This window comes from Escherichia sp. XD33, from assembly GCF_019375075.1.
Taxonomy (GTDB): Bacteria; Pseudomonadota; Gammaproteobacteria; order Enterobacterales; family Enterobacteriaceae; genus Enterobacter; species Enterobacter flexneri_A.
Genome location: NZ_JAENDM010000018.1, coordinates 1 through 57,671 on the forward strand (window position 1 = coordinate 1; position 57,671 = coordinate 57,671).

The 57,671-nt window shown below is 52.7% G+C and carries 52 protein-coding genes and 1 pseudogene (1 of these 53 running past the window's edge); 39 read left to right on the top strand and 14 right to left on the bottom strand.

The features are described 5' to 3' along the window. Window positions 1-167: IS1 family transposase (locus tag K0778_RS12445; RefSeq protein ID WP_047664789.1), on the bottom strand; the 167-nt coding region annotated here is incomplete at its 3' end. A gap of 601 nt (window positions 168-768) precedes the next feature. On the opposite strand from K0778_RS12445, the gene dcuB reads away from it, so the two are divergent. From dcuB to K0778_RS12460, 3 genes are all read left to right on the top strand, one after another. Then, a complete protein-coding gene (gene dcuB / locus K0778_RS12450; RefSeq protein ID WP_000899522.1) occupies window positions 769-2,109 on the top strand; it encodes an anaerobic C4-dicarboxylate transporter DcuB in 1,341 nt (446 codons plus the stop codon). 77 nt (window positions 2,110-2,186) lie between these two features. Beyond that, window positions 2,187-3,833, top strand: a complete 1,647-nt coding sequence (fumB, locus tag K0778_RS12455) for a class I fumarate hydratase (protein WP_000066707.1) — start codon at window positions 2,187-2,189, stop codon at window positions 3,831-3,833. 122 nt (window positions 3,834-3,955) lie between these two features. Beyond that, a complete protein-coding gene (locus tag K0778_RS12460; RefSeq protein WP_000198773.1) occupies window positions 3,956-4,585 on the top strand; it encodes a DUF2238 domain-containing protein in 630 nt (209 codons plus the stop codon). 138 nt (window positions 4,586-4,723) lie between these two features. Here K0778_RS12460 and melB read toward each other — a convergent pair whose 3' ends face one another. Both melB and melA read right to left on the bottom strand, forming a co-directional pair. Then, window positions 4,724-6,145, bottom strand: coding sequence for a melibiose:sodium transporter MelB (gene melB, locus K0778_RS12465; RefSeq protein WP_000028114.1), 1,422 nt, complete (start codon window positions 6,143-6,145; stop codon window positions 4,724-4,726). Window positions 6,146-6,247: 102 nt separating this feature from the next. After that, window positions 6,248-7,603, bottom strand: coding sequence for an alpha-galactosidase (gene melA, locus K0778_RS12470; RefSeq protein WP_000986601.1), 1,356 nt, complete (start codon window positions 7,601-7,603; stop codon window positions 6,248-6,250). A 282-nt stretch (window positions 7,604-7,885) separates the two neighbouring features. Here melA and melR point away from each other — a divergent pair, with 282 nt between their 5' ends. From melR to pmrB, 7 genes are all read left to right on the top strand, one after another. Further along, window positions 7,886-8,794 (top strand): transcriptional regulator MelR, encoded by a 909-nt coding sequence (melR, locus tag K0778_RS12475; RefSeq protein WP_001090758.1) that lies wholly within the window; start codon window positions 7,886-7,888, stop codon window positions 8,792-8,794. A 198-nt stretch (window positions 8,795-8,992) separates the two neighbouring features. Further along, window positions 8,993-11,260 (top strand): arginine decarboxylase, encoded by a 2,268-nt coding sequence (gene adiA / locus K0778_RS12480; protein WP_001381593.1) that lies wholly within the window; start codon window positions 8,993-8,995, stop codon window positions 11,258-11,260. Between the two features lie 324 nt (window positions 11,261-11,584). Next, window positions 11,585-12,346, top strand: a complete 762-nt coding sequence (gene adiY / locus K0778_RS12485) for a DNA-binding transcriptional activator AdiY (RefSeq protein ID WP_001217060.1) — start codon at window positions 11,585-11,587, stop codon at window positions 12,344-12,346. Window positions 12,347-12,482: 136 nt separating this feature from the next. Continuing rightward, entirely contained in the window at window positions 12,483-13,820 is a 1,338-nt protein-coding gene (gene adiC, locus K0778_RS12490) for an arginine/agmatine antiporter (protein WP_000093154.1), read from the top strand. A 103-nt stretch (window positions 13,821-13,923) separates the two neighbouring features. Next, window positions 13,924-15,567, top strand: coding sequence for a phosphoethanolamine transferase EptA (gene eptA / locus K0778_RS12495; RefSeq protein WP_000919792.1), 1,644 nt, complete (start codon window positions 13,924-13,926; stop codon window positions 15,565-15,567). After that, window positions 15,564-16,232, top strand: a complete 669-nt coding sequence (basR, locus tag K0778_RS12500) for a two-component system response regulator BasR (protein ID WP_000697915.1) — start codon at window positions 15,564-15,566, stop codon at window positions 16,230-16,232. The genes eptA and basR overlap by 4 nt, the downstream gene beginning before the upstream one ends. Then, window positions 16,233-17,333, top strand: coding sequence for a two-component system sensor histidine kinase PmrB (gene pmrB / locus K0778_RS12505; RefSeq protein WP_001051092.1), 1,101 nt, complete (start codon window positions 16,233-16,235; stop codon window positions 17,331-17,333). Here the strand turns inward: pmrB and pmrR are convergent. The 4 genes from pmrR to crfC form a co-directional block, all read right to left on the bottom strand. Continuing rightward, window positions 17,309-17,398 carry an LpxT activity modulator PmrR gene (pmrR, locus tag K0778_RS12510; RefSeq protein ID WP_000797657.1) on the bottom strand — a complete coding sequence of 30 codons (90 nt, stop codon included), beginning with the start codon at window positions 17,396-17,398 and terminating at the stop codon, window positions 17,309-17,311. The two genes, pmrB and pmrR, sit on opposite strands and share 25 nt — an antisense overlap. 111 nt (window positions 17,399-17,509) lie before the next feature. Beyond that, on the bottom strand, window positions 17,510-19,012 hold the full coding sequence (gene proP, locus K0778_RS12515) for a glycine betaine/L-proline transporter ProP (RefSeq protein WP_001298520.1): 1,503 nt from the start codon (window positions 19,010-19,012) through the stop codon (window positions 17,510-17,512). 263 nt (window positions 19,013-19,275) lie between these two features. Beyond that, a complete protein-coding gene (locus K0778_RS12520; protein WP_063084648.1) occupies window positions 19,276-20,154 on the bottom strand; it encodes a YjcZ-like family protein in 879 nt (292 codons plus the stop codon). Beyond that, window positions 20,091-22,379, bottom strand: a complete 2,289-nt coding sequence (gene crfC / locus K0778_RS12525) for a clamp-binding protein CrfC (protein WP_072651192.1) — start codon at window positions 22,377-22,379, stop codon at window positions 20,091-20,093. The genes K0778_RS12520 and crfC overlap by 64 nt, the downstream gene beginning before the upstream one ends. A gap of 400 nt (window positions 22,380-22,779) precedes the next feature. On the opposite strand from crfC, the gene K0778_RS12530 reads away from it, so the two are divergent. Beyond that, a complete protein-coding gene (locus K0778_RS12530) occupies window positions 22,780-23,115 on the top strand; it encodes a zinc ribbon domain-containing protein YjdM (protein WP_001300891.1) in 336 nt (111 codons plus the stop codon). A 200-nt stretch (window positions 23,116-23,315) separates the two neighbouring features. On the opposite strand, the pseudogene K0778_RS28590 reads toward K0778_RS12530, so the two are convergent. Beyond that, window positions 23,316-23,624: pseudogene (locus K0778_RS28590) on the bottom strand (hypothetical protein); the annotation flags it as partial. A gap of 148 nt (window positions 23,625-23,772) precedes the next feature. On the opposite strand from K0778_RS28590, the gene yjdN reads away from it, so the two are divergent. The 15 genes from yjdN (at window position 23,773) to phnP (ending at window position 35,162) form a co-directional block, all read left to right on the top strand. Next, on the top strand, window positions 23,773-24,216 hold the full coding sequence (gene yjdN / locus K0778_RS12535) for a VOC family metalloprotein YjdN (protein WP_001131339.1): 444 nt from the start codon (window positions 23,773-23,775) through the stop codon (window positions 24,214-24,216). A gap of 132 nt (window positions 24,217-24,348) precedes the next feature. Then, a complete protein-coding gene (gene phnC, locus K0778_RS12540; protein WP_001193408.1) occupies window positions 24,349-25,137 on the top strand; it encodes a phosphonate ABC transporter ATP-binding protein in 789 nt (262 codons plus the stop codon). 24 nt (window positions 25,138-25,161) lie between these two features. After that, window positions 25,162-26,178, top strand: coding sequence for a phosphonate ABC transporter substrate-binding protein (phnD, locus tag K0778_RS12545; protein WP_094163075.1), 1,017 nt, complete (start codon window positions 25,162-25,164; stop codon window positions 26,176-26,178). Between the two features lie 105 nt (window positions 26,179-26,283). Then, window positions 26,284-27,063, top strand: a complete 780-nt coding sequence (gene phnE, locus K0778_RS12550) for a phosphonate ABC transporter, permease protein PhnE (protein WP_001193500.1) — start codon at window positions 26,284-26,286, stop codon at window positions 27,061-27,063. A 20-nt stretch (window positions 27,064-27,083) separates the two neighbouring features. After that, on the top strand, window positions 27,084-27,809 hold the full coding sequence (gene phnF / locus K0778_RS12555) for a phosphonate metabolism transcriptional regulator PhnF (protein WP_001619061.1): 726 nt from the start codon (window positions 27,084-27,086) through the stop codon (window positions 27,807-27,809). After that, on the top strand, window positions 27,810-28,262 hold the full coding sequence (phnG, locus tag K0778_RS12560) for a phosphonate C-P lyase system protein PhnG (RefSeq protein ID WP_000542785.1): 453 nt from the start codon (window positions 27,810-27,812) through the stop codon (window positions 28,260-28,262). Beyond that, complete coding sequence (gene phnH / locus K0778_RS12565) at window positions 28,259-28,843, top strand: phosphonate C-P lyase system protein PhnH (protein WP_001619060.1); 585 nt, start codon at window positions 28,259-28,261, stop codon at window positions 28,841-28,843. The genes phnG and phnH overlap by 4 nt, the downstream gene beginning before the upstream one ends. Continuing rightward, a complete protein-coding gene (gene phnI / locus K0778_RS12570; protein ID WP_001300601.1) occupies window positions 28,843-29,907 on the top strand; it encodes an alpha-D-ribose 1-methylphosphonate 5-triphosphate synthase subunit PhnI in 1,065 nt (354 codons plus the stop codon). Before phnH ends, phnI begins: the two co-directional genes overlap by 1 nt. Next, entirely contained in the window at window positions 29,900-30,745 is an 846-nt protein-coding gene (gene phnJ, locus K0778_RS12575) for an alpha-D-ribose 1-methylphosphonate 5-phosphate C-P-lyase PhnJ (protein ID WP_000002303.1), read from the top strand. Before phnI ends, phnJ begins: the two co-directional genes overlap by 8 nt. After that, window positions 30,742-31,500, top strand: coding sequence for a phosphonate C-P lyase system protein PhnK (gene phnK / locus K0778_RS12580; RefSeq protein WP_001075514.1), 759 nt, complete (start codon window positions 30,742-30,744; stop codon window positions 31,498-31,500). Before phnJ ends, phnK begins: the two co-directional genes overlap by 4 nt. Window positions 31,501-31,610: 110 nt before the next feature. Beyond that, complete coding sequence (phnL, locus tag K0778_RS12585) at window positions 31,611-32,291, top strand: phosphonate C-P lyase system protein PhnL (RefSeq protein WP_063084649.1); 681 nt, start codon at window positions 31,611-31,613, stop codon at window positions 32,289-32,291. Continuing rightward, the gene (gene phnM / locus K0778_RS12590; RefSeq protein ID WP_001619059.1) at window positions 32,288-33,424 is read left to right on the top strand and encodes an alpha-D-ribose 1-methylphosphonate 5-triphosphate diphosphatase; all 1,137 of its coding nucleotides are present in this window, start codon (window positions 32,288-32,290) and stop codon (window positions 33,422-33,424) included. Before phnL ends, phnM begins: the two co-directional genes overlap by 4 nt. Continuing rightward, window positions 33,424-33,981 carry a ribose 1,5-bisphosphokinase gene (phnN, locus tag K0778_RS12595; RefSeq protein ID WP_001619058.1) on the top strand — a complete coding sequence of 186 codons (558 nt, stop codon included), beginning with the start codon at window positions 33,424-33,426 and terminating at the stop codon, window positions 33,979-33,981. Before phnM ends, phnN begins: the two co-directional genes overlap by 1 nt. Further along, complete coding sequence (gene phnO / locus K0778_RS12600; RefSeq protein ID WP_001110490.1) at window positions 33,968-34,402, top strand: aminoalkylphosphonate N-acetyltransferase; 435 nt, start codon at window positions 33,968-33,970, stop codon at window positions 34,400-34,402. The genes phnN and phnO overlap by 14 nt, the downstream gene beginning before the upstream one ends. Window position 34,403: 1 nt before the next feature. Beyond that, complete coding sequence (gene phnP / locus K0778_RS12605) at window positions 34,404-35,162, top strand: phosphonate metabolism protein PhnP (protein WP_001619056.1); 759 nt, start codon at window positions 34,404-34,406, stop codon at window positions 35,160-35,162. Between the two features lie 42 nt (window positions 35,163-35,204). On the opposite strand, the gene yjdP is transcribed toward phnP, so the two are convergent. Beyond that, window positions 35,205-35,534 (bottom strand): DDRRRQL repeat protein YjdP, encoded by a 330-nt coding sequence (gene yjdP / locus K0778_RS12610; protein WP_000819746.1) that lies wholly within the window; start codon window positions 35,532-35,534, stop codon window positions 35,205-35,207. A gap of 68 nt (window positions 35,535-35,602) precedes the next feature. After that, window positions 35,603-36,052 carry a bifunctional allose-6-phosphate isomerase/ribose-5-phosphate isomerase RpiB gene (gene rpiB / locus K0778_RS12615; RefSeq protein ID WP_000716794.1) on the bottom strand — a complete coding sequence of 150 codons (450 nt, stop codon included), beginning with the start codon at window positions 36,050-36,052 and terminating at the stop codon, window positions 35,603-35,605. 358 nt (window positions 36,053-36,410) lie between these two features. On the opposite strand from rpiB, the gene alsR reads away from it, so the two are divergent. The 13 genes from alsR (at window position 36,411) to yjcO (ending at window position 52,965) form a co-directional block, all read left to right on the top strand. Next, window positions 36,411-37,301 carry a D-allose utilization transcriptional regulator AlsR gene (gene alsR / locus K0778_RS12620; RefSeq protein WP_000083214.1) on the top strand — a complete coding sequence of 297 codons (891 nt, stop codon included), beginning with the start codon at window positions 36,411-36,413 and terminating at the stop codon, window positions 37,299-37,301. A 58-nt stretch (window positions 37,302-37,359) separates the two neighbouring features. After that, on the top strand, window positions 37,360-38,295 hold the full coding sequence (gene alsB, locus K0778_RS12625) for a D-allose transporter substrate-binding protein (protein WP_001046187.1): 936 nt from the start codon (window positions 37,360-37,362) through the stop codon (window positions 38,293-38,295). A gap of 126 nt (window positions 38,296-38,421) precedes the next feature. Further along, entirely contained in the window at window positions 38,422-39,954 is a 1,533-nt protein-coding gene (gene alsA / locus K0778_RS12630; RefSeq protein WP_000235257.1) for a D-allose ABC transporter ATP-binding protein AlsA, read from the top strand. Continuing rightward, the gene (alsC, locus tag K0778_RS12635) at window positions 39,933-40,913 is read left to right on the top strand and encodes a D-allose ABC transporter permease (RefSeq protein WP_000507106.1); all 981 of its coding nucleotides are present in this window, start codon (window positions 39,933-39,935) and stop codon (window positions 40,911-40,913) included. Before alsA ends, alsC begins: the two co-directional genes overlap by 22 nt. A 10-nt stretch (window positions 40,914-40,923) precedes the next feature. Continuing rightward, window positions 40,924-41,619: a D-allulose-6-phosphate 3-epimerase gene (gene alsE, locus K0778_RS12640; protein ID WP_001311314.1), complete on the top strand. Its 696-nt coding sequence runs from the start codon at window positions 40,924-40,926 to the stop codon at window positions 41,617-41,619. Further along, the gene (gene alsK / locus K0778_RS12645) at window positions 41,603-42,532 is read left to right on the top strand and encodes an allose kinase (protein WP_001171687.1); all 930 of its coding nucleotides are present in this window, start codon (window positions 41,603-41,605) and stop codon (window positions 42,530-42,532) included. Before alsE ends, alsK begins: the two co-directional genes overlap by 17 nt. A 271-nt stretch (window positions 42,533-42,803) precedes the next feature. Next, window positions 42,804-44,789: an alkyl sulfatase YjcS gene (gene yjcS, locus K0778_RS12650; RefSeq protein ID WP_001066021.1), complete on the top strand. Its 1,986-nt coding sequence runs from the start codon at window positions 42,804-42,806 to the stop codon at window positions 44,787-44,789. Between the two features lie 208 nt (window positions 44,790-44,997). After that, a complete protein-coding gene (locus tag K0778_RS12655) occupies window positions 44,998-45,273 on the top strand; it encodes a YtcA family lipoprotein (RefSeq protein WP_001295389.1) in 276 nt (91 codons plus the stop codon). Between the two features lie 18 nt (window positions 45,274-45,291). Next, complete coding sequence (mdtN, locus tag K0778_RS12660) at window positions 45,292-46,323, top strand: multidrug efflux transporter periplasmic adaptor subunit MdtN (RefSeq protein WP_000446378.1); 1,032 nt, start codon at window positions 45,292-45,294, stop codon at window positions 46,321-46,323. Then, the gene (gene mdtO / locus K0778_RS12665; protein ID WP_001275207.1) at window positions 46,323-48,374 is read left to right on the top strand and encodes a multidrug efflux transporter permease subunit MdtO; all 2,052 of its coding nucleotides are present in this window, start codon (window positions 46,323-46,325) and stop codon (window positions 48,372-48,374) included. The genes mdtN and mdtO overlap by 1 nt, the downstream gene beginning before the upstream one ends. After that, window positions 48,371-49,837, top strand: a complete 1,467-nt coding sequence (mdtP, locus tag K0778_RS12670; protein ID WP_063084650.1) for a multidrug efflux transporter outer membrane subunit MdtP — start codon at window positions 48,371-48,373, stop codon at window positions 49,835-49,837. The genes mdtO and mdtP overlap by 4 nt, the downstream gene beginning before the upstream one ends. Before the next feature lie 197 nt (window positions 49,838-50,034). Then, window positions 50,035-52,182: a formate dehydrogenase subunit alpha gene (fdhF, locus tag K0778_RS12675; RefSeq protein ID WP_077625433.1), complete on the top strand. Its 2,148-nt coding sequence runs from the start codon at window positions 50,035-50,037 to the stop codon at window positions 52,180-52,182. Between the two features lie 93 nt (window positions 52,183-52,275). Further along, entirely contained in the window at window positions 52,276-52,965 is a 690-nt protein-coding gene (gene yjcO / locus K0778_RS12680; RefSeq protein ID WP_000719886.1) for a Sel1 family TPR-like repeat protein YjcO, read from the top strand. A gap of 529 nt (window positions 52,966-53,494) precedes the next feature. Here the strand turns inward: yjcO and gltP are convergent. From gltP to K0778_RS12700, 4 genes are all read right to left on the bottom strand, one after another. Beyond that, window positions 53,495-54,808 carry a glutamate/aspartate:proton symporter GltP gene (gltP, locus tag K0778_RS12685; RefSeq protein WP_000835799.1) on the bottom strand — a complete coding sequence of 438 codons (1,314 nt, stop codon included), beginning with the start codon at window positions 54,806-54,808 and terminating at the stop codon, window positions 53,495-53,497. A gap of 341 nt (window positions 54,809-55,149) precedes the next feature. After that, on the bottom strand, window positions 55,150-55,746 hold the full coding sequence (nrfG, locus tag K0778_RS12690) for a heme lyase NrfEFG subunit NrfG (RefSeq protein WP_000812892.1): 597 nt from the start codon (window positions 55,744-55,746) through the stop codon (window positions 55,150-55,152). Further along, window positions 55,743-56,126 carry a heme lyase NrfEFG subunit NrfF gene (gene nrfF, locus K0778_RS12695; protein WP_000033487.1) on the bottom strand — a complete coding sequence of 128 codons (384 nt, stop codon included), beginning with the start codon at window positions 56,124-56,126 and terminating at the stop codon, window positions 55,743-55,745. Before nrfF ends, nrfG begins: the two co-directional genes overlap by 4 nt. Next, window positions 56,119-57,671 carry the 3' portion of a heme lyase CcmF/NrfE family subunit gene (locus tag K0778_RS12700; protein WP_071586153.1) on the bottom strand. 166 nt of this gene lie beyond the right edge of the window, so the window shows 1,553 of its 1,719 coding nt (coding positions 167-1,719); its start codon lies off the right edge, out of view; its stop codon occupies window positions 56,119-56,121. The genes nrfF and K0778_RS12700 overlap by 8 nt, the downstream gene beginning before the upstream one ends.

Here is a 57,671-nt window from a genome sequence, read left to right on the forward strand (position 1 = left end):
ATTTTCTGGTGCGTACCGGGCTGAGAGGCGGTGTAAGTGAACTGTAGTTGCCATGTTTTACGGCAATGAGAGCAGAGATAGCGCTGATGTCCGGCAGTGCTTTTGCCGTTACGCACCACGCCTTCAGTAGCGGAGCAGGAAGGACATCTGATGGAAATGGAAGCCACGCAAGCACCTTAAAATCACCATCATACACTAAATCAGTAAGTTGGCAGCATTACCATAATTATTACCGTAATGCAAAATACCCCTGGCACAAGTTACATCCTTCATCAGTAAAACTTGTGCCAGATCAAATATAATTATCCCTCCATCATCGCTAAAAATTAATATCTCTTCAGGTGAACGGTGTTTTTAATTTCAAAACGCTAACAAAAGTTAATTAACTATTATGTCACCCGCATTATGTGTATTTTTACCCACAAATGGGTAGATCAGATTAATCTATAAACCTAATGACATCTGCCCTGAGAACAAAAAATAGACCGATAAATATCAATAAGATAACAGCAAACAAAACATTAACATCTGCGCAGTACAAACTATAAACCCATCGCCAGAGAGTCTTTCTCTCTGAAAAAGCCGCTTATCACAGTGCATAAATTTGCCGCTGCTTTAATCAGCCAATATTCACTGTGAGGTATTTGCTAAAGCCGGTAACGACCAAACGGATATTTAGTCAGGCTCTGAAAACAGTTCATACAAAACAGAACGTGACTGTGATCTATTCAGCAAAAATTTAAATAGGATTATCGCGAGGGTTCACACATGTTATTTACTATCCAACTTATCATAATACTGATATGTCTGTTTTATGGTGCCAGAAAGGGTGGTATCGCGCTGGGTTTATTAGGCGGTATCGGTCTGGTCATTCTGGTCTTCGTCTTCCACCTTCAGCCAGGTAAACCACCAGTTGATGTCATGCTGGTTATCATTGCGGTGGTGGCGGCATCGGCGACCTTGCAAGCTTCGGGCGGTCTTGATGTCATGCTGCAAATTGCCGAGAAGCTGCTGCGCCGCAACCCGAAATATGTCTCAATTGTCGCGCCGTTTGTGACCTGTACACTGACCATTCTTTGCGGTACGGGTCATGTGGTTTACACCATTCTGCCGATCATCTACGACGTCGCCATTAAGAACAACATCCGTCCGGAACGTCCGATGGCGGCAAGTTCTATCGGTGCACAGATGGGGATTATCGCCAGTCCGGTGTCGGTTGCGGTCGTGTCTCTGGTTGCGATGCTGGGTAATGTCACCTTTGATGGTCGCCATCTTGAGTTCCTCGATCTGCTGGCAATCACCATTCCATCGACGTTAATCGGTATCCTGGCGATCGGTATCTTCAGCTGGTTCCGCGGTAAAGATCTGGATAAAGACGAAGAGTTCCAGAAATTCATCTCCGTACCGGAAAACCGTGAGTATGTTTACGGTGATACCGCGACGCTGCTGGATAAAAAACTGCCGAAAAGCAACTGGCTGGCAATGTGGATTTTCCTCGGGGCAATCGCTGTAGTCGCCCTTCTTGGTGCTGATTCGGACCTGCGTCCATCCTTCGGCGGCAAACCGCTGTCGATGGTACTGGTTATTCAGATGTTTATGCTGCTGACCGGGGCGCTGATTATTATCCTGACCAAAACCAATCCCGCGTCTATCTCAAAAAACGAAGTCTTCCGTTCCGGTATGATCGCCATCGTGGCGGTGTACGGTATCGCATGGATGGCAGAAACCATGTTCGGTGCGCATATGTCTGAAATTCAGGGCGTACTGGGTGAAATGGTGAAAGAGTATCCGTGGGCCTATGCCATTGTTCTGCTGCTGGTTTCCAAGTTTGTAAACTCTCAGGCTGCGGCGCTGGCGGCGATTGTTCCGGTCGCGCTGGCGATCGGCGTTGATCCGGCATACATCGTGGCTTCAGCACCGGCTTGCTACGGTTATTACATCCTGCCGACTTATCCGAGCGATCTGGCAGCGATTCAGTTTGACCGTTCCGGCACCACCCACATCGGTCGCTTCGTCATCAACCACAGCTTTATTCTGCCGGGGTTGATTGGTGTGAGCGTATCGTGCGTCTTCGGCTGGATCTTCGCCGCGATGTACGGGTTCTTATAAATGCACTTTGCGTGCCGCCCGTGACTACGCGGCACGCCATTTTCGAATAACAAATACAGAGTTACAGGCTGGAAGCTATGTCAAACAAACCCTTTATCTACCAGGCACCTTTCCCGATGGGGAAAGACAATACCGAATACTATCTACTCACTTCCGATTACGTTAGCGTTGCCGACTTCGACGGCGAAACCATCCTGAAAGTGGAACCAGAAGCCCTGACCCTGCTGGCGCAGCAAGCCTTTCACGACGCTTCTTTTATGCTCCGCCCGGCACACCAGAAACAGGTTGCGGCTATTCTTCACGATCCAGAAGCCAGCGAAAACGACAAGTACGTGGCGCTGCAATTCTTAAGAAACTCCGAAATCGCCGCCAAAGGCGTGCTGCCGACCTGCCAGGATACCGGCACCGCGATCATCGTCGGTAAAAAAGGCCAGCGCGTGTGGACCGGCGGCGGTGATGAAGAAACGCTGTCGAAAGGCGTCTATAACACCTATATCGAAGATAACCTGCGCTATTCACAGAATGCGGCGCTGGACATGTACAAAGAGGTCAACACCGGCACTAACCTGCCTGCGCAAATCGACCTGTACGCGGTAGATGGCGATGAGTACAAATTCCTTTGCGTTGCGAAAGGCGGCGGCTCTGCCAACAAAACGTATCTCTACCAGGAAACCAAAGCCCTGCTGACTCCCGGCAAACTGAAAAACTTCCTCGTCGAGAAAATGCGTACCCTCGGTACTGCAGCCTGCCCGCCGTACCATATCGCGTTTGTGATTGGCGGTACGTCTGCGGAAACCAACCTGAAAACCGTCAAGTTAGCAAGCGCTCACTATTACGATGAACTGCCGACGGAAGGGAACGAACATGGTCAGGCGTTCCGCGATGTCCAGCTGGAACAGGAACTGCTGGAAGAGGCCCAGAAACTCGGTCTTGGCGCGCAGTTTGGCGGTAAATACTTCGCGCACGACATTCGCGTTATCCGTCTGCCACGTCACGGCGCATCCTGCCCGGTCGGCATGGGCGTCTCCTGCTCCGCTGACCGTAACATTAAAGCGAAAATCAACCGCGAAGGTATCTGGATCGAAAAACTGGAACACAACCCAGGCCAGTACATTCCACAAGAACTGCGCCAGGCCGGTGAAGGCGAAGCGGTGAAAGTTGACCTTAACCGCCCGATGAAAGAGATCCTCGCCCAGCTTTCGCAATACCCGGTATCCACTCGTTTGTCGCTCACCGGCACCATTATCGTGGGCCGAGATATTGCACACGCCAAGCTGAAAGAGCTGATTGACGCCGGTAAAGAACTTCCGCAGTACATCAAAGATCACCCGATCTACTACGCGGGTCCGGCGAAAACCCCTGCCGGTTATCCATCAGGTTCACTTGGCCCAACCACCGCAGGCCGTATGGACTCCTACGTGGATCTGCTGCAATCCCACGGCGGCAGCATGATCATGCTGGCGAAAGGTAACCGCAGTCAGCAGGTTACCGACGCGTGTCATAAACACGGCGGCTTCTACCTCGGTAGCATCGGCGGTCCGGCGGCGGTACTGGCGCAGCAGAGCATCAAGCATCTGGAGTGCGTCGCTTATCCGGAGCTGGGTATGGAAGCTATCTGGAAAATCGAAGTAGAAGATTTCCCGGCGTTTATCCTGGTCGATGACAAAGGTAACGACTTCTTCCAGCAAATCGTCAACAAACAGTGCGCGAACTGCACTAAGTAACCTCTTCGGCCCAGCGCCTGGCAGCATGCTGCCAGGTGATCCCCCTGGGCCACCTCTTTTGCGATTGTAATTTCACGCTTGCTGGTGAATAGTCAGTATTTTCCCTGATTTGCGAACTCACCATGACCCGCACACTCAAGCCGTTAATTCTTAACACCAGCGCACTGACGCTAACGTTAATCCTGATTTATACCGGCATTTCGGCCCATGACAAACTCACCTGGCTGATGGAAGTGACACCGGTGATTATTGTCGTGCAGCTACTGCTTGCCACCGCCAGACGTTATCCGTTAACGCCGCTGCTCTATACGCTCATTTTCCTTCACGCCATCATCCTGATGGTCGGCGGACAATACACCTACGCGAAAGTCCCCGTTGGTTTTGAGGTGCAGGAATGGCTGGGGTTGAGTCGTAATCCGTATGACAAGCTGGGGCACTTTTTCCAGGGGCTGGTGCCTGCACTGGTGGCACGAGAAATTCTCGTTCGCGGGATGTACGTGCGCGGACGTAAAATGGTGGCGTTCCTGGTCTGCTGCGTGGCGCTGGCGATAAGCGCGATGTATGAATTAATCGAGTGGTGGGCAGCGCTGGCAATGGGTCAGGGAGCGGATGATTTTCTCGGCACCCAGGGCGACCAGTGGGACACGCAATCCGATATGTTCTGCGCGCTGCTTGGCGCATTAACGACGGTGATATTCCTCGCTCGCTTTCATTGCCGCCAGCTACGGCGCTTTGGCTTGATAACCGGATAACAACTTGCGCTTTGTTGATGCCGGATGCGGCGTGAATTCCTTATCCGGTCTACAAAATTTGCAAATCCAAAGCATTACATTAAGACGTGGCCTGATAAACATATCGCATCAGGCCATTTTCGTTAGCTATTGTCCACGTCAGGCTTTCACATCACTCACTGCACCGACCGGAATATCAGCATGAACAGGCTCGGGCGGTACTTTGCGATATTTATCCAGCAGATGGATCTGGATCCTGCGCAGCGTGTCACCATTGAGGCGATAGAAACGGAAGTAGAGAATCAGCGTTACCATGAAAAACAGAGTTGGTAGAGCAATCATAATAAACTGCATACCTAATAGGGCTTGCGTAGACTGTTCAACATTCGGTACATAGCCAATCATCCCTAACACAACCGCAATGAAAAAAGCCGCAAAGGCTGAACCGCCCTTCACCACCATAGTCTGCACGGAGTAAGCGATACTTTCACAGCGTACGTGCAGTTTATATTCACCGTAATCAACGGTATCTGCCACCATGATGACCTGTAATACCCAGAAAAGCGCCGTTCCCACATTCAGCAAAATACCCGCAATCACAATGAGGACGACGTTGTGATAGCTCATTAATGCCATTAACAGGAGAACACCACAGCTTAACACCGGAAGAATAGATGCTCCGGCCCATAAAATGCGTCGGGATAATGATTTAACTAAGCGTGGGAAGAATACTAACGTCACCAGGTTAGCAGCTCCCGCATACGACAGATAATAGGGGAACAAATCCGCATCACCGATAACATATGAGAAATAATAGATAGCAAAGCCGGTAATAATGTTGCTGGCTACATTATAAGCAAGAGCCATACCCAAGAGGCATGAAAGCTGATCGTTTTTATAAATTAGCGCAACGATGGCTTTAAGTGTCAGATGGCTTCCTTCAGCAGACGGTTGATTGTCTGACGAAAAGACTTCATGCACATTGCGCAGAGTGATGATGGTTGAAACAATAAAAAAGGCGATCAGTACCAGAGTGAACATCTGAAAGCCAAATCCCCGATCGCCACCGCCGACATAATTAACAAATGGTAGCGTCACACCTGCCGTAACAAAGCCTGCCAGACTGGCAAAAAAACGCGGATAAGGAACCAGTTGTTCGCGCTCACGTTTATCGAGCGTGATGGTTGGAACCAGCGACCAGAAGGGAATATCCATAATGGTGTAAGTCATGCCCCAGAGGATGTAGGTCACGCAAACAAAGACAATCTGAGTAGTACCTTCAAACAGATGCGCACTAAAGAGGAGAAATAAGATTACAGAGTTTGCCAACGTACCGATCAGGATCCAGGGTTTGAACTTACCCCATCGCGATCGCGTAGCATTTACAATCCATCCCATAATCGGATCGTTAATAGCATCCCAGATCCTCGCCACCAGAAACAAAGTACCGACCAAACCCACAGACAGCCCGACGACATCGGTGTAGTAATACATGAGGTACATATACACAATGCCGATCGCAAAATCCTTCCCGAACGCTCCAAATCCATAACTGAGTTTTGTAGTCATTGAAATGCTCATAGGGTATCGGGTCGCTGTTACCAACGCCCGCCTTCTGTTATTGGTATCGTCAGAGGTGTGCGCCGGAATAAATCCCCCGGCGCAGTAGCGTTTAGTCGCGTTTTAACGGTGCAACCAGCCTGGCAGCCAGTCGCCGTGGGCGGCAATCAGGTCGTCAACAAGAGCATATATTTCGTCAATGCCCAGCACGGCGGCAGTATGCGGGTCCATCATCGCGGCGTGGTAAACACGGTCGCGATTTTCCGTAAGAATAGCTTCGGTCAGCAGCGTCTGTACGTTGATGTTGGTTTGCATCAGGGCGGCCAGATGCGAAGGTAGCGTACCGACTTTGGTCGGCTGAATGCCATTAGCATCAACCAGACAGGCTACTTCCACGCAACATCCTTGTGGCAGGTTATCAATCAAACCATCGTTACGGACGTTGCCGTAAATCACACTCGGCTCGCCAGTCCAGATAGCGTTCATGATTGTGCTGGCATATTCCCGTGACGGTTTAATATCAATCCGGGAGGCTTTTTTATACTCCTCCAGCTCTTTATGCCAGTTCGCCAGCTGCTCGACGCAGCGTTTCGGGTACTCATCCAGCGGTACTTTATAACGCTCAATCAAATCCTCACGACCTGGCTTAATAAACCACGGTGTGTACTCAGCAAAATGTTCTGACGATTCCGTGACGAAATAGCCCAGCTTTTTGAACATTTCGTAGCGCACAATATTCTGGCAGCGAGTATTGCCATGAATATTCGGCTTCGGTGCCTGCCCTGCTTCATAAGCCGCCAGCAGTTCCGGGTAGAGATTCACATAACTGCCGTCGGCGGTTTTGCGCTCCAGCTCCAGGTAAAACGCCATATGGTTGATACCTGCGCAACGGTAACGCAGCGTAGCTGGGTCGATATTGAGGTCACGCGCCAACTCTTCCGCCGTTCCCTGCACCGAATGGCACAGCCCGACCTGTTTGATATGCGGATAGCGGGCATACATCGCCCAGGTATTCATCGCCATTGGGTTAACATAGTTGAGCATGGTGGCATCGGGGCAGACTTCCGTCATGTCCTCGCAAATTTGCCACAGATGCGGAATGGTACGTAGCGCGCGCATAATACCGCCCGGCCCCAACGTATCGGCAATGGTTTGTTCCAGACCATGCCGCTTACAGACCTCGAAATCAGTCACCGTGCAAGGTTCATAACCGCCAATCTGAAATGCCACCACGACAAAATCGGCATCCTCTAAGGCTTCTTTCTGTTGGGTGTGGCAGGTGATTTTGCCGCTGGCCCCTGCTGAATCCATCAGCTTACGCACCACAATATGCGACTCTTCCAGGCGGGTGGGGTCAATGTCCATCAGGGCAATATGCGCCGTTTTCAGCGCCTCGCGATGGAACACATCACCAAGAATATTTTTAACGAAAATCGTCGAACCAGCGCCGATAAATGTAATTTTGGGTGCAGACATCATGCAGATCTCCTGGCTTGCTTGAATAACTTCATCATGGCAGGCGAATCTGCAGAAAACCTCCGGCTTCCAGGTTGAGCATTCCCATAAACTCAGATCCTGCGTGAAGCAGCAGTAAATCTGAGTTTATGGGAATAAATTACCTGAAAAGCAGAGTTTTCGGCCTCATGATACTCGGAGAGTCCCCTCGCCCCTCTGGGAAGAGGGTGAAAACCGTGCTCCCACTCGCAGTCATCCTCCCTCACTCCTGCCATAATTCTGATATTCTAGGAAAGAGAGCCATCCATGAATACAGATACGTTTATGTGCAGCAGCGACGAAAAACAGACCCGCAGCCCGCTGTCGCTGTATTCGGAATACCAGCGGATGGAGATTGAGTTTCGCGCACCGCATATCATGCCCACCAGCCACTGGCATGGTCAGGTCGAAGTGAATGTGCCTTTCGATGGCGATGTGGAATACCTGATCAACAATGAAAAAGTGAATATCAATCAGGGTCATATCACGCTGTTCTGGGCCTGTACACCGCACCAACTAACAGATACCGGAACCTGTCAGAGCATGGCGATTTTTAATCTGCCGATGCATCTGTTTCTCTCCTGGCCGCTGGATAAAGACCTGATTAACCACGTCACTCACGGCATGGTGATCAAATCACTGGCCACACAGCAACTTAGCCCGTTTGAAGTGCGCCGCTGGCAGCAGGAATTAAACAGTCCGAACGAGCAAATTCGCCAGCTCGCCATTGATGAAATTGGCCTGATGCTCAAGCGATTTAGCCTCTCTGGCTGGGAACCGATTCTGGTCAATAAAACCTCGCGCACACACAAAAACAGCGTCTCGCGCCATGCGCAATTTTATGTTAGCCAGATGCTGGGCTTTATTGCCGAAAACTATGATCAGGCGCTGACCATCAACGATGTGGCTGAGCACGTCAAACTTAACGCCAACTATGCAATGGGGATATTCCAGCGGGTCATGCAATTGACGATGAAACAGTACATTACCGCGATGCGCATCAACCACGTTCGCGCGTTACTGAGCGATACCGATAAAAGTATTCTCGATATTGCCCTGACGGCAGGCTTTCGTTCAAGTAGTCGTTTTTACAGCACGTTCGGCAAATATGTCGGCATGTCGCCGCAACAATACCGCAAACTTAGCCAACAGCGCCGCCAGACGTTTCCCGGCTAAAGACGATATCAGTATCAGCCAAAAAAATAGTTTAGCCGTCGATAATAAGCAGTGAAAATAATTTAAAATAATCACATAACGTATTGTTTATAAAACTAAATATTTCAAAAATGTTTGTTTTTCACGCGCTTTACAGCCCGAAAAGGCCGGAAGATACTTGCCCGCAACGAAGATTCCTTCATAACCGGGTAAGCAATGATGAAAGTATTAATTGTTGAAAGCGAGTTTCTCCATCAAGACACCTGGGTCGGTAACGCCGTTGAGCGTCTGGCAGATGCTTTAAGCCAGCAAAATGTTACCGTGATTAAATCCACCTCCTTTGATGATGGTTTTGCCATTCTCTCTTCAAACGAAGCCATTGACTGCCTGATGTTCAGCTATCAAATGGAACATCCGGACGAACATCAAAACGTCAGACAATTGATCGGTAAGCTTCATGAGCGCCAACAAAACGTGCCGGTCTTCCTGTTGGGCGATCGGGAAAAAGCCCTCGCCGCAATGGATCGCGACCTGCTGGAGCTTGTCGATGAATTCGCCTGGATTCTGGAAGATACCGCCGACTTTATCGCCGGACGCGCCGTTGCCGCGATGACCCGCTACCGCCAGCAGCTGTTGCCGCCACTGTTCAGCGCGCTGATGAAATATAGTGACATCCATGAATATTCCTGGGCAGCGCCAGGCCACCAGGGCGGCGTTGGTTTTACCAAAACACCCGCCGGACGTTTCTACCATGACTACTATGGTGAAAATCTGTTCCGCACCGACATGGGCATCGAACGAACTTCCCTCGGTTCTTTGCTTGACCATACTGGCGCATTTGGCGAAAGCGAAAAATATGCCGCACGCGTATTTGGTGCCGATCGCTCCTGGTCGGTAGTCGTCGGTACTTCCGGCTCTAACCGCACCATCATGCAGGCTTGCATGACCGATAACGATGTCGTGGTCGTTGACCGTAACTGCCATAAATCCATCGAACAAGGTTTGATGCTGACAGGCGCGAAACCGGTCTATATGGTGCCAAGCCGCAACCGCTACGGCATTATCGGGCCAATCTATCCGCAGGAAATGCAACCTGAAACCTTGCAGAAGAAAATCAGTGAAAGCCCGCTGACCAAAGACAAAGCCGGGCAAAAACCGTCTTACTGCGTGGTGACCAACTGCACCTATGACGGCGTGTGTTATAACGCTAAAGAAGCGCAGGATCTGCTGGAAAAAACCTCCGATCGTCTGCACTTTGACGAAGCCTGGTACGGCTATGCACGTTTCAACCCGATCTATGCCGATCACTATGCCATGCGCGGCGAACCTGGCGATCACAACGGTCCTACCGTTTTCGCCACCCACTCCACCCACAAACTGCTGAATGCGCTGTCACAGGCTTCTTATATTCATGTACGTGAAGGTCGTGGGGCGATTAACTTCTCCCGCTTCAACCAGGCCTACATGATGCATGCCACCACCTCCCCGCTGTATGCCATCTGCGCATCCAACGACGTGGCGGTGTCGATGATGGACGGCAACAGCGGCCTGTCACTGACACAGGAAGTGATTGACGAAGCGGTTGATTTCCGTCAGGCGATGGCGCGGCTATATAAAGAGTTCACCGCTGACGGTAGCTGGTTCTTCAAACCGTGGAACAAAGAAGTCGTCACCGACCCACAAACCGGCAAAACCTATGACTTTGCTGACGCACCAACCAAACTGCTGACCACCGTTCAGGACTGCTGGGTAATGCATCCGGGCGAAAGCTGGCACGGCTTCAAAGATATTCCGGATAACTGGAGTATGCTCGACCCGATTAAAGTCAGCATCCTTGCTCCGGGAATGGGTGAAGATGGTGAACTGGAAGAAACCGGTGTTCCGGCGGCGCTGGTCACTGCCTGGCTTGGTCGCCACGGCATTGTACCTACCCGCACCACTGACTTCCAAATTATGTTCCTGTTCTCTATGGGCGTAACCCGTGGGAAATGGGGAACTCTGGTTAACACCCTTTGCTCCTTCAAACGCCACTATGACGCCAACACACCGCTGGCGCAGGTGATGCCGGAACTTGTTGAACAATATCCTGACACTTACGCGAACATGGGGATTCACGATCTTGGTGACACCATGTTTGCCTGGCTGAAAGAAAACAACCCTGGCGCACGGTTGAACGAAGCCTATTCCGGCCTGCCGGTGGCGGAAGTCACCCCGCGTGAAGCGTACAACGCGATTGTCGACAACAATGTCGAACTGGTATCCATTGAAAATCTGCCAGGACGCATCGCGGCAAACTCAGTTATCCCGTATCCGCCAGGAATCCCGATGCTGCTGTCTGGTGAAAACTTCGGCGATAAAAACAGTCCGCAAGTAAGTTATTTACGCTCGCTGCAATCCTGGGACCACCATTTCCCTGGATTTGAACACGAAACTGAAGGGACTGAAATTATTGACGGTATTTACCACGTTATGTGCGTGAAAGCGTAACCACTATTCCGCTGAAGGCGTAATTGTTTAAATAACATTACGCCGCCTGGCCTTAGGCCTTTTGAGTATGGCAACGTTTTCATAAAAATTGCTGCAAACAAAAATGTCATACTTTTTGCGCGGCCCCACCCCGCGCTTTTTTTTGCCTGTTATTTATCCTGTAAAAAAATATGTACATGAGAAATTACTATAAAAATTTGTACTATTAGTAAAACTCGTTATTTTTATGCATGTTTATATTCATCATACAATTATATAACCATTTCCCGGTATCGCTTTGCTTTAGCGAGAACTGGTCTTTTATTCGCACTCAGGAGTACATGTATGAGGATTTGCAGCGACCAACCTTGTATTGTTTTATTGACTGAAAAAGATGTCTGGATAAGGGTGAATGGGAAAGAACCTATTAGCCTTAAAGCTAACCATATGGCGTTATTAAATTGTGAAAATAATATTATCGACGTCTCCTCTCTTAACAACACTTTGGTTGCTCATATTAGTCACGACATCATCAAAGATTACCTCCGGTTTCTGAATAAAGATCTCTCGCAAATACCAGTATGGCAACGTAGCGCTACGCCCATACTCACCCTGCCATGCCTGACGCCAGACGTCTTTCGCGTTGCCGCGCAACACAGCATGATGCCCGCAGAAACTGAGTCAGAAAAGGAACGAACACGCGCATTATTATTCACGGTGCTATCCCGTTTTCTCGACAGTAAAAAATTCGTTTCATTAATGATGTATATGTTACGTAATTGTGTAAGTGACAGCGTTTATCAAATTATTGAAAGCGATATTCACAAAGACTGGAATCTTAGTATGGTAGCCAGTTGTTTATGTCTTAGCCCAAGTCTGTTAAAGAAAAAGTTGAAAAGCGAAAACACCAGTTATAGCCAAATAATCACCACCTGCCGCATGCGTTATGCCGTAAATGAATTAATGATGGACGGTAAAAATATCTCTCAGGTATCACAGTCCTGCGGCTACAACAGTACGTCGTACTTTATTTCTGTCTTTAAAGACTTCTACGGTATGACGCCGCTGCATTATGTTAGTCAGCACAGAGAACGCACTGTCGCCTGATTTTTAACCTTAACGAAGAGCTATATTAATAACGGCATCAGCGATAACCCGGTCGATAATAATTCAACTATCGAATGCAGGCGTATGATATGACGTAATTTATTGTCACGAAGCTCGCCTTCGCAGGAGTTTAATTATGTCTTCGGATGCTGATGCTCACAAAGTGGGCTTAATCCCCGTCACCCTGATGGTGTCGGGGAATATTATGGGGTCAGGTGTTTTTCTGTTACCTGCAAACCTGGCCTCGACTGGCGGGATTGCCATTTATGGATGGTTGGTGACGATTATCGGTGCGCTGGGGCTCTCGATGGTATACGCCAAAATGTCGTTCCTCGATCCAAGTCCTGGTGGTTCTTACGCTTACGCCCGCCGCTGCTTTGGCCCGTTTCTCGGTTATCAAACCAACGTCCTCTACTGGCTGGCCTGCTGGATCGGCAATATCGCCATGGTGGTCATTGGCGTAGGATATTTAAGTTACTTCTTCCCGATTCTGAAAGATCCATTGGTATTAACCATCACCTGCGTCGTGGTGCTGTGGATCTTCGTCCTGCTGAACATTGTCGGTCCGAAAATGATCACCCGTGTGCAGGCAGTTGCCACCGTGCTGGCGCTGATCCCCATCGTCGGGATTGCCGTATTTGGCTGGTTCTGGTTCCGTGGTGAAACCTATATGGCGGCATGGAACGTCAGCGGCCTGGGCACCTTCGGTGCAATTCAAAGTACCCTTAACGTTACGCTGTGGTCGTTCATCGGTGTGGAAAGTGCCTCCGTTGCCGCAGGTGTGGTGAAAAACCCGAAACGCAATGTCCCTATCGCCACCATTGGTGGGGTATTGATTGCCGCCGTTTGCTATGTACTTTCTACCACCGCGATTATGGGGATGATCCCTAATGCCGCACTGCGCGTTTCTGCTTCGCCATTCGGTGATGCCGCACGGATGGCGTTGGGTGACACCGCCGGGGCCATTGTTTCCTTCTGCGCAGCTGCGGGTTGCTTAGGTTCACTGGGCGGCTGGACGTTGCTGGCGGGTCAAACGGCGAAAGCCGCTGCCGATGACGGACTGTTCCCACCAATTTTTGCCCGTGTAAATAAAGCGGGTACGCCAGTGGCGGGGCTGATTATCGTCGGTATTTTGATGACCATCTTCCAGCTCAGCAGCATTTCACCAAACGCGACCAAAGAGTTCGGTCTGGTTTCTTCCGTCTCGGTCATCTTTACACTGGTGCCATATCTTTACACCTGTGCGGCGTTACTGCTGCTCGGACACGGTCACTTTGGTAAAGCACGCCCGGCATATCTGGCAGTTACTACCATTGCCTTCCTCTACTGCATCTGGGCCGTGGTGGGGTCCGGAGCGAAAGAGGTTATGTGGTCATTTGTCACCCTGATGGTCATCACCGCCATGTATGCGCTGAATTACAACCGGCTACATAAAAACCCGTATCCCTTAGATGCACCAATAAGCAAAGATTAATTCCCCTTAATCCAGCAAACATAAAAGCCAACCTTAAGAACTTAAGGTTGGCTTAATTTTGCTTTGCGAGCATATGCGCACTTTGTTCGATGGAAACACCGTGATGTTGAAGCGCCTACTAAAAAGACCCTCTTTGAATTTACTCGCCTGGCTATTGTTGGCCGCTTTTTATATCTCTATCTGCCTGAATATTGCCTTTTTTAAACAGGTGTTGCAGGCGCTGCCGCTGGATTCGCTGCATAACGTACTGGTTTTCTTGTCGATGCCGGTCGTCGCTTTCAGCGTGATTAATATTGTCCTGACACTAAGCTCTTTCTTATGGCTTAATCGACCACTGGCCTGCCTGTTTATTCTGGTTGGCGCGGCTGCACAATATTTCATAATGACTTACGGCATCGTCATCGACCGCTCGATGATTGCCAATATTATTGATACCACTCCGGCAGAAAGTTATGCGCTGATGACACCGCAAATGTTATTAACGCTGGGATTCAGCGGCGTGCTTGCTGCGCTGATTGCCTGCTGGATAAAAATCAAACCTGCCACCTCGCGTCTGCGCAGTGTTCTTTTCCGTGGAGCCAATATTCTGGTTTCTGTACTACTGATTTTGCTGGTCGCCGCACTGTTTTATAAAGACTACGCCTCGTTGTTCCGCAATAACAAAGAGCTGGTGAAATCCTTAAGCCCCTCTAACAGCATTGTTGCCAGCTGGTCATGGTACTCCCATCAGCGACTGGCAAATCTGCCGCTGGTGCGAATTGGTGAAGACGCGCACCGCAACCCGTTAATGCAGAACGAAAAACGTAAAAATTTGACCATCCTGATTGTCGGCGAAACCTCGCGGGCGGAGAACTTCTCCCTCAACGGCTACCCGCGTGAAACTAACCCGCGGCTGGCGAAAGATAACGTGGTCTATTTCCCTAATACCGCATCTTGCGGCACGGCAACGGCAGTTTCAGTACCGTGCATGTTCTCGGATATGCCGCGTGAGCACTACAAAGAAGAGCTGGCACAGCACCAGGAAGGCGTGCTGGATATCATTCAGCGAGCGGGCATCAACGTGCTGTGGAATGACAACGATGGCGGCTGTAAAGGTGCCTGCGACCGCGTGCCTCACCAGAACGTCACCGCGCTGAATCTACCTGATCAGTGCATCAACGGCGAATGCTATGACGAAGTGCTGTTCCACGGGCTTGAAGAGTACATCAATAACCTGCAAGGTGATGGCGTGATTGTCTTACACACCATCGGCAGCCACGGTCCGACCTATTACAACCGCTATCCGCCTCAGTTCAGGAAATTTACCCCAACCTGCGACACCAATGAGATCCAGACCTGTACCAAAGAGCAACTGGTGAACACTTACGACAACACGCTGGTTTACGTCGACTATATTGTTGATAAAGCGATTAATCTGCTGAAAGAACATCAGGATAAATTTACCACCAGCCTGGTTTATCTTTCTGACCACGGTGAATCGTTAGGTGAAAATGGCATCTATCTGCACGGTCTGCCTTATGCCATCGCCCCGGATAGCCAAAAACAGGTGCCGATGCTGCTGTGGCTGTCGGAGGATTATCAAAAACGGTATCAGGTTGACCAGAACTGCCTGCAAAAACAGGCGCAAACGCAACACTATTCACAAGACAATTTATTCTCCACGCTATTGGGATTAACTGGCGTTGAGACGAAGTATTACCAGGCTGCGGATGATATTCTGCAAACTTGCAGGAGAGTGAGTGAATGAAAATTCTGATTGTTGAAGACGATACGCTGTTATTGCAGGGACTGATTCTGGCGGCGCAAACCGAAGGCTACGCGTGCGATGGCGTGACAACCGCGCGGATGGCGGAACAAAGCCTTGAGGCAGGTCATTACAGCCTGGTGGTACTGGATTTAGGGTTACCCGACGAAGATGGACTGCATTTTCTCGCCCGTATCCGGCAGAAAAAATATACCCTGCCGGTACTGATCCTCACCGCTCGCGATACGCTGACCGACAAAATCGCCGGGCTGGATGTCGGTGCCGACGACTATCTGGTGAAGCCTTTTGCGCTGGAAGAGTTACATGCCCGTATCCGCGCCCTGCTACGACGCCATAATAATCAGGGCGAAAGTGAGCTGATTGTTGGCAATCTGACGCTGAACATGGGTCGCCGTCAGGTATGGATGGGCGGTGAAGAGTTGATTCTGACGCCCAAAGAATATGCTCTGCTGTCACGGTTAATGCTCAAAGCAGGCAGTCCGGTGCATCGGGAAATTCTCTACAACGACATCTATAACTGGGACAATGAACCCTCGACCAACACCCTGGAAGTGCATATCCACAATCTGCGCGACAAAGTGGGCAAAGCCCGTATCCGCACCGTGCGCGGCTTTGGCTATATGCTGGTCGCGAATGAGGAAAACTAATTGAATCTGATGCATTTTCTGCGCCGACCAATATCGCTGCGCCAACGGCTGATATTGACCATCGGGGCCATTTTGTTGGTGTTTGAGCTGATCAGCGTCTTCTGGCTATGGCATGAAAGTACCGAGCAGATTCAGCTGTTTGAGCAGGCGCTACGCGACAATCGCAACAACGATCGCCACATCATGCGTGAGATCCGCGAGGCGGTCGCCAGCCTGATTGTCCCCGGCGTCTTTATGGTCAGCCTGACGCTATTTATCTGCTATCAGGCGGTACGCCGCATCACCCGCCCGCTGGCGGAGCTGCAAAAAGAGCTGGAAGCGCGCACCGCCGACAACTTAACGCCCATTGCCATTCACAGCGCCACCCTCGAAATCGAAGCGGTGGTTTCGGCGTTAAACGATCTGGTCAGTCGCCTGACCAGCACGCTGGATAACGAAAGGTTGTTTACCGCTGACGTCGCGCACGAACTGCGAACGCCACTGGCGGGGGTGCGTTTGCATCTGGAACTGCTGGCGAAAACGCATCACATTGATGTAGCACCGTTAGTGGCACGGCTTGATCAGATGATGGAGAGCGTCTCCCAGCTGCTGCAACTGGCGCGTGCCGGACAGTCATTTTCTTCCGGTAATTATCAACATGTAAAACTGCTGGAAGATGTCATTCTCCCCTCGTATGACGAACTCAGTACCATGCTCGACCAGCGACAGCAAACCCTGCTATTGCCAGAGAGCGCCGCCGACATCACCGTTCAGGGTGATGCAACCCTGCTGCGGATGTTATTGCGAAACCTGGTAGAAAACGCCCATCGTTACAGCCCGCAAGGCAGCAACATTATGATTAAGCTGCAAGAAGATGACGGAGCGGTCATGGCAGTTGAAGATGAAGGACCAGGTATTGATGAGAGTAAATGCGGGGAGTTGAGTAAAGCGTTTGTACGTATGGACAGCCGTTATGGCGGGATTGGTCTGGGGTTAAGTATTGTCAGCCGCATTACACAGTTGCATCACGGGCAGTTTTTCCTGCAAAACCGGCAAGAGACTTCCGGCACGCGGGCCTGGGTACGGCTGAAGAAAGATCAGTACGTGGCAAACCAGATATAAAGAAAGCTGCTGACCACCAGCACGCTGAACACGGTAGTTAAACTTTCATAAACACGGTTTTTCATTGCACTCTCCTCCGTTAACCTGGAGGAGAGTATGCGCGTCAGAGATTAAGTGAACCTTAAGAGTTCAATTGGCCTGATAAGACAGCGTCACATCAGGCCATCCGTTTCAGCTTATTCATCAATTCGCGGATGTTGCTGCACCAGGCGGGTACGTTTCGCCTGCAAATCGGCAATCTCGTGGTCAATATCATCGATTTTCTGCTCGATATTATCGTAATGCTCGACGAGAATTTCCTTCGCTTCCTGTATATCTGACGCCGCCGGTGTCGCACCTTTCAACGGACGATTTGCCGTCTCTTTCATGGTTACGCCGGTGATTAAACCAACCACCGCCACTACCATCAGGTAATAGGCAGGCATCATCAGATTCTGCGAGCTTTCGACCAGCCAGGCCGCCAGCGTTGGCGTCAGACCGGCAACCAGCACCGAAATATTAAATGCCGCCGCCAGCGCGCTGTAACGGATATGCGTCGGGAACATCGCTGGCAAGGTAGAAGCCATAACGCCCGTAAAGCAGTTAAGGATCACCGCCAGCATCAGTAACCCGGCAAAAATCAGGCCGATGACGTTACTGTTAATCAGAATAAACGCCGGGATCGCCAACACAAACAGGGCAACACTACCAAGTAGCACAAACGGACGACGGCCAAAACGGTCACTCAGCAAGCCCATCACCGGCTGGACAAACAGCATACCGATCATAATGGCGATAATAATCAGCACCCCGTGGTCTTCGGAGTAATGCAGGTTATGCGACAAATAACTCGGCATATAGGTCAGCAACATGTAGTAAGTCACGTTGGTGGCAATTACCAGACCAATACATGTCAACAGGCTGCGCCAGTATTTAGTGGCAATCTCTTTAAACGAGACTTTCGGGCCATCCTGCAAACCTTCACGGTCGCCCTGTTCCAGTTTATCGACATGCTGCTGGAACGCCGGAGTCTCTTCCAGCGCATGGCGCAGGTAAAGCCCGATAATCCCTAACGGCAGAGCGATAAAGAACGGAATACGCCAGCCCCAATCGAGGAAGTTCGCTTCGCCGACAATGGTCGAAATTAACACCACCACGCCCGCACCCAGCACAAACCCGGCAATAGAACCGAAGTCCAGCCAGCTGCCCATAAAGCCACGTTTACGGTCAGGGGAGTATTCCGCAACAAATATCGACGCCCCGGTATATTCACCGCCGACCGAGAAACCTTGTGCCATCTTACAGATCAACAGCAGAATCGGTGCCCAAATACCAATCGTGTCGTAGGACGGTATTAAGCCAATACAGAACGTACTGATCGACATAATCACAATAGTGATAGCGAGGATCTTCTGGCGACCATATTTATCGCCCAACATACCAAAGAAGAGTCCGCCAAGCGGTCGAATCAGAAAGGGAACGGAGAAAGTGGCAAGTGCAGCAACCATCTGCACGCTGGGGTCAGCCCCCGGGAAAAAAACTTTACCTAATGCGTAAGCAACAAAACCATAAACACCAAAATCGAACCATTCCATTGCATTACCCAGTGATGCTGCGGTAATGGCTTTACGCAGTTTACCGTCATCAATAATGGTGACATCACGAAGGGTAATCGGTTTTACTTTTTTCCTTTTCAGCATAGCTTTCCTCGCAGAGTTGGCCCATTTCCGCAAACGCCAGAAAAATCAGCGCGACGGCCGCAAAAGGGGAGCGGGAATTGCAGGATGCAATCTCTGTAACAAGCGTAGCGGGTTTGCTTACACCCTCCGGTTAAGGAATGTACAATCAAACCAGTTGACGCCTGAATTGGGCAGTTAATGACCTTTTTACCCTACCAGTGTTTAAATTTGTGATCAACTTCACACATGGATTTCGTTTAGGACTCATTGATGTAACTGATTATTTACGCCAAATTTACAGAGAAGATTTCCTCGAGCATTGCCCCCGCCAGACGCTGCGCTGAACAGAGTCGTGGCATCCCCAGCGCGACAGTTTGCCAGCGTTGGGTCACTGACCAGCAAACGGGTTGTTTATCTGCCGTGGTCCACTTTCCCAGCCAACTTAAAAAATCAGCATGCTCCCCGCCCGTCGGAACGGTCGAAGAGGCAAACCACTGATGGTAATAGTGACGCGTGGTCGGTGCCGCATTGATACTCTCTGCCAGATGTTGTGTCGCTTTCTCGAGCAAATCACCCAGCAACAACGCCACCGCTTGCGGGCTTCCCAGACGGCAGGCATCGCCAAATGCCCCCCAGCGCAACTCCTCCAGAACGATAAAACAGCGCCCAGGCAACGACCAGGCGTTATACGCCCCAGCACGCCAGCGGGTAAAAATTTGCTCGCTCTGATCACCTGCCTGCACCAGTAGGCCTCGTTGCGTTAACGCCTTTTCCTTCCAGCGACAACGGGCTGAAAACCACTCATACAAGGCGGCAATTTGCTGGGGGAGCTCCGGGAAAGCAGAGTGCTGGCGGTGATCCATTTTTTGCAGCAGCGCCAGATGCTGCGCGATCTGCGTCAGTGCCAGATGACCGGGATCCAGCATCGACGCCAGTTTTTCCACCAATGTCAGACGCAGGCTAAGCGGCGCATTTAACATGCCGCCGTTCGTCCATGTCTGAAGCTGCACACGCGAAAGAAGTTCCTGCATCAGTCGTTCACGAAACTGCTGCTGATGGGCTTGTGGAAGGCGGGCATCATCACCCTGCGCCAGATCCACTAAAAAGCGGGGATAAACCGACTCCAGCACGCGACCGGGGCCGTCAAGTAACGTCTTGGCCAATATCGTTCTGCCGTGAAAAGTGTTTGAATATCATCGCGTAACAGCTGGGCGTCGGTGTAAATCCAGCCGTGAGTCATCACAGTCTGCTGCAATTGCTGCTGCATCAGCCTGACCACCGATTCATTTTGTTGACGCAGAGCCAGACTTTCGCGTAAACGCGTCTGTAATTCCGTCAAACATGAAGCGAACTCAGCGAAAAAAGTATTCATGCCTGCCGTAACAGATTCATCGACCTGCTCTGCCAGAACTTTAGCCATTTGTTGGCAATAGAGATCGACTTCTGCGCTTAATGCTCGTTGCAACACACTGTAATCAACCGTTTCTGTCGGTGATTTCTCATTTCCCCGTCCCCAGTCGGGCTGATTCAACCAGCGCGAAAAAGTCTCACGCACAACGCCTAAACGCGTGCTCTGCTCGTCCGTTGCTTCCTGGCGCGAAATGACTTCACTGAACAGCTGGCGAGTGTTGAAGTGGGGAACTACGCCGTGAAAAACAGGAAAATGAAACCCAGGACGAAACCCTGACTCGCTCAATTCCATTTTGACTTGTTGCTCAATGGGGCGAATAACATCGGTTAACACCCGGCAAAGGGTGGATTCAAGCTCGGCAAAACGCAGCGTAAAGTCGCGACTGATGGTGTTCTGCGCCGTCTGTAACAGTGTCTCACAGCGGGTACGAATCTCGCTTAACGGCTCCGAATCATCCTGAAACAAGGCGGCTAACTGCACCTTCAGCGCATCTTGCTGTTGACGCAGAAAGTGGTTGGCGGAGGTCAGGGCCAGCTCGATTTCATGTTTAATCTCGCCGCTCACCTGCGCCTGATTGAGTTGCAATAGCTGCAAACTTTCTTCGATCTGGTGGATATTTTGCCGCAATTGTTCACAAGCGACGTTTAACCCGTGCGCACGAAAATCCAGGTATTCCCGCGCCTGCTGCGCGTAATTCAACAGTTTATGCGCGGCAGATCGCAGAGCATACAACGAGGCGTTAGCGTAAGCGGCATGAAGCAACGCCTGAATTGGCTGGGCGAACAGCGAATCTTCCCACAACTGATCGGCAGCATGACGAATATGTTCGAGGTCCGCCAGATCGGCATGACGCCAGCGCCTGCCAAGCGCGGCATGGGCAAAATCTTCCACCCAGCGTTGTTGCTCTGGCGGTGGTAACTTACCGTTGTTGGCTAACTCATAGCGCGCCCGATTCGCCAGGTAGCCCCACATCGACGACACCGGAAATATCTGCTGTGGCGTAATACAGCCTTTCATCAGCGTCCCGGAAATCAGTGCCCGCACCTGGTCGGCGTCGTCACTGTTACGATCCTGTTGATCGAACTTATTGACCAGCACGTACAGCGGCACCGATTGCCCCACCGCCAAAATCGCCTCACGGACCTCTTCATCGGAGATCGATTTCAGTTGCGTATAATCCAGCACCGCCAGTACCGCCGAGGCGCGTGCCAGCTGCTGGTTAAGCATTTTTTGCAGATGCGGTTGCCCGGCTTCATTTGGCCCGGGGGTATCCAGTAACGTCAACTGACCGGGATAACTCTCCAGCCCCGCTAGATGGACAAACTCCACTTCAATCACGGGAATATGCTCAATGGCGGCGTAAGCAGAAAAAGGAAAATCGACGTCCAGCGCCTTCGCCAGTCGCACTAAATCATTCAAACTTTTCAGACAATGAAAAATAGGCTGGGCACCCAGATAATATTTTTCGAAAGCGACGCCATTTTCGATCCGCTGCATAAGCGCACGCATATCTTTATCTATTTCCAGCACATCGGTCAGATGCTTAATATCGCAATCACGCAGGCGCTGTTGTAATTGTTGAATTAAACAATCGATTGGCGCGACATGTGAAAAATGCAGTACCGGTTCCTTTTGCCCGGGCGTATGGCGAATAAGCGTCGGCAGCGCAGTCATTGGGCGATTACGATTAGGCAGAACCTCCGTACCAACAATGGCATTAATGGTGGTTGATTTCCCTGCTTTCATGGTACCGACAATTGCAAGCACCATTTCCAGTCGGGAAATTTTACGCAACTCATTATTCAGCATCGCGTGACGTTCGGCGATATTAGGCTGACTCCAGGGTAAAGCCAGTTGTGGCGCGTCGTCTCCGGGTACAGAGAGAGGCATTTTTTCCAGTAACTGCAACTGTTGGCGAGAAAGCTGTAACAGGCGTTCAGCCTCCTGACTTAACTCATACAGGGTCTGTGTGTACATAGAAAATTCTTCCTTAAAGCAAATTTTGTTATTTTATTTAGCCAGATTGTTTTTGAGTTCTGTTTTCGGCTTTTATAATTACTGCAAGAAATAATTTTATATTTAGCGTGTTGTTTTTTATCAGAATAAATAACGTCTTCTGATACGTTTAAAACGTCAGAAAGATAAAAATATCATGTGAATTAAAAAAAGAACAAGTAGAGCATTAACATTATCTTAAATAATAAATAGAGGCAAAAAGATTATTTTCTTTTTGCGTTTCCTTTCAAATGAAAACGATCGTCGTCTAAAATCAGCAGTACCCCCGACAAACTCAGGGATTTTGTGTATAATTGCGGCCTTTTTCGGCAATCTGCCGTTTTTTGGCGCTTTTGCCCTGCTGACTTTTGAGGAAATCCACATGTCATTACCACACTGCCCAAAATGCAACTCCGAATACACCTACGAAGATAACGGCATGTACATCTGCCCGGAATGTGCCTACGAATGGAACGACGCAGAACCTGCACAGGAAAGCGACGAGCTGATCGTTAAAGATGCTAACGGCAATCTGCTGGCTGACGGCGACAGCGTTACCATCATTAAAGATCTGAAGGTGAAAGGTAGCTCTTCGATGCTGAAAATTGGCACCAAAGTGAAAAACATCCGCCTGGTTGAAGGCGACCATAACATCGATTGCAAAATCGACGGTTTTGGTCCGATGAAACTGAAATCTGAGTTTGTGAAAAAGAACTGATTGTATTGTGATCGGTAAGCCGGATAAGGCGCTCGCGCCGCATCCGGCAACGGTGCCAGATGCCTGATGCGACGCTTGCGCGTCTTATCAGGCCTACAAATTCCCGCACCCTCCGTAGGCCGGATAAGGCGTTTACGCCGCATCCGGCAACGGTGCCGACTGCCTGATGCGACGCTTGCGCGTCTTATCAGGCCTACAAATTCCCGCACCCTCCGTAGGCCGGATAAGGCGTTTACGCCGCATCCGGCAACAGTGCCAACTGCCTGATGCGACGCTTGCGCGTCTTATCAGGCCTACAAATTCCCGCACCCTCCGTAGGCCGGATAAGGCGTTTACGCCGCATCCGGCAACGGTGCCGACTGCCTGATGCGACGCTTGCGCGTCTTATCAGGCCTACAAATTCCCGCACCCTCCGTAGGCCGGATAAGGCGTTTACGCCGCATCCGGCAATGGTGCCGACTGCCTGATGCGACGCTTGCGCGTCTTATCAGGCCTACAAATTCCCGCACCCTCCGTAGGCCGGATAAGGCGTTTACGCCGCATCCGGCAACAGTGCCGACTGCCTGATGCGACGCTCGCGCGTCTTATCAGGCCGCCTCTCATCTGTATAAATTTCGAACTACACTTAACTGGCTTCTCTTAACTGAGGTCACCATCATGCCGTTAAGTCCCTACCTCTCTTTTGCCGGTAACTGTTCCGACGCGATTGCCTATTATCAACGTACGTTGGGCGCGGAACTGCTCTATAAAATCAGCTTCGGCGAAATGCCAAAATCAGCGCAGGACAGCGCCGAGAACTGCCCTTCCGGAATGCAATTTCCCGATACCGCCATCGCCCACGCCAATGTGCGCATTGCCGGAAGCGACATCATGATGAGCGATGCCATGCCGTCAGGAAAAGCCAGCTACTCCGGCTTTACGCTGGTGCTCGATTCGCAACAGGTCGAAGAAGGAAAACGCTGGTTTGACAATCTTGCCGCTAACGGAAAAATCGAAATGGCCTGGCAGGAAACTTTCTGGGCGCATGGCTTTGGCAAAGTCACCGATAAATTTGGCGTACCGTGGATGATTAATGTCGTCAAACAACAACCAACGCAATAACCCGCCGGGAGGCCCGCCCTCCCGCACTGTCATCGAATTCCCGTTAACTCTTCATCTGTTAGTCACTTTTAATTAACCAAATCGTCACAATAATCCGCCACGATGGAGCCACTTTTTTAGGGAGGCTGCATCATGCAAACGATTATCCGTGTCGAGAAGCTCGCCAAAACCTTCAATCAGCATCAGGCGCTGCATGCGGTTGATCTGAACATTCATCACGGTGAAATGGTGGCTCTGCTTGGGCCGTCGGGTTCCGGAAAATCCACCCTTTTACGTCACTTAAGCGGTTTGATTACCGGCGATAAATCTGTCGGTAGCCATATCGAGCTGCTGGGCCGCACAGTCCAGCGCGAAGGCCGCCTGGCCCGCGATATCCGCAAAAGCCGCGCCCATACCGGCTACATATTCCAACAATTCAACCTGGTGAACCGCCTGAGCGTACTGGAGAACGTGCTGATTGGCGCGCTCGGCAGCACGCCGTTCTGGCGCACCTGTTTTAGCTGGTTCACCGGCGAGCAGAAACAGCGCGCGTTACAGGCGCTGACCCGCGTTGGCATGGTGCATTTTGCCCATCAGCGCGTTTCCACCCTCTCCGGCGGCCAGCAGCAACGTGTGGCGATTGCCCGTGCGCTGATGCAGCAGGCGAAAGTGATTCTGGCCGATGAACCCATCGCCTCGCTGGACCCAGAATCAGCGCGCATCGTGATGGACACCCTGCGCGACATCAATCAGAACGACGGCATCACCGTGGTCGTCACGCTGCATCAGGTGGATTACGCCCTGCGCTACTGCGAACGCATCGTCGCCCTGCGCCAGGGGCACGTTTTCTACGACGGCAGCAGCCAACAGTTTGATAACGAACGTTTTGACCATCTCTACCGCAGCATTAATCGCATCGAAGAGAACGCGAAAGCTGCCTGACATCCCCATCATTGAGGAAAACGAATGAACGCTAAGATAATTGCCTCGCTGGCCTTCACCAGCATGTTCAGCCTCAGCACCCTGTTAAGCCCGGCACACGCCGAAGAGCAGGAAAAGGCGCTGAATTTCGGCATTATTTCAACGGAATCACAGCAAAACCTGAAACCGCAATGGACGCCATTCTTACAGGATATGGAGAAGAAGCTGGGCGTGAAGGTGAACGCCTTCTTTGCCCCAGACTACGCAGGCATTATCCAGGGAATGCGCTTCAATAAAGTGGATATCGCCTGGTACGGCAACCTGTCGGCAATGGAAGCGGTGGAGCGCGCCAACGGCCAGGTCTTCGCTCAGACCGTCGCGGCGGACGGATCGCCGGGTTACTGGAGCGTGTTGATCGTCAACAAAGATAGTCCGATCAACAACCTGAACGATCTGCTGGCGAAGCGGAAAGATCTCACCTTCGGCAATGGCGATCCTAACTCCACCTCTGGCTTCCTCGTCCCCGGTTACTACGTCTTTGCCAAAAACAATATCTCCGCCAGCGACTTCAAGCGCACCGTCAACGCCGGGCATGAAACCAACGCGCTGGCCGTCGCCAACAAGCAGGTGGATGTTGCCACCAACAACACCGAAAACCTCGACAAGCTGAAAACCTCCGCGCCAGAGAAGCTGAAAGAACTGAAGGTGATCTGGAAGTCGCCGCTGATCCCAGGCGATCCGATCGTCTGGCGCAAGAATCTTTCCGAAACCACCAAAGACAAGATCTACGACTTCTTTATGAACTACGGCAAAACGCCGGAAGAAAAAGCGGTGCTGGAACGCCTGGGCTGGGCGCCATTCCGCGCTTCCAGCGACCTGCAACTGGTGCCGATTCGCCAGCTCGCGCTGTTTAAAGAGATGCAGGGCGTGAAAAGCAATAAAGGACTGAATGAGCAGGACAAGCTGGCAAAAACCACCGAGATTCAGGCGCAGCTGGATGACCTGGACCGCCTGAACAACGCGCTAAGCGCGATGAGTTCGGTGAGTAAAGCGGTGCAGTAAATCGTAGGTCGGATAAGACGCCCCGGCGTCGCATCCGACAATGTGCAGGCGTTGATGCCGGATGCGGTGCAAGCACCTTATCCGGCCTACAGACCGGAGCCAAACATGCAAACCATCACCATCGCCCCACCCAAGCGCAGCTGGTTCTCGCTTCTGAGCTGGGCCGTTGTTCTCGCCGTGCTGGTCGTCTCGTGGCAGGGCGCGGAAATGGCCCCGCTCACGCTGATTAAAGACGGCGGCAACATGGCAACCTTCGCTGCCGACTTCTTCCCGCCCGATTTCAGCCAGTGGCAGGATTACCTCACCGAAATGGCCGTCACGCTGCAAATCGCCGTCTGGGGCACCGCGCTGGCGGTGGTTCTCTCCATCCCCTTTGGCCTGATGAGCGCCGAAAACCTGGTGCCGTGGTGGGTTTACCAGCCCGTTCGCCGCCTGATGGACGCCTGCCGCGCCATTAACGAAATGGTCTTCGCCATGCTGTTCGTGGTCGCCGTCGGTCTCGGACCGTTCGCTGGCGTGCTGGCGCTATTTATCCACACCACCGGCGTGCTCTCCAAGCTGCTTTCCGAAGCGGTAGAAGCAATTGAACCTGGCCCGGTGGAAGGCATTCGCGCCACCGGTGCCAACAAGCTCGAAGAGATCCTCTACGGCGTGCTGCCGCAGGTGATGCCGCTGCTGATCTCCTACTCCCTCTATCGCTTCGAATCCAACGTCCGCTCGGCGACCGTCGTCGGCATGGTCGGCGCGGGCGGGATCGGCGTCACCCTGTGGGAAGCGATTCGCGGTTTCCAGTTCCAACAAACCTGCGCCCTGATGGTGCTTATCATCGTCACGGTCAGCCTGCTGGATTTCCTCTCTCAACGGTTGCGTAAGCACTTTATCTGATAAGCGAGGCATTGATATCTATGCACTTGTCTACACATCCGACCAGCTACCCAACACGCTATCAAGAGATAGCCGCAAAACTTGAGCAGGAGCTTCGTCAACACTACCGCTGCGGCGACTATCTTCCCGCCGAGCAGCAACTGGCAGCGCGCTTTGAGGTGAATCGCCACACCCTGCGCCGCGCCATCGACCAACTGGTGGAAAAAGGCTGGGTACAGCGCCGTCAGGGCGTCGGCGTGCTGGTGCTGATGCGCCCGTTCGATTACCCGCTCAACGCCCAGGCGCGTTTTAGCCAGAATCTGCTGGATCAGGGCAGCCATCCCACCAGCGAAAAACTGCTTTCGGTATTGCGCCCCGCGTCCGGCCACGTCGCTGACGCACTGGGGATTACCGAGGGGGAGAACGTCATCCACCTGCGCACCCTGCGTCGGGTCAACGGCGTCGCGCTCTGTTTAATCGACCACTACTTCGCGGACCTCACCCTCTGGCCGACGCTGCAACGCTTCGACAGCGGCTCGCTGCACGATTTTCTGCGCGAGCAAACCGGAATTGCGCTGCGCCGCAGCCAGACGCGGATCAGCGCCCGCCGCGCCCAGGCCAAAGAGTGCCAGCGTCTTGAAATCCCGAATATGTCGCCGCTGCTGTGCGTGCGCACCCTTAACCACCGTAACGGTGAAAGCAGCCCGGCGGAGTACTCCGTCAGCCTGACGCGCGCCGACATGATTGAATTCACTATGGAGCACTGAATGCACGCAGATACCGCGACCCGCCAGCACTGGATGTCCGTGCTGGCGCACAGCCAACCGGCTGAACTGGCAGCACGCCTGAACGCGCTAAACATCACCGCCGACTATGAGGTGATCCGCGCCGCTGAAACTGGCCTGGTACAGATTCAGGCGCGGATGGGCGGCACCGGCGAACGTTTTTTTGCCGGCGACGCCACGCTGACCCGCGCCGCCGTGCGCCTGACTGACGGCACGCTCGGCTACAGCTGGGTGCTGGGGCGTGATAAACAGCACGCCGAACGCTGCGCGCTGATTGACGCGCTGATGCAGCAATCTCGCCACTTTCAAAACTTATCAGAAACCCTTATTGCCCCGCTGGACGCTGACCGTATGGCACGCATTGCCGCACGCCAGGCCGAAGTGAACGCCAGCCGGGTCGACTTCTTTACGATGGTTCGCGGAGACAACGCATGACCCTGGAAACCGCTTTTATGCTTCCCGTGCAGGATGCCCAGCACAGTTTTCGTCGCCTGTTAAAGGCCATGAGCGAGCCGGGCGTGATTGTCGCCCTGCATCAGCTCAAACGCGGCTGGCAGCCGCTGAATATCGCCACCACCAGCGTGCTGCTGACGCTGGCCGATAACGACACGCCGGTGTGGCTTTCTACCCCATTAAATAACGATATCGTCAACCAGAGCCTGCGTTTTCATACCAACGCGCCGCTGGTCAGCCAGCCGGAACAGGCGACCTTCGCGGTGACGGATGAGGCGATTTCCAGCGAACAGCTCAACGCCCTTTCCACCGGCACCGCCGTTGCGCCGGAAGCGGGCGCGACGCTGATTTTACAGGTCGCCAGCCTGAGCGGCGGGCGCATGTTGCGTCTCACCGGCGCGGGTATTGCCGAAGAACGAATGATCGCTCCGCAGCTGCCGGAGTGCATTCTGCACGAACTCACCGAGCGCCCGCGCCCGTTCCCGCTCGGCATCGACCTGATCCTGACCTGCGGCGAACGCCTGCTGGCTATTCCGCGAACCACGCATGTGGAGGTGTGCTGATGTACGTTGCCGTAAAAGGGGGCGAAAAGGCGATCGACGCCGCCCACGCCCTGCAAGAGAGCCGACGCCGGGGCGATACCGATTTGCCTGAACTGAGCGTCGCCCAGATTGAACAGCAGCTTAACCTCGCGGTAGATCGCGTGATGACCGAAGGCGGCATTGCCGACCGCGAACTGGCGGCGCTGGCGCTGAAACAGGCCAGCGGCGATAACGTTGAAGCGATTTTCCTGCTGCGCGCCTACCGCACCACGTTGGCGAAGCTGGCGGTAAGCGAGCCGCTCGACACCACCGGGATGCGTCTCGAACGGCGTATTTCGGCGGTTTATAAAGACATTCCCGGCGGCCAGTTGCTTGGCCCTACCTACGACTACACCCATCGCCTGCTCGATTTCACCCTGTTGGCAAACGGTGAAGCACCAACGCTGACCACCGCCGACAGCGAACAACAGCCGTCGCCGCACGTTTTCAGCCTGCTGGCGCGTCAGGGGCTGGCGAAGTTTGAAGAGGATAGCGGCGCACAGCCGGATGACATCACCCGCACGCCGCCGGTTTACCCCTGCTCACGTTCTTCCCGTTTGCAGCAGTTGATGCGCGGCGACGAAGGCTATTTGCTGGCGCTGGCCTACTCCACCCAACGCGGTTACGGGCGCAACCACCCGTTCGCGGGCGAGATCCGCAGCGGCTATATCGACGTATCGATTGTGCCGGAAGAGCTGGGATTTGCGGTAAACGTCGGCGAACTGCTGATGACCGAGTGTGAAATGGTCAACGGTTTTATCGACCCGCCGGATGAGCCGCCGCACTTCACGCGCGGCTACGGGCTGGTATTCGGCATGAGCGAGCGCAAAGCGATGGCAATGGCGCTGGTTGACCGTGCGTTGCAAGCCCCGGAATACGGCGAGCACGCGACAGGCCCGGCGCAGGATGAAGAGTTCGTGCTGGCGCATGCCGACAACGTCGAAGCCGCAGGCTTTGTCTCGCACCTCAAACTCCCGCACTACGTCGATTTCCAGGCCGAACTGGAGCTACTCAAACGTCTGCAACAGGAGCAGAACCATGGCTAATCTGAGCGGCTACAACTTTGCCTACCTCGACGAGCAGACCAAACGCATGATCCGCCGCGCCATCTTAAAAGCGGTGGCTATCCCCGGTTATCAGGTGCCGTTTGGCGGGCGCGAGATGCCGATGCCATACGGCTGGGGAACCGGCGGCATACAGCTCACCGCCAGCGTGATTGGCGAAAGCGACGTGCTAAAGGTGATTGACCAGGGTGCGGATGACACCACCAACGCCGTGTCGATTCGCAACTTCTTTAAGCGCGTGACCGGGGTAAACACCACTGAACGTACGGACGATGCGACGGTTATCCAGACGCGTCACCGCATCCCCGAAACGCCGCTGACCGAAGATCAGATCATTATCTTCCAGGTGCCAATCCCGGAACCGCTGCGCTTTATCGAGCCGCGCGAAACGGAGACCCGCACTATGCACGCGCTGGAGGAGTACGGCGTGATGCAGGTGAAACTGTATGAAGATATCGCCCGCTTCGGTCATATCGCCACCACCTATGCTTATCCGGTGAAGGTGAACGGGCGCTACGTGATGGACCCGTCGCCGATCCCGAAATTCGATAACCCGAAAATGGACATGATGCCCGCCCTGCAGCTGTTCGGAGCAGGGCGCGAGAAGCGCATCTATGCGGTGCCGCCGTTTACCCGCGTGGAAAGTCTCGATTTCGACGATCACCCGTTCACCGTTCAGCAGTGGGATGAGCCATGCGCCATCTGCGGATCGACCCACAGCTATCTTGATGAAGTGGTGCTGGATGACGCCGGAAACCGCATGTTTGTCTGCTCCGATACCGATTATTGCCGCCAACAGAGCGAGGCAAAAAACCAATGAATCAACCGTTACTTTCGGTCAATAACCTGACCCACCTTTACGCGCCGGGCAAAGGCTTTAGCGATGTCTCTTTTGATTTATGGCCGGGGGAAGTGCTGGGCATTGTCGGGGAATCCGGCTCCGGGAAGACCACGCTGCTGAAGTCGATCTCCGCGCGCCTGACGCCGCAGCAGGGGGAAATTCACTACGAGAACCGTTCGCTGTATGCAATGAGCGAGGCCGACCGCCGTCGCCTGCTGCGTACCGAATGGGGCGTGGTGCATCAGCATCCACTCGACGGCCTGCGCCGCCAGGTGTCGGCAGGCGGCAATATCGGCGAGCGGCTGATGGCGACCGGGGCACGTCATTACGGCGATATTCGTGCCACCGCGCAGAAGTGGCTGGAAGAGGTGGAGATTCCCGCCAACCGGATCGACGACCTGCCGACCACCTTTTCCGGCGGTATGCAGCAGCGTTTGCAGATTGCCCGCAACCTGGTGACGCATCCGAAGCTGGTGTTTATGGATGAACCGACCGGCGGGCTGGATGTGTCGGTGCAGGCCCGCCTGCTCGACCTGCTGCGCGGCCTGGTGGTGGAGCTGAACCTCGCGGTGGTGATTGTCACCCATGATTTAGGCGTCGCCCGCCTGCTGGCGGACCGTTTGCTGGTGATGAAGCAGGGGCAAGTGGTGGAGAGTGGGTTAACCGACCGCGTGCTCGACGACCCGCATCATCCGTATACACAGCTGCTGGTGTCATCGGTTTTGCAGAATTGAGCCGGTGCCGGATGCGGCGTAAACGCCTTATCCGGCCTACAAATGCGCTCCCCGTAGGTCGGATAAGACGCGTCAGCGTCGCATCCGACACCCGAACCACGAGGCGAAAAATGATTAACGTACAAAACGTCAGTAAAACCTTCATCCTGCACCAGCAAAACGGCGTGCGCCTGCCCGTCCTCAATCGCGCCTCGCTCACCGTCAACGCGGGCGAATGCGTGGTGCTCCACGGCCATTCCGGCAGCGGCAAATCAACTCTGCTACGCTCGCTGTACGCCAACTATCTGCCCGACGAAGGTCAAATCCAGATCAAACACGGTGACGAGTGGGTAGACCTGGTCACCGCGCCAGCGCGCAAAGTGGTGGAAATCCGCAAAACCACCGTCGGCTGGGTGAGCCAGTTTCTGCGCGTCATCCCGCGTATCTCAGCACTGGAAGTGGTGATGCAGCCGCTGCTCGATACCGGCGTTCCGCATGAAGCCTGCGCCGCTAAAGCCGCGCGTCTTCTCACCCGCCTGAACGTGCCGGAACGCCTGTGGCACCTGGCACCATCGACATTTTCCGGTGGCGAACAGCAGCGCGTCAACATCGCCCGCGGCTTTATCGTCGACTACCCCATTCTGCTGCTTGACGAACCTACCGCCTCGCTGGACGCCAAAAACAGCGCCGCGGTGGTGGAACTGATTCGCGAAGCCAAAACCCGTGGCGCAGCCATCGTAGGCATCTTCCATGACGAAGCTGTACGTAATGACGTCGCCGACCGCCTGCACCCAATGGGAGCCTCTTCATGATTATCAATAACGTTAAGCTGGTGCTGGAAAACGAGGTGGTAAGCGGTTCGCTGGAGGTGCAGAACGGCGAAATCCGCGCCTTTGCCGAAAGCCAGAGCCGCCTGCCGGAGGCGATGGACGGCGAAGGCGGCTGGCTGCTGCCGGGGCTGATTGAGCTGCATACCGATAATCTGGATAAATTCTTCACCCCGCGCCCGAAAGTTGACTGGCCTGCCCACTCGGCGATGAGCAGCCACGACGCGCTGATGGTGGCGAGCGGCATCACCACCGTACTGGATGCCGTGGCAATTGGCGACGTGCGCGACGGCGGCGATCGGCTGGAGAATCTGGAGAAGATGATCAACGCCATCGAAGAGACGCAGAAACGCGGCGTCAACCGCGCCGAGCACCGTCTGCATCTGCGCTGCGAACTGCCGCATCACACCACGCTGCCGCTGTTTGAAAAACTGGTGCAGCGCGAGCCGGTGACGCTGGTGTCGCTGATGGACCACTCGCCGGGCCAGCGCCAGTTCGCCAACCGCGAGAAGTATCGCGAATATTATCAGGGCAAATACTCCCTCACTGATGCGCAGATGCAGCAGTACGAAGAAGAGCAACTGGCGCTCGCCGCACGCTGGTCGCAGCCGAATCGCGAATCCATCGCCGCCCTGTGCCGCGCGCGAAAAATTGCGCTTGCCAGCCACGATGACGCCACCCACGCCCACGTTGCTGAATCTCACCAGCTTGGCAGCGTGATCGCCGAATTTCCCACCACGTTCGAAGCGGCGGAAGCCTCGCGCAAGCATGGCATGAACGTGCTGATGGGCGCGCCGAATATTGTGCGCGGCGGTTCGCACTCCGGCAACGTGGCGGCCAGTGAACTGGCGCAGCTTGGCCTGCTGGATATACTCTCTTCCGACTACTACCCCGCCAGCCTGCTGGATGCGGCGTTCCGCGTCGCCGATGACCAGAGCAACCGCTTTACGCTGTCGCAGGCGGTGAAGCTGGTGACCAAAAATCCGGCGCAGGCGCTTAATCTTCAGGATCGCGGGGTGATTAGCGAGGGCAAACGCGCGGACCTGGTGCTGGCGCATCGCAAGGACAATCATATTCATATCGACCACGTCTGGCGTCAGGGTAAAAGGGTGTTCTGATGATGGGAAAACTGATTTGGTTAATGGGGCCGTCCGGCTCCGGGAAAGACAGCCTGCTGGCGGAAATCCGCCTGCGGGAACAAACTCAGTTACTGGTGGCGCATCGCTACATTACGCGCGACGCCAGCGCCGGAAGTGAAAACCATATCGCCCTGAGCGAGCAGGAGTTTTTTACCCGCGCGGGGCAAAATCTGTTGGCCTTAAGCTGGCACGCTAACGGTCTGTATTATGGCGTCGGCGTCGAGATTGATCTCTGGCTGCACGCCGGATTCGACGTGCTGGTCAACGGCTCACGCGCCCATCTGCCGCAGGCGCGGGCGCGCTATCAATCGGCGCTGCTGCCCATTTGCTTACAGGTTTCGCCGGAGATCCTGCGCCAGCGCCTCGAAAACCGTGGTCGTGAAAATGCCAGTGAAATTAACGCCCGCCTGGCGCGCGCCGCCCGCTATACTCCACAGGATTGCCATACGCTCAACAATGACGGCAGCCTGCGCCAGTCGGTCGACACGCTGCTGACGCTGATCCATCAGAAGGAGAAACACCATGCCTGCTTGTGAGCTTCGCCCGGCCACACAGTACGATACCGACGCGGTTTACGCGCTGATTTGTGAGCTAAAACAGGCGGAGTTTGACCACCATGCGTTTCGCGTGGGCTTTAACGCCAACCTGCGCGACCCAAACATGCGCTACCATCTGGCGCTACTGGATGGCGAAGTTGTCGGCATGATCGGCCTGCATTTGCAGTTTCATCTGCATCATGTCAACTGGATCGGCGAAATTCAGGAGTTGGTGGTGATGCCGCAGGCGCGCGGCCTGAACGTCGGTAGCAAGTTGCTGGCGTGGGCAGAAGAAGAAGCCCGCCAGGCCGGGGCCGAAATGACCGAGCTTTCGACCAACGTGAAGCGCCACGACGCGCACCGTTTCTATCTGCGAGAAGGCTACGAGCAGAGTCACTTCCGCTTCACGAAGGCGCTGTAACATGAGTCTGACCCTCACGCTCACCGGCACCGGCGGCGCACAGGGCGTTCCGGCATGGGGCTGCGAGTGCGCGGCCTGCGACCGAGCGCGGCGCTCACCGCAGTATCGCCGCCAGCCATGCAGCGGCGTAGTGAAGTTTAACGACGCAATCACCCTGATCGACGCCGGGCTGCACGATCTCGCCGATCGCTGGTCGCCCGGATCGTTCCAGCAGTTTTTGCTGACGCATTATCATATGGATCACGTCCAGGGGCTGTTTCCGCTGCGCTGGGGCGTTGGCGATCCGATCCCGGTTTACGGCCCGCCGGATGACCAGGGTTGCGACGATCTGTTTAAACATCCGGGCCTGCTTGATTTCAGCCACACAGTGGAACCGTTTGTGGTGTTTGATTTGCAGGGGTTGCAGGTCACGCCGCTGCCGCTTAACCACTCAAAACTGACCTTCGGTTATCTGCTGGAAACGGCACATAGCCGGGTGGCGTGGCTATCTGATACCGCTGGCCTGCCGGAAAAAACACAGAAATTTTTACTCAATAATCATCCGCAGGTGATGGTGATTGATTGCAGCCACCCGCCGCGCGAGGATGCGCCGCGTAATCACTGTGATTTAAATACCGTGCTTGCGCTGAATCAGGTTATCCGCTCGCCACGGGTGATTCTGACCCATATCAGCCACCAGTTTGATGCGTGGCTGATAGAAAACGCACTGCCGTCGGGGTTTGAGGCGGGGTTTGATGGGATGGAGATTGGGGTGGCGTGATGAGAGGGAATGTGCGCGCTGGCCCCCTCACCCTAGCCTACCTCACCGCCCATACTCATCTTCCATTCTCCGCTCTTCATCTTCTAGCTGCCGACGCTCCTGATCAAGCTGGCGCTGGCGATCGTCCAGCTGCCTGCGGCGATCTTCAAACTGGCGGCGGCGGTCGTCATATTGTCTGCGCCGATCGTCGCTCACTTCACGCTGCCAGCCGTCGTCGCGCGAATCTTCATAGTCTCGCCCACGGTCAGGGTTATAAGCGTCGTTAATCGCCTGCTGAATATTGCCAATGGTGTCGTCGATAATATCGGCCTGGGCCGGAACGGTGGACAGCGTGAGCAGGGTGAATAAAAGAAATAGCGGAAAGCGTTTCATTAGCCAACCTCAAAAAGAAACTCTATCCACATTAGTCATTACTCATCCATGCAAGTAGTGGATGAATCTCAATTTCTCCGCTGCTCTATTGCCGTAATCGCCTCCACGCGTTGTTGATGACGACCGCCTTCGTACTGTGCGCCCAGCCACGCATCCACAATCATTTTTGCCAGTTCGAGGCCAACCACTCGTGAACCAAAAGCCAGCACGTTGGTGTCGTTATGCTGCCGCGAAAGTTGCGCGGAATAAGGTTCGCTACAGACGACCGCGCGAATTCCGGCAAACTTGTTCGCCGCTATCGAAATACCGACGCCAGTACCACAAATCAAAATCCCGCCATCAACCTCTCCGCCAGCAACAGCCAGTGCGACTTGACTGGCGTAATGCGGATAATCAGTACGCTCTGACGACCAGGTTCCTTTATCAATCACTTCAACGCCACGCTCAACTAAATGTGCCACTATTTCATGTTTTAAAATGAAACCGACATGATCACAGCCAAATGCAATCTTTTTCATTCATCTTCCCCGTCCGTGCAAAACTTCACAATCAAAAAACATTTGTGATGTTAATGAATTAAAAACACCCAAAATCGATGAATTACGCCTTCCTGATCTGTTTTACAGAGTTACATCTGACAGCGCAATAGCGTTAAAGACACTCACCATCCAGCAACATCTATCATCTAAAAAACCAGAAAAACAAATAACATCATGTTTTTAAAGTGATTGAATGAAATAAAATTTTAAGCCACTCTCCATTGTTCACAACAAAACAAACTTTATAAATTTTATTTTTTTGTGAAGTCACCAGCATCTTTTCTGTTCTTGCTGTGGTGATATAGTGGCGTCTTCAATTCAAGGACAAGAGAACGTGATGAGCCAGTCAGAGTTTGATTCAGCGCTTCCGAACGGTATAGGGTTAGCGCCTTACCTGCGAATGAAGCAGGAAGGAATGACAGAAAATGAAAGCCGCATCGTGGAGTGGTTACTCAAACCCGGTAACCTGAGTTGTGCACCCGCAATTAAAGATGTCGCAGAAGCTCTGGCGGTATCTGAAGCGATGATAGTTAAGGTATCAAAGCTGCTGGGGTTTAGCGGCTTTCGTAACTTACGCAGTGCGCTGGAAGATTATTTTTCTCAGTCAGAACAGGTATTGCCTTCCGAGTTGGCTTTTGATGAAGCGCCGCAGGATGTGGTGAATAAGGTATTTAACATCACTTTACGCACCATTATGGAAGGTCAGTCGATCGTCAACGTTGATGAGATCCACCGTGCCGCTCGCTTTTTCTATCAGGCCAGACAGCGGGATTTGTACGGTGCCGGAGGATCAAATGCTATCTGTGCTGATATACAGCACAAGTTCTTGCGCATTGGCGTACGCTGTCAGGCCTATCCGGACGCTCACATCATGATGATGTCCGCTTCGTTGTTACAGGAAGGAGATGTTGTGCTGGTAGTGACCCATTCCGGGCGAACCAGTGATGTAAAAGCGGCCGTAGAACTGGCAAAAAAGAACGGGGCAAAGATTATTTGTATAACGCATAGCTACCATTCACCAATAGCGAAACTGGCCGATTATATTATTTGCTCACCAGCCCCGGAAACGCCGTTATTAGGTCGTAATGCCTCGGCAAGAATATTACAACTAACTTTGCTGGACGCTTTTTTTGTCTCTGTCGCACAGCTCAACATTGAACAAGCTAATATTAATATGCAAAAAACCGGCGCAATTGTTGATTTCTTCTCACCAGGCGCGCTGAAATAAGAAAAAGGTAATTCCGCCATCGCGGAGTTACCTATCCCCTTACCGTGAGAACATTATTATGAATAAATATCTGAAATATTTCAGCGGCACACTCGTGGGCTTAATGTTGTCAACCAGCGCTTTTGCTGCCGCCGAATATGCTGTCGTATTGAAAACACTCTCCAACCCATTTTGGGTAGATATGAAAAAAGGCATTGAAGATGAAGCAAAAACGCTGGGCGTCAGCGTTGATATTTTTGCCTCTCCTTCAGAAGGCGATTTTCAATCTCAATTGCAGTTATTTGAAGATCTCAGTAATAAAAATTACAAAGGTATCGCCTTCGCTCCATTATCCTCAGTGAATCTGGTCATGCCTGTCGCCCGCGCATGGAAAAAAGGCATTTATCTGGTTAATCTCGATGAAAAAATCGACATGGATAATCTGAAAAAAGCTGGCGGCAATGTGGAAGCTTTTGTCACCACCGATAACGTTGCTGTCGGGGCGAAAGGCGCGTCGTTCATTATTGACAAATTGGGCGCTGAAGGTGGTGAAGTCGCAATCATTGAGGGTAAAGCCGGTAACGCCTCCGGTGAAGCGCGTCGTAATGGTGCCACCGAAGCCTTCAAAAAAGCAAGCCAGATCAAGCTTGTCGCCAGCCAGCCTGCCGACTGGGACCGCATTAAAGCACTGGATGTCGCCACTAACGTGTTGCAACGTAATCCGAATATTAAAGCGATCTATTGCGCGAATGACACGATGGCAATGGGTGTTGCTCAGGCAGTCGCAAACGCCGGAAAAACGGGAAAAGTGCTGGTCGTCGGTACAGATGGCATTCCGGAAGCCCGCAAAATGGTGGAAGCCGGACAAATGACCGCGACGGTTGCCCAGAACCCGGCGGATATCGGCGCAACGGGTCTGAAGCTGATGGTTGACGCTGAGAAATCCGGCAAGGTTATCCCGCTGGATAAAGCACCGGAATTTAAACTGGTCGATTCAATCCTGGTCACTCAATAAAACTGAATGATGCCGGATGATGATGCTAATGAAGTGTCTTATCCGGCCAACAAAATAACCTGAACGTAGACCTGATAAATGTAGCCATCAGGCAATAATACGATATTTCGTGCAGAGAGGTTATTTATGGCCACGCCATATATATCGATGGCGGGGATCGGCAAGTCCTTTGGTCCGGTTCACGCATTAAAGTCGGTTAATTTAACGGTTTATCCTGGTGAAATACATGCATTACTAGGAGAAAATGGCGCGGGTAAATCCACGCTAATGAAAGTTTTATCCGGAATACATGAGCCGACCAAAGGCACCATTACCATTAATAACATTAGCTATAACAAGCTGGATCATAAATTAGCGGCACAACTCGGTATCGGGATTATTTATCAGGAACTCAGCGTTATTGATGAATTAACCGTACTGGAAAATTTATATATTGGTCGTCATCTGACGAAAAAAATCTGTGGCGTCAATATTATCGACTGGCGAGAAATGCGTGTCCGCGCCGCCATGATGTTATTACGCGTGGGCTTGAAAGTTGATCTAGATGAGAAAGTGGCGAATTTATCTATCAGCCACAAGCAGATGCTAGAAATTGCCAAAACGCTGATGCTCGATGCCAAAGTCATCATCATGGATGAACCCACCTCCTCACTCACCAATAAAGAGGTGGACTATCTGTTTCTGATCATGAATCAGTTGCGTAAAGAGGGTACGGCCATCGTCTATATCTCGCATAAGTTGGCGGAAATTCGCCGTATTTGCGACCGCTATACGGTGATGAAAGACGGCAGCAGCGTTTGCAGCGGCATAGTAAGCGATGTGTCAAATGACGATATCGTCCGTCTGATGGTAGGCCGCGAACTGCAAAACCGTTTTAACGCGATGAAGGAGAATGTCAGCAACCTTGCGCACGAAACGGTTTTTGAGGTGCGGAACGTCACCAGTCGTGACAGAAAAAAGGTCCGGGATATCTCATTTAGCGTCTGCCGGGGAGAAATATTAGGCTTTGCCGGACTGGTCGGTTCCGGACGTACTGAACTGATGAATTGTCTGTTTGGCGTGGATAAACGCGCTGGCGGAGAAATCCGTCTTAATGGCAAAGATATCTCTCCACGTTCACCCCTGGATGCCGTGAAAAAAGGGATGGCTTACATCACTGAAAGCCGCCGGGATAACGGTTTTTTCCCCAACTTTTCCATCGCTCAGAACATGGCGATCAGCCGCAGTCTGAAAGACGGCGGCTATAAAGGCGCGATGGGCTTGTTTCATGAAGTTGACGAGCAACGTACCGCTGAAAATCAACGCGAACTGCTGGCGCTGAAATGTCATTCGGTAAACCAGAATATCACCGAACTCTCCGGGGGAAATCAGCAGAAAGTCCTGATCTCCAAATGGCTGTGCTGTTGCCCGGAAGTGATTATTTTCGATGAACCTACCCGCGGCATCGACGTTGGCGCGAAAGCCGAAATTTACAAAGTGATGCGCCAACTGGCGGACGACGGAAAAGTCATCCTGATGGTGTCATCTGAACTACCTGAAATTATCACCGTCTGCGACCGCATCGCCGTGTTCTGCGAAGGACGACTGACGCAAATCCTGACGAATCGCGATGACATGAGCGAAGAGGAGATTATGGCATGGGCTTTACCACAAGAGTAAAAAGCGAAGCGAGCGAGAAGAAACCGTTCAACTTTGCGCTGTTCTGGGATAAATACGGCACCTTTTTTATCCTGGCGATCATCGTCGCCATCTTTGGTTCGCTGTCACCAGAATATTTTCTGACCACCAATAATATTACCCAGATTTTTGTTCAAAGCTCCGTGACGGTATTGATCGGCATGGGCGAGTTTTTCGCTATCCTGGTCGCTGGTATCGACCTCTCGGTTGGCGCGATTCTGGCGCTTTCCGGTATGGTGACCGCCAAACTGATGTTGGCAGGTGTTGACCCGTTTCTCGCAGCGATGATTGGCGGTGTACTGGTTGGCGGCGCACTGGGGGCGATCAACGGCTGCCTGGTCAACTGGACGGGGCTACACCCGTTCATCATCACCCTTGGCACCAACGCGATTTTCCGTGGGATCACGCTGGTGATCTCCGATGCCAACTCGGTATACGGCTTCTCATTTGACTTCGTGAACTTCTTTGCCGCCAGCGTAATTGGGATACCTGTCCCCGTTATCTTCTCACTAATTGTCGCGCTCATCCTTTGGTTTCTGACAACGCGTATGCGGCTCGGGCGCAACATCTACGCACTGGGCGGCAACAAAAATTCGGCGTTCTATTCCGGGATTGACGTGAAATTCCACATCCTGGTGGTGTTTATCATCTCCGGTGTTTGTGCAGGTCTGGCAGGCGTCGTCTCAACTGCACGACTCGGTGCCGCAGAACCGCTTGCCGGTATGGGTTTTGAAACCTATGCCATTGCCAGCGCCATCATTGGCGGCACCAGTTTCTTCGGCGGCAAGGGGCGCATTTTCTCTGTGGTGATTGGCGGGTTGATCATCGGCACCATCAACAACGGTCTGAATATTTTGCAGGTACAAACCTATTACCAACTGGTGGTGATGGGCGGATTAATTATCGCGGCTGTCGCCCTTGACCGTCTTATCAGTAAGTAAGGAATTGAACATGAAAATCTCCCCCTCGTTAATGTGTATGGATCTGCTGAAATTTAAAGAACAGATCGAATTTATCGACAGCCATGCCGATTACTTCCACATCGATATCATGGACGGTCACTTTGTCCCCAATCTGACACTCTCACCGTTCTTCGTAAGTCAGGTTAAAAAACTGGCAACTAAACCGCTCGACTGTCATCTGATGGTGACGCGGCCGCAGGATTACATTGCTCAACTGGCGCGTGCGGGAGCAGATTTCATCACTCTGCATCCGGAAACCATCAACGGCCAGGCGTTCCGCCTGATTGATGAAATCCGCCGTCATGACATGAAAGTGGGGCTGATCCTTAACCCGGAGACGCCAGTTGAGGCCATGAAATACTATATCCATAAGGCCGATAAAATTACGGTCATGACTGTCGATCCCGGCTTTGCCGGACAACCGTTCATTCCTGAAATGCTGGATAAACTTGCCGAACTGAAGGCATGGCGTGAACGAGAAGGTCTGGAGTACGAAATTGAGGTGGACGGTTCCTGCAACCAGGCAACTTACGAAAAACTGATGGCGGCAGGGGCGGATGTCTTTATCGTCGGCACTTCCGGCCTGTTTAATCATGCGGAAAATATCGACGAAGCATGGAGAATTATGACCGCGCAGATTCTGGCTGCAAAAAGCGAGGTACAGCCTCATGCAAAAACAGCATAACGTCGTAGCGGGCGTGGATATGGGGGCAACGCATATCCGCTTTTGTCTGCGGACAGCAGAAGGTGAAACGCTACACTGCGAAAAAAAGCGGACCGCAGAAGTCATTGCTCCCGGCCTGGTGTCGGGTATCGGCGAAATGATTGACGAGCAACTCAGGCGCTTTAACGCTCGCTGTCATGGTCTGGTGATGGGATTTCCGGCGCTGGTCAGTAAAGATAAACGCACCATTATTTCTACGCCTAACCTGCCGTTAACAGCGGCGGATTTATATGATCTCGCCGATAAGCTCGAAAATACGCTGAATTGTCCGGTTGAGTTTTCCCGCGACGTTAACCTGCAACTCTCCTGGGACGTAGTAGAAAACCGCCTTACGCAACAACTGGTTCTGGCGGCCTATCTCGGTACGGGGATGGGGTTCGCAGTGTGGATGAACGGTGCGCCGTGGACGGGTGCACACGGTGTGGCAGGCGAACTGGGTCATATCCCCCTGGGAGATATGACCCAACACTGCGCGTGTGGCAATCCTGGGTGCCTGGAAACCAATTGCTCTGGAATGGCGCTAAGACGCTGGTACGAACAACAGCCCCGAAATTACCCATTGCGCGATCTTTTCGTCCATGCGGAAAACGCCCCTTTCGTCCAGAGTCTGCTTGAAAACGCGGCACGGGCCATTGCCACCAGCATTAATCTGTTCGATCCCGATGCGGTGATCCTGGGCGGTGGCGTGATGGATATGCCCGCCTTCCCACGCGAGACTCTCGTTGCCATGACCCAAAAGTACCTGCGCCGTCCACTGCCGCATCAGGTCGTGCGCTTTATTGCCGCCTCATCTTCTGACTTTAATGGCGCTCAGGGTGCAGCAATATTGGCGCATCAACGTTTTTTGCCACAGTTCTGTGCTAAAGCCCCATGAGTAAAACGTTGGCACAGTAGCGCAATGTCCCGCTGTGCCAACGACAGGTACAATATATATAATAAACACATAAAACGACTCATATTATTTTCTGCAATGATAGTTTTACTGTAATTTCCCTCTTCAGCACAAATGCCTAATAAAATGGCGCGTTCCGCTCACACTTCCACTTATTAAAGTCGCAATTTCCCAATTATGATAACGCCAGCTTTAAATGACGTATTTTGCATGGATTACATATTTACGACATAAATGATAAATGGAGATTTATATGAATAACTCTCGGTTATTCCGTTTGAGCAGGATTGTTATTGCGTTAACTGCCGCCAGCGGCATGATGGTAAATACCGCTAACGCGAAAGAGGAAGCGAAAGCCGCCACTCAATATACCCAACAGGTTAATCAGAATTACGCCAAATCATTACCGTTTAGCGATCGTCAGGATTTTGACGATGCCCAGCGTGGATTTATCGCCCCGCTGCTGGATGAAGGTATTCTGCGTGATGCGAACGGTAAAGTTTACTACCGCGCGGACGATTACAAATTTGATATTAATGCCGCAGCGCCGGAAACCGTAAACCCCAGCCTGTGGCGTCAGTCGCAAATCAACGGTATTTCTGGCCTGTTCAAAGTCACCGATAAAATGTATCAGGTGCGCGGCCAGGATATCTCTAACATTACGTTCGTTGAGGGCGAGAAAGGCATTATTGTTATCGACCCGCTGGTGACGCCGCCTGCCGCAAAAGCCGCACTTGACCTTTACTTCCAGCATCGTCCGCAAAAACCGATTGTTGCCGTTATCTACACTCACAGCCACACCGACCACTATGGTGGCGTGAAAGGCATTATCTCTGAAGCCGATGTTAAATCCGGCAAAGTTCAGGTGATTGCCCCTGCAGGCTTTATGGACGAAGCCATCAGCGAAAACGTGCTGGCGGGTAACATCATGAGCCGCCGTGCGCTCTACTCTTACGGTCTGTTACTGCCGCACAACGCGCAAGGCAACGTGGGTAATGGCCTTGGCGTGACGCTGGCAACGGGCGACCCGAGCATTATTGCACCGACTAAAACTATCGTCCGAACTGGCGAGAAGATGATTATCGACGGCCTGGAGTTTGACTTCCTGATGACCCCAGGTAGCGAAGCGCCAGCCGAAATGCACTTCTATATTCCGGCCCTGAAAGCCCTGTGTACCGCCGAGAACGCCACGCATACCCTGCACAACTTCTACACTCTACGCGGCGCGAAAACCCGCGACACCAGCAAGTGGACCGAGTATCTGAACGAAACGCTGGATATGTGGGGTAACGACGCGGAAGTCCTGTTTATGCCGCACACCTGGCCGGTCTGGGGCAATAAGCATATCAATGATTATATTGGTAAATATCGCGATACTATCAAGTACATTCACGACCAGACCCTGCACCTGGCGAACCAGGGCTACACCATGAATGAAATCGGCGACATGATTAAGCTGCCGCCTGCACTTGCCAATAACTGGGCCAGCCGTGGCTATTACGGTTCTGTCAGCCACAACGCCCGCGCGGTGTATAACTTCTATCTTGGCTATTACGACGGTAACCCGGCTAACCTGCATCCGTATGGTCAGGTGGAGATGGGTAAACGTTACGTGCAGGCGCTGGGCGGTTCTGCCCGTGTCATCAACCTGGCGCAAGAAGCGAACAAGCAAGGTGATTACCGCTGGTCGGCAGAACTGCTGAAACAGGTGATTGCCGCCAACCCGGGTGACCAGGTCGCGAAGAATCTGCAAGCGAATAACTTTGAACAGCTGGGCTATCAGGCCGAGTCCGCCACCTGGCGCGGTTTCTACCTGACCGGCGCGAAAGAGCTGCGCGAAGGGGTGCATAAGTTCAGCCACGGCACCACCGGTTCCCCGGACACCATTCGCGGGATGTCGGTCGAAATGCTGTTCGACTTTATGTCCGTTCGCCTCGATAGCGCGAAAGCCGCGGGTAAAAATATCAGCCTGAACTTCAATATGGGCAACGGCGATAACCTCAACCTGACGCTGAACGATAGTGTGCTTAACTACCGGAAAACGCTGCAACCGCAAGCCAACGCCTCTTTCTACATCAGCCGTGAAGATCTGCACGCCGTGCTGACCGGACAGGCAAAAATGGCGGATCTGGTAAAAGCGAAGAAAGCCAAAATTATTGGCAATGGCGCGAAACTGGAAGAAATTATTGCCTGTCTGGATAATTTCGATTTGTGGGTGAATATCGTAACCCCAAATTAATGCCACTCGCTTTTGGGGGCGCTGAAGCCCCCAAAAGCATTTATTTTAAAAATATATACAACCAATTAATACATAAAATATATAAGTTATGAATGCGGTGGCTGAATAAAGCTATTTTTATTCATCAAGAAAATAGCCATACTGACGCCTTCAATGGATATTGATATTCACTACAGATATTGTTCGCAGCAGACAGGATGTATTTAATATGCCAACAGTTCTCTCTCGCATGGCGATGCAACTCAAAAAAACAGCCTGGATAATTCCCGTCTTCATGGTTTCGGGATGCTCATTATCTCCGGCAATCCCGGTGATCGGCGCTTATTATCCCAGCTGGTTTTTCTGCGCCATTGCCAGCCTTATTTTGACGCTCATCACGAGGCGAGTTATTCAGCGGGCAAATATCAATCTGGCATTTGTCGGAATTATTTATACCGCCCTTTTTGCTCTCTACGCCATGCTGTTCTGGCTGGCATTTTTCTAATCTATTTGAGACGCGCTCATGGAAAGTACGCCGAAAAAAGCTCCTCGCAGTAAATTCCCTGCTCTGTTAGTGGTTGCGTTGGCGCTGGTTGCCCTTGTTTTCGTTATCTGGCGCGTAGACAGTGCGCCATCAACTAATGACGCTTACGCGTCAGCAGATACCATTGATGTGGTACCGGAAGTCAGCGGCCGCATTGTAGAACTGGCGGTCACCGACAACCAGGCAGTCAAACAGGGCGATTTGCTGTTCCGCATCGACCCGCGCCCGTACGAAGCCAATCTGGCGAAAGCTGAAGCCTCCCTCGCGGCGCTGGATAAGCAAATTATGCTCACCCAGCGTAGCGTTGACGCGCAACAGTTTGGTGCCGACTCGGTTAATGCCACGGTAGAAAAAGCCCGTGCCGCCGCGAAACAGGCCACAGATACATTACGCCGCACCGAGCCATTACTGAAAGAAGGTTTTGTCTCAGCGGAAGATGTTGACCGTGCAAGAACGGCGCAGCGCGCCGCAGAAGCGGATCTTAATGCCGTATTGTTACAGGCGCAGTCAGCCGCCAGCGCCGTCAGCGGCGTGGATGCATTAGTTGCCCAGCGTGCGGCGGTCGAAGCGGATATTGCCCTGACCAAACTGCATCTGGAAATGGCGACCGTTCGCGCGCCGTTTGATGGCCGGGTCATTTCCCTCAAAACCTCCGTCGGGCAATTTGCTTCTGCCATGCGCCCTATTTTTACCCTAATCGACACTCGTCACTGGTATGTGATCGCCAACTTCCGCGAAACCGATCTGAAAAATATTCGCTCAGGTACACCCGCAACGATTCGCCTGATGAGTGACAGCGGCAAAACCTTCGAGGGTAAAGTGGATTCGATTGGCTACGGCGTGCTACCGGATGACGGCGGCCTGGTGCTGGGCGGCCTGCCGAAAGTGTCTCGTTCTATTAACTGGGTCCGCGTTGCCCAGCGTTTTCCGGTCAAAATCATGGTCGATAAACCTGACCCGGAAATGTTCCGCATCGGCGCTTCGGCAGTCGCTAATCTTGAGCCGCAATAATGAGCGCGCTCAACTCCCTGCCATTACCGGTGGTCAGGCTGCTGGCGTTCTTTCATGAAGAGTTAAGCGAGCGGCGACCAGGTCGCGTGCCGCAGACCGTGCAACTCTGGGTAGGCTGCCTGCTGGTGATTCTGATCTCGATGACCTTTGAGATCCCTTTTGTGGCGTTATCGCTGGCAGTGCTGTTTTACGGTATTCAGTCGAACGCGTTTTACACCAAATTTGTCGCGATCTTGTTTGTGGTTGCCACGGTGCTGGAGATCGGCAGCCTGTTTTTGATCTACAAATGGTCATACGGCGAACCGTTGATCCGATTGATCATCGCCGGACCGATCCTGATGGGCTGCATGTTTTTGATGCGCACCCATCGCTTGGGGCTGGTCTTTTTCGCCGTCGCCATTGTCGCTATTTACGGGCAAACCTTCCCCGCCATGCTCGACTATCCGGAAGTGGTCGTGCGCTTAACGCTGTGGTGTATCGTTGTTGGCCTCTATCCAACCTTGCTGATGACGTTAATCGGCGTGCTGTGGTTTCCCAGTCGTGCCATTTCGCAAATGCATCAGGCGCTTAATGATCGGCTTGATGATGCCATTAGTCACCTGACAGACAGCCTCGCACCGCTACCCGAAACGCGGATTGAAAGAGAGGCGCTGGCGCTACAAAAACTCAATGTCTTTTGCCTCGCGGACGATGCCAACTGGCGAACTCAAAACGCATGGTGGCAAAGCTGCGTGGCAACGGTAACCTACATTTACTCGACGCTGAATCGCTACGATCCCACCTCTTTTGCTGATTCTCAGGCAATTATTGAATTCCGACAAAAATTAGCTTCAGAAATCAACAAGCTGCAGCATGCCGTTGCTGAAGGTCAGTGCTGGCAAAGCGACTGGCGGATCAGTGAAAGTGAAGCGATGGCGGCACGGGAATGTAACCTGGAGAATATCTGCCAGACGTTGTTACAACTGGGTCAGATGGACCCGAATACGCCGCCAACGCCCGCAGCCAAACCGCCATCAATGGCCGCCGATGCTTTTACCAATCCAGACTATATGCGCTACGCGGTAAAAACGCTGCTCGCCTGTTTGATCTGTTACACCTTTTACAGCGGCGTGGACTGGGAAGGCATTCACACCTGTATGCTGACATGCGTGATCGTCGCTAACCCAAATGTCGGTTCGTCGTACCAGAAGATGGTGCTGCGTTTTGGCGGGGCCTTTTGCGGCGCGATTCTGGCGCTGTTATTCACGCTACTGGTCATGCCCTGGCTGGACAATATTGTCGAATTGCTGTTTGTGCTGGCACCGATTTTCCTGTTGGGCGCATGGATTGCCACCAGCTCTGAACGCTCTTCTTATATCGGCACACAGATGGTGGTCACCTTCGCGCTCGCCACGCTCGAAAACGTTTTTGGCCCAGTGTACGACCTGGTGGAAATTCGCGATCGCGCCCTGGGTATCATCATTGGTACCGTGGTGTCCGCGGTGATTTACACCTTTGTCTGGCCTGAAAGTGAAGCGCGCACACTGCCGCAAAAACTGGCTGGCACGCTGGGTATGTTAAGTAAAGTAATGCGGATCCCACGCCAGCAGGAAGTCACGGCTCTGCGCACTTATCTGCAAATTCGTATCGGTCTGCATGCGGCGTTTAATGCCTGTGAAGAGATGTGCCAACGCGTGGCGCTGGAGCGTCAACTGGACAGCGAAGAACGCGCATTACTGATTGAACGTTCGCAAACGGTTATTCGTCAGGGCCGCGATCTTCTTCACGCCTGGGATGCCACCTGGAACTCGGCGCAGGCGCTGGATAACGCACTACAGCCGGACAGAGCAGGTCAGTTTGCCGACGCCCTGGAGAAATACGCTGCCGGTCTGGCAACCGCACTCAGCCGTTCTCCTCAAATAACGCTTGAAGAGACACCCGCCTCTCAGGCCATCCTGCCCACCTTATTAAAACAGGAGCAACACGTCTGCCAGCTTTTCGCCCGCTTGCCAGACTGGACAGCCCCGGCATTAACGCCCGCCACGGAACAGGCACAAGGAGCCACGCAATGATCAATCGTCAACTTTCACGTCTGCTGTTGTGCAGCATTCTCGGCAGCACGACGCTGATTTCCGGCTGTGCCCTGGTACGTAAGGATTCTGCACCTCATCAACAGCTCAAACCGGAACAAATCAAACTGGCCGACGATATTCATCTTGCCAGCTCCGGCTGGCCGCAGGCGCAGTGGTGGAAACAACTCAATGACCCGCAGCTGGATGCGCTGATCCAACGGACGCTAAGTGGTTCACACACCCTCGCCGAAGCGAAACTGCGGGAAGAAAAAGCGCAGTCCCAGGCCGATTTGTTAGATGCCGGTTCACAATTACAGGTCGCAGCGTTAGGGATGCTCAACCGCCAACGTGTCTCGGCGAACGGCTTTTTAAGCCCTTATTCAATGGATGCGCCAGCACTGGGTATGGACGGGCCGTACTATACGGAAGCCACAGTAGGTTTGTTTGCCGGACTGGATCTTGATTTGTGGGGTGTGCATCGCTCAGCGGTTGCCGCCGCCATTGGCGCGCATAATGCCGCGCTGGCAGAAACCGCAGCAGTAGAGCTATCGCTGGCCACGGGCGTAGCGCAGCTTTATTACAGTATGCAGGCCAGCTATCAGATGCTCGATCTGTTAGAACAAACTCACGATGTGATTGATTACGCGGTGAAAGCGCACCAGAGTAAAGTGGCGCACGGTCTGGAAGCGCAAGTGCCTTTCCACGGCGCGCGGGCACAGATTCTGGCGGTCGATAAACAAATTGTTGCCGTCAAAGGGCAAATCACCGAAACGCGAGAATCTCTGCGTGCATTGATTGGCGCGGGAGCCAGCGATATGCCGGAGATCAGACCGGTGGCATTACCGCAAGTCCAGACCGGCATTCCGGCGACACTCTCTTATGAGTTGCTCGCCAGACGCCCGGATCTGCAAGCCATGCGCTGGTATGTTCAGGCGTCATTAGATCAGGTGGATTCCGCGCGGGCGTTGTTCTATCCGAGCTTTGATATCAAAGCGTTTTTCGGTCTGGACTCCATCCATCTGCATACCTTATTCAAAAAAACCAGTCGCCAGTTCAACTTCATCCCGGGTCTGAAATTGCCGCTGTTTGACGGTGGACGGTTGAATGCCAATCTCGAAGGCACGCGCGCCGCCAGCAACATGATGATTGAACGTTACAACCAGTCAGTACTGAACGCGGTGCGTGACGTTGCCGTCAACGGCACGCGTCTGCAAACGCTCAACGACGAGCGAGAAATGCAGGCTGAACGCGTGGAAGCCACGCGCTTTACCCAGCGCGCTGCCGAGGCCGCCTATCAGCGCGGCTTAACCAGCCGCTTACAGGCCACCGAAGCCCGGTTGCCAGTGCTTGCCGAAGAGATGTCATTACTGCTGCTGGACAGCCGCCGGGTGATCCAAAGCATTCAGTTGATGAAATCGCTGGGCGGCGGGTATCAGGCAGGTCCCGTCGTCGAGAAAAAATAAAATGTCTGCCGCGTGATGGCTGTCACGCGGTATTTCGTTTCGTCACGTCAAAACTGACGACAGCCTGTTTTTCGTCAGAGTTTTGAATAAATAGTGCCCGTAATCTCAGGGAATGACCCCACATAAAATGTGGCATAAAAGATGCATACTGTAGTCGAGAGCGCGTATGCGTGATTTGATTAACTGGAGCGAGACCGATGAAAAAAGTCGTCACGGTTTGCCCCTATTGCGCATCAGGTTGCAAAATCAACCTGGTCGTCGATAACGGCAAAATCGTCCGGGCGGAGGCAGCGCAGGGGAAAACCAACCAGGGTACCCTGTGTCTGAAGGGTTATTATGGCTGGGACTTCATTAACGATACCCAGATCCTGACCCCGCGCCTGAAAACCCCCATGATCCGTCGCCAGCGTGGCGGCAAACTCGAACCTGTTTCCTGGGATGAGGCACTGAATTACGTTGCCGAGCGCCTGAGCGCCATCAAAGAGAAGTACGGTCCGGATGCCATCCAGACGACCGGCTCCTCGCGTGGTACGGGTAACGAAACCAACTATGTAATGCAAAAATTTGCGCGCGCCGTTATTGGTACCAATAACGTTGACTGCTGCGCTCGTGTCTGACACGGCCCATCGGTTGCAGGTCTGCACCAATCGGTCGGTAATGGCGCAATGAGCAATGCTATTAACGAAATTGATAATACCGATTTAGTGTTCGTTTTCGGGTACAACCCGGCGGATTCCCACCCAATCGTAGCGAATCACGTAATTAACGCTAAACGTAACGGGGCGAAAATTATCGTCTGCGATCCGCGCAAAATTGAAACCGCGCGCATTGCTGACATGCACATTGCACTGAAAAACGGCTCGAACATCGCGCTGTTGAATGCGATGGGCCATGTCATTATTGAAGAAAATTTGTACGACAAAGCATTCGTCGCTTCCCGTACAGAAGGCTTTGAAGAGTATCGTAGAATCGTTGAAGGCTACACGCCGGAGTCGGTTGAAGATATCACCGGCGTCAGCGCCAGTGAGATTCGTCAGGCGGCACGGATGTATGCCCAGGCGAAAAGCGCCGCCATCCTGTGGGGCATGGGTGTAACCCAGTTCTACCAGGGCGTGGAAACCGTGCGTTCTCTGACCAGCCTCGCGATGCTGACCGGTAACCTCGGTAAGCCACATGCGGGTGTTAACCCGGTTCGTGGTCAGAACAACGTACAGGGTGCCTGCGATATGGGCGCGCTGCCGGATACGTATCCGGGATACCAGTACGTGAAAGATCCGGCTAACCGCGAGAAATTCGCCAAAGCCTGGGGCGTGGAAAGCCTGCCAGCGCATACCGGCTATCGCATCAGCGAGCTACCGCACCGCGCAGCGCATGGCGAAGTGCGTGCCGCGTACATTATGGGCGAAGATCCGCTGCAAACTGACGCGGAGCTGTCGGCAGTACGTAAAGCCTTTGAAGATCTGGAACTGGTTATCGTTCAGGACATCTTTATGACCAAAACCGCGTCGGCGGCGGATGTTATTTTACCGTCAACGTCGTGGGGCGAGCATGAAGGCGTGTTTACTGCGGCTGACCGTGGCTTCCAGCGTTTCTTCAAGGCGGTTGAACCGAAATGGGATCTGAAAACGGACTGGCAAATCATCAGTGAAATCGCCACCCGTATGGGTTATCCGATGCACTACAACAACACCCAGGAGATCTGGGATGAGTTGCGTCATCTGTGCCCGGATTTCTACGGTGCGACTTACGAGAAAATGGGCGAACTGGGCTTCATTCAGTGGCCTTGCCGCGATACTTCAGATGCCGATCAGGGGACTTCTTATCTGTTTAAAGAGAAGTTTGATACCCCGAACGGTCTGGCGCAGTTCTTCACCTGCGACTGGGTAGCGCCAATCGACAAACTCACCGACGAGTACCCGATGGTACTGTCAACGGTGCGTGAAGTTGGTCACTACTCTTGCCGTTCGATGACCGGTAACTGTGCGGCACTGGCGGCGCTGGCTGATGAACCTGGCTACGCACAAATCAATACCGAAGACGCCAAACGTCTGGGTATTGAAGATGAGGCATTGGTTTGGGTGCACTCGCGTAAAGGCAAAATTATCACCCGTGCGCAGGTCAGCGATCGTCCGAACAAAGGGGCGATTTACATGACCTACCAGTGGTGGATTGGTGCCTGTAACGAGCTGGTTACCGAAAACTTAAGCCCGATTACGAAAACGCCGGAATACAAATACTGCGCCGTGCGCGTCGAGCCGATCGCCGATCAGCGCGCCGCCGAGCAGTACGTGATTGACGAGTACAACAAGTTGAAAACTCGCCTGCGCGAAGCGGCACTGGCGTAATACCGTCCTTTCTACAGCCTCCTTTCGGAGGCTGTTTTTTTATCCATTCGAACTCTTTATACTGGTTACTCCCTACCCAATCGTATTATCAAAATGAAAAAAATTATCGCATTGATGTTGTTTTTGACATTCTTTGCCCACGCCAACGACTCCGAGCCTGGCAGCCAGTATTTAAAGGCAGCAGAGGCCGGGGACCGACGCGCACAATATTTTCTTGCCGACAGCTGGTTTAGCTCCGGCGATTTGAGCAAAGCCGAATATTGGGCACAGAAAGCCGCCGACAGCGGTGATGCTGATGCCTGCGCGCTGCTGGCGCAGATCAAAATCACCAATCCGGTCAGTCTGGACTATCCACAAGCAAAAGTTCTTGCAGAGAAAGCGGCGCAAGCGGGCAGTAAAGAAGGTGAAGTAACGCTGGCGCATATTCTGGTAAATACTCAAGCGGGTAAACCGGATTATCCAAAGGCAATTTCGCTGTTAGAAAACGCCTCGGAAGATCTGGAGAACGACTCTGCCGTCGATGCCCAAATGCTGCTTGGTTTGATTTACGCCAACGGCGTGGGCATTAAGGCCGACGATGACAAGGCAACCTGGTATTTCAAACGCAGCTCTGCAATTTCCCGAACCGGTTATTCCGAGTACTGGGCGGGAATGATGTTCTTAAACGGTGAAGAAGGTTTTATCGAGAAGAACAAGCAAAAGGCGCTGCACTGGTTGAACCTGAGCTGTATGGAAGGGTTTGATACCGGGTGTGAAGAGTTTGAAAAATTAACCAACGGTTAAGATAGGCCTGATAAGACGCGGCAAGCGTCGCATCAGGCATTGATGTCGGATGCGGCGTAAACGCCTTATCCGACCTACAAAATCACGCTAAATCAGGCTATTGCGCTGTCTGGCGTAGGCCTGATAAGACGCGTTAAGCGTCGCATCAGGCGTTGATGTCGGATGCGGCATAAACGCCTTATCCGACCTACAAAATCACGCTAAATCAGGCTATTGCGCTGTCTGGCGTAGGCCTGATAAGACGCGGCAAGCGTCGCATCAGGCGTTGATGTCGGATGCGGCGTAAACGCCTTATCCGACCTACAAAATCACGCTAAATCAGGCTATTGCGCTGTCTGGCGTAGGCCTGATAAGACGCGTTAAGCGTCGCATCAGGCGTTGATGTCGGATGCGGCATAAACGCCTTATCCGACCTACAAAATCACGCTAAATCAGGCTATTGCGCTGTCTGGCGTAGGCCTGATAAGACGCACCAGCGTCGCATCAGGCATCCACACATTGCCGGGTGGATATCCCCGGCAATCTTCAATTATTGATCCGCAGTTTTATCAAATTTACCCAGCACTTCACGCTCATAAGCCAGCGCCTTTTTGCGGTCAAATTTGTGTTCCCACTTGGCAATCACCAGCACCGCCAGCGCATTACCCACAACGTTCAGCGCAGTACGCGCCATGTCGAGGATACGGTCAACACCGGCAATAAACGCCAGACCTTCCAGCGGAATACCTACGCTACCCAGCGTTGCCAGCAACACCACAAACGACACTCCCGGCACGCCAGCAATCCCTTTCGAGGTCACCATCAGCGTCAGCACCAGAATGATTTCCTGCCAGATGGACAGGTCAATGCCATACAGCTGAGCGATGAAAATAGCGGCAATACTTTGATACAGCGTCGAACCATCAAGGTTAAAAGAGTAACCGGTCGGCACCACGAAGCTGGTGATCGACGCCGGTGCTCCGTAGGCTTCCATCTTCTCAATAATTCGCGGCAGTACGCTTTCAGAGCTGGCAGTGGAGTACGCCAGAATCAGCTCATCTTTCAGAATACGAATCAGGATCCAGACGCTTAACCCGCACAGGCGCGCCACAATTCCCAGCACTACCAGCGCGAAGAACAGAATGGCGAAATGCACCAGCAGCACCAGTTTCGCCAGTGGCCACAGAGAAGAGAAACCAAAGTTAGCCACCGTCACCGCAATCAGCGCAAACACACCCACCGGTGCATAACGCATCACCATGTGAGTCACTTTAAACATGGTTTCAGAGATGGAGCGGAACACGGTCACCAGCGGTTCACGATGCGTCGCGGGCAGGGAGGAAAGCCCCAGACCAAACAGCACCGAGAAGAAGATGATCGGCAGCATTTCGCCTTTCGCCATCGACGCCACAATGTTCGTCGGCACCAGCGACAAAATCGTGCCCATAATGCCGTGGGAACTGCTTTGTACCGCTTCCGTAGTGCTCTGATATTTCGAGATATCGACGGTCGCCAGCTGCGACATATCCACCCCGGCACCGGGCTGGAAGACGTTCGCCAGAGTGATCCCCAAAATGATGGCGACGGTGGTGATCACCTCGAAGTAAATAATGGTTTTCGCGCCAATACGCCCGAGCTGTTTGGCATCACCAACACCCGCGATACCCACCACCAGCGTGGAGATCACAATCGGCACAACAATCATTTTGATCAGATGGATGAAGATATCACCCGCCGGAGAGAGCAAATTGACGACCAGCCAGTCGCGGCTGTCGCTATGGTAGTGCAGGTAGCTTCCCAGGAGAATGCCCAGCACCATAGCAAACAGAATCTGCCAGGCCAGGCTGAATTTTATACTTTTCATCAGAATAACTTCCTCAATGGAGCGCCGTTCCCCGTTCAGAAACGCGAGAACGTGACATACTGCCAGGGCATGAATTGTGTTGCGTTGGTTTGTAGATTTTTTTAACGCTTATGATCAGTATCATTTGCGCGGTATGTTGCGCAACCCTTTAACAACAGAGCTTTTCGCTGCATTAATGCATAATAACGCGAGTTTATGGCAGGATTAATGAATAACCATTTGTTATGGAAAGATTTTTATTTGTTTAATCTGCAATAATACTGATTAGTGATTATTTTTGGCATATGTTCATTCGATTATTTTTTATGCAGCTCAATGACATAATCTTCATCACCAGATGATTAATCCGATCTCCGCTGCAACAGTTTCGCCATATTAATCGACTCGACCAGCTGTGTCCGGTTGATCCGGGGTGAGTTGAGATCCATCACTTTTTGCCATAGTTCGATGGCTTGCGCGTAATTCGCCTGCATAAACGCATCGGAAGCCAGCAGCATCAGAGCGGTGATTTCGTTAGAGTCCAGCGCGAGGGCTTTGTCGATCATTGCGCGAGTCTGGGCGGTCATATGCTGGCTGGCCTGGTAATAAAGCACCGTCGCCAGCGCCGCATACAGTTCAGCGTTCTCACCATGTAGTTGCAACGCCTGACGATACGCCAGCAGCGAATTGCTGTAATCGTTTTGCCACAGATAGTACTCGCCCAGTAACGCCCACTGTTCGCTGTTTTGTGGATTAGCGCGGATTTTATCCTGTAATGCCTGAAGCTGCGCTTCCGGGGTTTGCTGGCTGGCAAACTGATGTAGCGGATCGCGCTGACGCTGATACTCCGCACGTACCGCCTGCCATTTTGGGCTTAACAGATAACTGCCGACACAGAGAAATACCATCAATATTGTGAGTGTTGTCAGCATTTTCACCGGTATTTTGGGCTGTTTCATCGCTTCGCCCTCACTCGCCAGAGGATCAGTGCCATCAGTAGTAACAACACCACTGGCAGCGCCCATAACACCAGCGTCTGACCCGTTAACGGTGGGTTATAGCGAACAAAATCTCCGTAGCGTTCGGTCATCCAGCCAATGATTTCGACTTCGTTCTTCCCCTCCGCCACCATGCTGTAAACCTGATGGCGCATACTGACTGCCACCGGCGCATTGGATTCCAGTAAGTTTTGATTCTGGCACTGCGGACAACGTAACTGGCTGGCAATATTTAACGCCTGTTCCTGTTGTTGCGGATTAGCGAATTGCCAGGTGTCTACAACCTGAGCGCGCGCAAAACAGGTAAATAACAGCAGTAGCGTGAGAAGTCCTTTACTCATCGCGCTTCCTCCCCCGCCATCCGCTTAATAATGCGCCTGCAATCATCAACAATCCTCCTCCCCAGATCCAGCGCACACCGCTTTGTACATACAAACGAAAAGCGTAACGATCCAGCCCAGTTTTCTCCCCCATGACCGCATACCAGTCATGGATGCCGTTCCAGCGAATTGACGGTTCCATCATTTGCTGACGACGAGCTTCGTAAAAACGCCGCTCCGGCGTTAATTCACCAATGCGTTGCTGATGGTCAAACAGCGCCACTATCGCTTTTTCGCTGGTGTAATTGCCTTTGGCTTGCAGATCGAGGCGCTCAAAACGGAAGGTGTATCCTGCCAGCGTCACCGGCTGACCCGGCTGTAAATTCAGGCTGATTTCCTGACGGCTGACGCTGGAAACCACGACCCCAGCGGCAAATAACAGCACGCCCGCATGAGCTACCAGCGCCGGAAGCTGCGCGCGTTTGCCAGAGACAAACGTCGCCAGCACAATCACCACCAGCATCAACAGACCAAACGGTAACGTCGCGCGGTTAAAATAAGGTGCGCCAACGGAGAGGCGTCCCCAGCCCAGCAGGCCGTAAATCATCGGATAAAGCGTTCCCACCAGCACGATCAGTAGCACTGCGCAAAACAGCAACAGCGTAGCGAGGATTAACATTTCCCGCGATAACCCCGAAAAACGCACCGCCGGGCCACCGTCCCGCGCTCGCCAGCCATACAGAGCCAGAGACGCAAGGCTAATCAGTGCAAACAGGCTGAACAACGGCACGGCGCGGACGTTATCCAGCGCGAACGCATGAACCGAAACCAGAATGCCAGAACGGACAATTAAGGTGCCCAGCAGCGACAGCATCAGAGTAACTATCGCCAGCAGCAGCGACCAGTGGCGGAAAATCCCCCGCTGACGTGTCAGAGATAAACTGTGCAGCAGCGCAGTGGCAGAAAGCCAGGGTAATAAAGAGGCGTTTTCCACCGGATCCCAGAACCACCAGCCGCCCCAGCCCAGTTCGCAATAGGCCCACCAGGAACCGAGAATGATCCCCGCCGTTAATGCGCTCCAGCCAGGTAGTGCCCAGCGCCAGCAAATTCGGGCGCAGGCACCATCAAACTCGCTGCGCAGTAAACTCGCCAGCGCCACGCTCGCCGCCACCATCAAACCGCCATACCCGAGATAAAGCAGCGGTGGATGAAAGATAAGACCGGGATGTTGCAGCATCGGATTGAGATCGCGGCCTTCGATTGCTGGTGGAAATATCCGCACGAAGGGATCGGACCACAGCACCACAAACAGTAGCAGTGCGGCGAGCATGAGAGATAAAACGGCTAGCGTCAGCGGAAATAGCGGATCGGTTTGCTGCCGATAATGCCAGGCAAACAGCGCGCTCCAGGCGGAAAGCAGCAGCACCCAAAGCAGCAGCGAACCTTCATGGCCGCCCCACACCGCTGCCAGCTTGAGTTCCCACGACAGCAGGCTGTAGCTATGTTGCGCGACATAAATGACCGAGAAATCGCTGATGAGAAAACAATACGTCAGTACGCCAAAGG

Coding starts and splice junctions, on each gene's coding strand:
- dcuB (WP_000899522.1), top strand. CDS start 769: ATGTTATTTACTATCCAACTTATCATAATACTGATATGTCTGTTTTAT.
- fumB (WP_000066707.1), top strand. CDS start 2,187: ATGTCAAACAAACCCTTTATCTACCAGGCACCTTTCCCGATGGGGAAA.
- K0778_RS12460 (WP_000198773.1), top strand. CDS start 3,956: ATGACCCGCACACTCAAGCCGTTAATTCTTAACACCAGCGCACTGACG.
- melB (WP_000028114.1), bottom strand. CDS start 6,145: ATGAGCATTTCAATGACTACAAAACTCAGTTATGGATTTGGAGCGTTC.
- melA (WP_000986601.1), bottom strand. CDS start 7,603: ATGATGTCTGCACCCAAAATTACATTTATCGGCGCTGGTTCGACGATT.
- melR (WP_001090758.1), top strand. CDS start 7,886: ATGAATACAGATACGTTTATGTGCAGCAGCGACGAAAAACAGACCCGC.
- adiA (WP_001381593.1), top strand. CDS start 8,993: ATGAAAGTATTAATTGTTGAAAGCGAGTTTCTCCATCAAGACACCTGG.
- adiY (WP_001217060.1), top strand. CDS start 11,585: ATGAGGATTTGCAGCGACCAACCTTGTATTGTTTTATTGACTGAAAAA.
- adiC (WP_000093154.1), top strand. CDS start 12,483: ATGTCTTCGGATGCTGATGCTCACAAAGTGGGCTTAATCCCCGTCACC.
- eptA (WP_000919792.1), top strand. CDS start 13,924: ATGTTGAAGCGCCTACTAAAAAGACCCTCTTTGAATTTACTCGCCTGG.
- basR (WP_000697915.1), top strand. CDS start 15,564: ATGAAAATTCTGATTGTTGAAGACGATACGCTGTTATTGCAGGGACTG.
- pmrR (WP_000797657.1), bottom strand. CDS start 17,398: ATGAAAAACCGTGTTTATGAAAGTTTAACTACCGTGTTCAGCGTGCTG.
- proP (WP_001298520.1), bottom strand. CDS start 19,012: ATGCTGAAAAGGAAAAAAGTAAAACCGATTACCCTTCGTGATGTCACC.
- crfC (WP_072651192.1), bottom strand. CDS start 22,379: ATGTACACACAGACCCTGTATGAGTTAAGTCAGGAGGCTGAACGCCTG.
- K0778_RS12530 (WP_001300891.1), top strand. CDS start 22,780: ATGTCATTACCACACTGCCCAAAATGCAACTCCGAATACACCTACGAA.
- yjdN (WP_001131339.1), top strand. CDS start 23,773: ATGCCGTTAAGTCCCTACCTCTCTTTTGCCGGTAACTGTTCCGACGCG.
- phnC (WP_001193408.1), top strand. CDS start 24,349: ATGCAAACGATTATCCGTGTCGAGAAGCTCGCCAAAACCTTCAATCAG.
- phnD (WP_094163075.1), top strand. CDS start 25,162: ATGAACGCTAAGATAATTGCCTCGCTGGCCTTCACCAGCATGTTCAGC.
- phnE (WP_001193500.1), top strand. CDS start 26,284: ATGCAAACCATCACCATCGCCCCACCCAAGCGCAGCTGGTTCTCGCTT.
- phnF (WP_001619061.1), top strand. CDS start 27,084: ATGCACTTGTCTACACATCCGACCAGCTACCCAACACGCTATCAAGAG.
- phnG (WP_000542785.1), top strand. CDS start 27,810: ATGCACGCAGATACCGCGACCCGCCAGCACTGGATGTCCGTGCTGGCG.
- phnH (WP_001619060.1), top strand. CDS start 28,259: ATGACCCTGGAAACCGCTTTTATGCTTCCCGTGCAGGATGCCCAGCAC.
- phnI (WP_001300601.1), top strand. CDS start 28,843: ATGTACGTTGCCGTAAAAGGGGGCGAAAAGGCGATCGACGCCGCCCAC.
- phnJ (WP_000002303.1), top strand. CDS start 29,900: ATGGCTAATCTGAGCGGCTACAACTTTGCCTACCTCGACGAGCAGACC.
- phnK (WP_001075514.1), top strand. CDS start 30,742: ATGAATCAACCGTTACTTTCGGTCAATAACCTGACCCACCTTTACGCG.
- phnL (WP_063084649.1), top strand. CDS start 31,611: ATGATTAACGTACAAAACGTCAGTAAAACCTTCATCCTGCACCAGCAA.
- phnM (WP_001619059.1), top strand. CDS start 32,288: ATGATTATCAATAACGTTAAGCTGGTGCTGGAAAACGAGGTGGTAAGC.
- phnN (WP_001619058.1), top strand. CDS start 33,424: ATGATGGGAAAACTGATTTGGTTAATGGGGCCGTCCGGCTCCGGGAAA.
- phnO (WP_001110490.1), top strand. CDS start 33,968: ATGCCTGCTTGTGAGCTTCGCCCGGCCACACAGTACGATACCGACGCG.
- phnP (WP_001619056.1), top strand. CDS start 34,404: ATGAGTCTGACCCTCACGCTCACCGGCACCGGCGGCGCACAGGGCGTT.
- yjdP (WP_000819746.1), bottom strand. CDS start 35,534: ATGAAACGCTTTCCGCTATTTCTTTTATTCACCCTGCTCACGCTGTCC.
- rpiB (WP_000716794.1), bottom strand. CDS start 36,052: ATGAAAAAGATTGCATTTGGCTGTGATCATGTCGGTTTCATTTTAAAA.
- alsR (WP_000083214.1), top strand. CDS start 36,411: ATGAGCCAGTCAGAGTTTGATTCAGCGCTTCCGAACGGTATAGGGTTA.
- alsB (WP_001046187.1), top strand. CDS start 37,360: ATGAATAAATATCTGAAATATTTCAGCGGCACACTCGTGGGCTTAATG.
- alsA (WP_000235257.1), top strand. CDS start 38,422: ATGGCCACGCCATATATATCGATGGCGGGGATCGGCAAGTCCTTTGGT.
- alsC (WP_000507106.1), top strand. CDS start 39,933: ATGGGCTTTACCACAAGAGTAAAAAGCGAAGCGAGCGAGAAGAAACCG.
- alsE (WP_001311314.1), top strand. CDS start 40,924: ATGAAAATCTCCCCCTCGTTAATGTGTATGGATCTGCTGAAATTTAAA.
- alsK (WP_001171687.1), top strand. CDS start 41,603: ATGCAAAAACAGCATAACGTCGTAGCGGGCGTGGATATGGGGGCAACG.
- yjcS (WP_001066021.1), top strand. CDS start 42,804: ATGAATAACTCTCGGTTATTCCGTTTGAGCAGGATTGTTATTGCGTTA.
- K0778_RS12655 (WP_001295389.1), top strand. CDS start 44,998: ATGCCAACAGTTCTCTCTCGCATGGCGATGCAACTCAAAAAAACAGCC.
- mdtN (WP_000446378.1), top strand. CDS start 45,292: ATGGAAAGTACGCCGAAAAAAGCTCCTCGCAGTAAATTCCCTGCTCTG.
- mdtO (WP_001275207.1), top strand. CDS start 46,323: ATGAGCGCGCTCAACTCCCTGCCATTACCGGTGGTCAGGCTGCTGGCG.
- mdtP (WP_063084650.1), top strand. CDS start 48,371: ATGATCAATCGTCAACTTTCACGTCTGCTGTTGTGCAGCATTCTCGGC.
- yjcO (WP_000719886.1), top strand. CDS start 52,276: ATGAAAAAAATTATCGCATTGATGTTGTTTTTGACATTCTTTGCCCAC.
- gltP (WP_000835799.1), bottom strand. CDS start 54,808: ATGAAAAGTATAAAATTCAGCCTGGCCTGGCAGATTCTGTTTGCTATG.
- nrfG (WP_000812892.1), bottom strand. CDS start 55,746: ATGAAACAGCCCAAAATACCGGTGAAAATGCTGACAACACTCACAATA.
- nrfF (WP_000033487.1), bottom strand. CDS start 56,126: ATGAGTAAAGGACTTCTCACGCTACTGCTGTTATTTACCTGTTTTGCG.